Genomic DNA, 41,900 nt, shown 5'->3' with positions numbered 1-41,900 from the left:
TCAAACGCGACTGGGAGCCCTCCTCGCCGTGTTTGACGTGACTGCGGTGTTCCTGCTCAACCTGACCTTCGACGTGCCCGTCATGCGGCTCTCCTGGCTCATAGGCTTGGGAGGGGGCCAGCCTTGTCGACTTCAACCTGCCAAGGCTCTTCCGCTTCCTCGTGTGCAAGCAGTCTGGATCGACCAGGGCACGGCTGATATCGACGAACCGCATCTTCCCGGCGATCACGGGTCAGTGACCGTTGGTCTGCAATACGAAGACGGGAATCCGGCGAGGTTTAACTCACCGGATTCCCGTCTTCACGCAGCTCCGACCCCTGATCCGGAACGAAGGTCATTCTTCGACCGCGACTTCAGTTGGGAACCACGCGTGCCGATCGATCGGTGATGGGCACGCGCTACCCGCAGATCAACGTCCGAAGAGCTTCGAGAACAGCCCCTTCTTCTTTTTCGGCTCCTCAGCGTTGGTCTGCAGCTCGTCCGGCTGGCGATCGCTGTCCTGCGCCTTGTCCGCCGATGAGGAAGCCGCGGGCTGTGGTTCGGAGACCGGCGGCTGCTCGGACCCGGTCTCAGCTGTGGGATGAGAAGAATCGGAGTCGCGCTGGTCACCCGGACCCGCCTCGGCGGGGGATGGGGTCGGGGCGGTCTCGTGGGAGGCATCGGTGGCGGACTCCGCTGGCGGCGACGCAGGTGTCGAATCCATCGATGAGGACGCGGCCGCACCTGCGTCGGAGGCAGCGGTCTCAGGAACTGGGTTCGGCGCAGGGGTGGCCGGCTGTGCGGCGGCGGTCTCGGCGGCAGGAGTCGCAACGGATTCTTGGTCTGTCAAGGAAGCCCCGGTGGCCTGTGCATACTGCTGGGCAGCCTCGCCCACGAGCGGTGCACCCATCTCGCAGTTGGAGATCCGGCGTTCCTCGTCAAAGGACAGGTCGGCCGAGCCATCGGCGAAGAGCAGACGCAGGCCGCCCTCGGGTAGCTCCGCGGTGGGGATGCCCCGCTTGCTCACATACGCCACAACGGCTGCGCGATGGTCAGTCACCGTTGTCTGTGTCAGCCCCTGCATCAGGGCGCGCACTGTGGTTTTGACCTGCGGCTCGGGAAGGGCGAGCTCCGGAGCATCGACAAGGAGCCAGACAGTCGTACCGGCCCCTGCTCCGGCCGGGTAGTGCGCCCATTTTCCGGTGATCTCCTTCGCTGCCAGGGTCAAGCGCAGCGCCAGCTCCTCATCGAGGGGGAGTTCCTCCGTGATCAGCTCAGCGACATCCTCGGCGGCGCCGAACTTGCGCACGTCGTGGGCGAGACCGACGACGGGCTCGGGGAACTCATTGATGTTCTCCCATCCCCACAGCCACGTGCTCTGCCCGCTGGACTCTGAGCCGAGCAGATGCGGGCGACCACGTAGGACAGTCCCTTCTGAGGAGGTGAAGGTCAGATGTGGGTCGGAGGTGAAATCGACCTCCCATTCGGCATCGGCGATGAGTGCGCCGAAGTGCGTCTGCATCTCTGTGGAGAAGAAGACGGCGCGATTGACGAGGTCCTGCAAAGTTGTGCTCATGATTTCAAGACTAGAGGTGTGCGCCCGATTATCGAGGAGGCACGCGGAGCCACCGTCCAGGTCGGAGCTGGTTTCGCCGGGTCGTGTCAGTGGCGTGTGGTGAACTGTGACGAATTGAGAGTCGGGTTCGACCTATTGCCAGGGAGGAGAATGTATGTAAGATTGTCTGTTGCGCTTTTGAATTTCTCAACGCCTTTTCGCGAACTACTCACATCTCTGGATGTCCACCGTGGCCCTATTACGCCTGTCCCTGAAATACGCTCGATCCTATTGGCTCTACATCGTCTTCGTCGTCGTCCTTCAACTGGCCGCGACCATCGCGGCTCTATTCCTGCCGAGCCTGAATGCGCAGATCATCGACCAGGGAGTCGCCAAGGGCGATACCGACTTCATCTGGTCGACTGGAATGACGATGATCATCGTCTGCCTTGTCCAGGTCGTCACCGCCGTGACTGCCATCTTCTTCGGTGCCCGCACGGGCATGGGCGTCGGACGCGACCTGCGTCGGGCCATCTACAGCAAGGTCGACGAGCTCTCGACGCTGGAAGTCGGCAAGTTCGGCAGCGCCACACTCATCACCCGTAACACCAACGACGTCCAACAGGTCCAGATGCTGGTGCTCATGACCCTGAACTTCATGGTCTCCACGCCGATCATGTGCATCGGTGGAATCATCATGGCACTGCGCGAGGACGTGGGGCTGTCCTGGCTGGTATGGGTGTCCGTGCCAGCGCTGTTCATCGTCGTCGGCATCCTCGTCTACCTGCTCATGCCGCTGTTCCGACGGATGCAGGAACAGGTCGATGACATCAACGGAGTCCTCCGCGAACAGATCACCGGCATCAGGGTCGTGCGTGCGTTCGTGCGCGAACCCTTCGAGGCCGACCGCTATGCCGACGCCAACCGGGCACTGACAGAGACCTCGGTCAAGGTCGGCAACCTCTTCGTGCTCATGTTCCCGGCGATCATGATGATCCTCCACCTCGCCACCGCCGCCGTGCTGTGGTTCGGCGGCCACCGAGTAGACGCAGGCCAGATGGAAGTCGGTTCACTCACAGCCTTCCTGCAGTACCTCCTGCAGATCCTCGTGGCCGTCATGATGGGTGTGTTCATGATGATGATGATTCCCCGCGCCGTCGTCTGCGCTGAGCGCATCTCCGAAGTCCTCGATTCCACCTCGTCCATGATCATCCCGAAGGGCGTCGACGAACTCCCGCGCCGAGGTGAGCTTGAGTTCCGCAATGTCACCTTCGGCTATCCCGGGGCCGAGGTCCCCGTTCTTGAGAACCTCAGCTTCACCGCACAGCCGGGCACGACGACTGCGATCATCGGCGCCACAGGTGCCGGCAAGTCCACCATCGTCAACCTCATCCCCCGTCTGCTCGACCCACAGACAGGAGACGTGCTCATCGACGGTGTTCCCGTCAGCGCATTCAACCGGCACCAGCTGGCACAGCTGGTGGGTCTGGTGCCGCAGAAGCCGTATCTGTTCTCCGGCACTATCGCCTCCAACCTTCGGTTCGGTAACGAGTTCGCCGATGACTCCGAACTGTGGGAGGCGCTGACGACGGCCCAGGCAACGGACTTTGTGACCGATAAGACCGATCAGCTTGAGGCAGTCGTCGCCCAGGGCGGAACGAACTTCTCCGGCGGACAGCGGCAACGGCTCTGCATCGCGAGAGCTCTGGCTGCCAAGCCGAAGATCTTCGTCTTCGATGACTCGTTCTCAGCTCTGGACGTCGCCACCGACGGCCGGCTGCGCAGCGCCCTGGAGCAGACTACCGCCGATTCGACAGTCGTGGTCGTGGCTCAGCGAGTCTCCACGATTCGAGATGCCGACCAGATCATCGTCCTCGACGAGGGCAAGATCGTCGGCCGGGGAACTCACGACGAACTTGTGGATGCGAATGAGACCTACCAGGAGATCGTCGAATCCCAGCTGGCCACGGAAGGGGTGAACTGACATGACGCACCAGGAGACCAACGAGTCAACGACGTCACACGCATCGGCGGCAACGACGACTGCCGACCCCGACACAGCGCAGGTCGCCGACGAGGACTACTTGCCGCAGGGCGGCGACGGGGACATGTTCGGCGACACCCCGGCGAGGAAGGCGAAGCACTTCTGGCCCTCGGTCAAACGACTGTTCGGACTGATGGCAACGGAGAAGCTCGGACTCGTCAACGTCGTCCTGCTCGTCATCGGTTCGGTCGTCCTCACCGTCATCGCACCGAAGGTCCTGGGCAAGGCGATGGACATCGTCTATTCAGGTGTCATCGGATCACAGCTGCCGGCCGGAGCCGACATCGACGACATCATCGCCGGTGCCCGCGCGGAAGGCAGAGACGACTTCGCCAATATGCTGGCCACCGCAGAGGTCGTTCCCGGCCAGGGCATCGACTTCACCGCTCTCGGCCAGATCATCATCATCGTCCTCCTCATGTACCTCGTGGCCTCGATGCTCATGTGGGCGCAGGGCTACATCCTCAACGCCCTCGTCATGCGGGTCGTCTACCGGCTCCGCGAAGATATCGAACGCACCATCAACAAGCTCCCGCTGCGATACTTCGACACCAGGCAGCGCGGCGACGTGATGTCGCGGGTGACCAACGACGTCGACAACATCCAGCAGGCACTGCAGCAGGCCTTCTCTCAACTCGTCCAGTCCGCACTGACTATTGTGGGAATCGGCGTGATGATGTTCATCGTGTCCTGGCAGCTGGCGCTGCTGGCACTCATCGCGCTTCCGCTTTCCGCGGTGATCGCCGGAGTCATCGGCACCCGGTCGCAGAAGATGTTCAAGGCACAGTGGAAACACACCGGCGAGGTCAACGGACACGTCGAAGAATCGTTCTCCGGCCTCGATGTGGTCCGGGCCTTCGGCCGCGACGAGATCATGCTCGAAGAGTTCGACCGTCGCAACGAGTCCCTGTACAAAGCCTCGGCAGGTGCGCAGTTCGTGTCGGGCATGATCATGCCGGCTATGCAGTTCGTGTCCTACCTCAGCTACGTGCTCATCGCCGTCGCAGGCGGTCTGAAAGTGGCCTCGGGGCAGATGACGTTGGGTGACGCGACCGCATTCATCCAGTACTCCCGTGAGTTCTCCCAGCCGATCTCCGAGATGGCCGGAGTGGCGAACATGCTGCAGTCCGGTGTCGCCTCGGCTGAGAGGACATTCGAACTGCTGGATGCCGAGGAGGAAGAACCCGACGACGCGCAGGAGACGCTGCCGCAGCGCACCCCGGGCCGGGTCGAGTTCTCCGAGGTCAGCTTCCGCTACACCGAGGACACCCCGCTCATCGAGAAGGTCTCGTTCACGGCAGAACCCGGTCACACAGTGGCCATCGTCGGACCGACCGGGGCAGGCAAGACCACCTTGGTCAACCTGGTGATGCGCTTCTACGAAATCACCGGCGGACACATCTACCTCGACGGCACCGACACCCAGGACCTGACCCGAGCAGACCTGCGATCCCACGTGGGCATGGTGCTCCAGGACGCATGGCTGTTCGAAGGCACCATTCGAGAGAACATCCGGTACGGCAGACTCGACGCGACCGACGACGAGGTCATGGCTGCTGCGCAGGCAACCATGGTCGATCGCTTCGTGCGACAGCTTCCCGATGGATACGACACGGTCATCGACTCCGACGGTGGCAGCGTCTCTGCCGGTGAACGCCAGCTCATCACGATCGCGCGGGCGTTCCTCGCCGACCCGTCGCTGCTCATCCTCGATGAGGCGACATCGTCGGTCGACACCCGTACCGAAGTTCTCGTCCAACAAGCCATGGCTGCTCTGAGAACGGACAGAACATCGTTTGTCATCGCACATCGCCTGTCGACGATCCGTGATGCCCACACCATTCTGGTGATGGAGGACGGAGCCATCGTCGAACACGGAAACCACGAGGAGCTGCTGAACGCGGAAGGAGCGTACTACCGCCTCTACATGTCACAGTTCCGCGGGGAGGATGCGGAGGAGCAATTCACCGCCGAAGTGCTCGCTGAGTCAGAGACCGAGATCGGAATCGTCGTCGAAGATCGTACGGACATGGACGGCGCTGACGAAGCCGATGCCGCTGACGACGCCGAGTCTGCGCAAGGAGGTCACCACAGCGGGCCGGCTCCGAGGGGGCTGAAGGGCGACATGGCCACGGACACCTGAACCCATTGCGACTGTTGACATGGTCGCAACTGGCGAATCGGCCCCCGCAGCTTCGGCTGTGGGGGTCGAAATCAATTCACCTCGAAAGTAACGATTATCGGCCGCAGGCACCTGCCCCTGCGCAATCGTGACATGGGACTCGACTCTGCTCTCACGCTGTCCGTGGTGCTGTATTGGGAGAGAAAGCCGTGGTGGGTGGAGGAACCACCACCGAGATAGGCAGCACGGGCCATTCTCCGCGCCGGGACGATGTCTCAAACGGATAAACATTCTGGAGTTTCTCAATCACATTTCCGTCATGAACTAAAAGACCAAAAGTCGCTACCTGCTAACTACGGACGTATGGTCCATTTCATCACCGATCAGGGCAGCCACGCAGATCTCTGGAAGGATCATCATGAAACGGCTGGCACTTGCAGCAAGCATCGCACTGGCGATCTCCACGCTCGGAGTCGGTCCGGCGGTCGCGAGCACATTGACGACAACTGAAGCACTGGCTGCGCAAAAGGGCACGGCGTCTCCGAACGAAGACGCCGCCGATCCCGGTGAAGCAGCCGATCCCGGCGTTGACACAGCCGCCCCGGGCACAGACATGAATGAAGCAGAGGATGATGCCGCGTCCACCAAGCCGCCAGCGGATGAGACAGCCGATCCGGATGCAGCCGAAGACGGAGCGGACAAGGACGGAGCCGCCGATCGTGCAGTGGAAACCGAGGCGATCGATGCCAGCTTCTCCCTCGAGAAGACAGAGATGACAGCCGAAGAGATCGGTGACCCCAATCAGGGCATCCGGTACACCATCGATTCCCTCAAAGCTGGGGACGTCGTCACCGCTGAGCCCGGTGAAGGCACCTCGACGACGGTCGAGAACGATGGTGCATTCACCGGGACGATCCTCGGCAACACAGAGCTCAAGACCGGTGACACGCTCGATGTCACACTCACCGTCAAGCGTGAGGGAGCGGATTCGAAGACCTTCAGCGGCAGCGTCGAGGTCGTGGCTCCCGATGGTGAGCAGCAGGAGGCAGACCTGACAGTTTCGCCGGAGACTCAGGACTTGGACGACTTCATGAACGACGGCGTCCAGATCACCCTCGTCAACTGCGTGATGGACGAAGAGGTCAATCTCCGCATCGCTCGCAAGGGCGACCCAGACACCACCATCTGGGAGGACTCGCAGATGGCCGGTGAAGATGCTGCAGGATCCACCAGGTTCATCCCCGGCGCGGGCGGTGGCGGCTGGGTCGGTGACTTCGTGGTCACAGGATCGTGCGGCGACAAGAGCGCGGAGACGACCTTCACTGTGACCGATGGTGACGGCGACGATGTGAACTCGGATCTCACCGTGTCGCCCAAGACTCAGGACCTGGAGGAGTTCCTCAACGACGGAGTCCATATGACAGTCGTCAACTGCCACGTGGACGAAGAGGTGACGTTCACCGTGAGCACCAAGAACGACCCCGACACCATCATCTGGGAAGCGACGCAGCAGGCCGGTGAAGACGCAGCCGGGCACGCGAAGTTCATGCCCCACGGAGAAGGTGGCAAGGCGTGGGTCGACGAGTACCTCGTCCTGGCTTCGTGTGGGAATCAGAGCGCAGAGACGACCTTCACCGTGACCGACGACGACACCGGCTCCGAAGCGAAGCTCTCCATCAATCCGGAGAAGATCTCTGCAGTCGACTTCATCAACCGAGACAAGGGAGTGACGATCACTGTCACCGAATGTGAACCTGGCAGCGAGGTCAAATTCGAGGTCTGGGGATTCGAACCCAGTGGGAAGCTCTACGAACAGAGCGCCGAGGCGAATGAGAACGCAGCGGCCTCGGTCCAGATCTACGGACTCGGCGACGATCCCGCACCCTACGTCGGCACCTACAAGGTGTTTGCGATGTGCGCGGATCAAACGGAGATGGAAGGCGAATTCCTCGTCGCCGGCAACGGTGGCGGCACAGATGGCGGCAACGGCGGCGAGGCCGGCGATGTGGACCCAGCGGACGATCCCGGCAACGCCGGCTCGATGCCGCGTACCGGTGCAGAAATCACCGGCCTCGGCGCAGGAGCAGTGTTGATCGTGGGAGGTGCTGCGACAGTTCTCTTCGCCCGCCGCCGCTCACAGCCCGGGCAGTGATCGGTGACCCGACGGGCTGGTGAATACCCATCCCGGCCCGTCGGTGCGAATCGACTCTGGCAGAAGGGCGTTCGGCCCCGGTGCACGGTCTCATCAGATCTGCAGATGAGCCAGGGGGCCGGGGTCGACTGCGTGCCATGACCCAAGCGGCGAACCTGTGTTGGCACCAACTCGCGGGCATGGCCTCTGAGTACCGTTGGACCCTTGTCGCACAGGGGACTGCGGTCATAGATTGACGCTTGTGGCGGCAAGGATGCTTCCACAAATATCCACCGCCGGTGCTTCTCTCGATGAGGTCCACCGGCACCGACAGAGGAGGAGACATGTCGAACCCCGGTCAGCCGATCATCGAAAAGGGGTCACAAGGTGACGCCGTGAAGAGGGCACAGCGAGCACTGCGCAGGGTGCCGGATCATTCAGTGGCGGTCGACGGAATATTCGGAGCCGCCACGGAAGAAGCAGTGAAGAACTTCCAGCGAGAAGCCGGGCTGGACGATGACGGCATCGTCGGGGACACGACCTGGGCCGCCCTGCCGGACGGCGGGCCGATGCCTGTGCTCAAGGAAGGTTCGACCCATAAAGCCGTCGCTGACCTGCAGGAAGTGTTGAAAAACGGCTCGGTTGAGGGAGACTGGACCTCACCCGGGGAGCCCGACGGCAACTTCGGAGCCGAGACGAAGGCTGCTGTGGAGGGCTTCCAGAAATGGGGCGAGGCCGAGGTTGACGGCGTCGTCGGAGACGAGACGTGGTCGGTCGAGATGCATGCGGCATCCGCGACTCTCGAAACGGCCGTCGGCCTCAAATGGGTTGAGGACTGACTCAGGTTCAGTCGGGAGCTGCTCGGCGACCCGAGACAGCCCATAACGATCGGATCGCGCGCGGCACGCGCCGACACCGATGCGTGACACTGAAACTGAGCACCAGCTGGACACCAACCGTGCCCGGTTCAGGTCCGTCGCCGGGCAGAAGCAGAGTTCCACCTCGTACTCACGACCGCTGGAACGCACTGAACAGGAACGACGATGTGCTTCGGACGGCTGTGCGAGCCAGCTCAGCTTCAGCAGTCTCAGCATCGACTCAGCTCAACGAACGAGCAAGTTTCGTTGTCATCACGGAGTGACAGATCTGTCATGACAGGCCTGTCATGACCACAACGAACACAACTCCACAACCGTCATCCACCCTTCGTAGTGTGACTGGCATAACCGAATATGGCTGTTACGACCCTTTGCTGCGAAAGAAGGATGATCACAATGAAGAAGCTCGCACTGGCAGCTTCCATCGCTCTTGGCCTCTCCGCCTTCGGAGTGGTACCGGCGACGGCCTCAGGACTCGGCACGACGATTCCGGGCTCCGCTCCGTCGGGCGAAGATGGCTCGAATCAGGATTCGGTGATGAAGGAAGCGGACTTGGCGTTGAAATACCGGGAGATGACGGCCCTCGAGGTCACCCACGGCAAGGGCATCGAGTTCACGATCGACGGGCTCAAGAAGGGAGACGAAGTCACCACGAGCCTGGACAACGAGCTGCGGACAGCGGAGAAGGACGGACCGTACGACGGGGCGGTTGTCATGGATGAGAAGCCCGACGATACGAACGTGAAGTTCACAGTTACGGTCGAACGCGGTGATGAGCCGGACCGCGTGTTTGACGCGCGCGTCCACATCATCGAGGGAGATCGGGGTGACTACGATGACGGCACTCTTGTGATGAACCCGGAATCGACGACGCTCGACGAGTCGCTCTACCAAGAGGGACTCAACCTGACGATGGTCAACTGCTCGAGCAAGGACGAAGTCCTGTTCCAGGTGTTCAAGAAGGACGAGGAAGGCAGGTCAAAGGTCTGGGAGAAGAGCCAGCTCGCCGGTGAAGACGAGTCCGCATCCGTGAGATACATGCCAAGGGACGGCATGCCCGACACGGGCAGATACGAGGCCGTCGCCACGTGCGGTGATCTCGAGGACACGGCATCAGTGACGGTCAACCCGACCGAACCGCAGGAGTGAGGTCACTCCGGCCGGCAACGAGGCACGAACTGCTGAGGGTCCCGAGGCGCGGCGTCATGCCAGACCTCGGGACCCATTCGTACACCGGTCTGTGAGCTCAGCCCCTGACCAGAGTGCGTACGGCCGAAGAGAAGAACCCCTGACCGTCGATGCCGCCGCCGTCTTCGGGTCCGAAACCTGCCTCGACAGCGTGTTCGGGGTGAGGCATGAGCCCCACGACGTTTCCGGCTTCATTCGTGATGCCGGCGATGTCACGCAGAGAACCGTTGGGGTTGAACCCCTGATAGCGGAAGACCACGCGGCCGGAGCCCTCGAGTTCGTCGAGAACCTCGTCGGTGGCAACGAACCCGCCTTCACCGTTCTTCAGCGGAATGCGAATGGTCTGCCCCTGTGAGTAGTCACCGGTCCAGGCAGTATTCGTGTTCTCCACGACCAGTTCCTGGTCACGGCAGATGAAATGCTGGTGGTCATTGCGGATGAGGGCGCCAGGCAGCAGGTGCGATTCGCACAGGATCTGGAATCCGTTGCAGATGCCCAGGACCGGCATTCCGGCGTTGGCGGCGGAGACGACGGCCTCCATGATCGGAGCGAAGCCCGCGATCGCGCCGCAGCGCAGGTAGTCCCCATAGGAGAACCCACCGGGCAGAATGACACCGTCGACACCGGCAAGAGTGGAATCGGCATGCCACAGGTTGACCGGCTTCGCCCCCGCAAGACGAACCGCACGTGCGGCATCACGATCGTCGAGGGTGCCGGGGAACGTCACTACACCGATCGAGATTCCGGACTCAGCACCCGCCTCGGCGATGGTTGGGTCGGTGACGACTGCGGTCATCAGGCTTCCTCGACGGCGCGAACGGCCACGACGTTCTCGATGACCGGGTTGGACAGGAGCTTCTCCGCCGCCTCACGAGCCTGCGCGAGAACCTCCTCGGTGACCTCACCCGCGACCTCGAGTTCGAAGCGCTTCCCCTGCCGGACCTCACCGAAACCGGTGAAGCCGAGTCGGGACATTCCACCGGAGATCGCCTTACCCTGAGGGTCAAGAATCTCGGGTTTGGGCATCACCTCAACGACGACACGTGCCATGCGTGTTCTGCTCCTTCAAGAAAGTGTTCGGGAGTTCCTCCCGCGCTCGCTGAAAGTCTATCAAGCGCGGAAGGAACTCCCGCCTTCGGTCCGAGCTGCGGACGCCACCGGTTGCCCGGACGCCACCGGTTGCCCGGACGCCACCGGTTGCGTCAGGAGTCGAAGCCCATGCCCACAGCATCGAGAGCTTTGAGCAGCGGACCTCGTCGGCCTTCGTTGTTGTCGGCTTTGATCATCGCATTCGTCGTCATCTGGATGCCCAGCCAGGCCACCGGTTCGGGCGGGAAGGGCAGTGGCAGCTTGCGCACCATCTCCAGCTGGGTCAGCTCGGTGTCCTGCCCGGACAGCAGGTCGAGCATGACCGTACCGGCGAATCGTGACGCGCCCACGCCCAGTCCGGTGAAGCCGGCGGCCATCGCGACCTTCTTGCCGTAGGCCGTGGTGAAGAAGGAGAAGAAGCGCGAGCAGGTGTCGATCGGCCCACCCCATTTGTGGCTGAACGTCAGATCAGACAGCTGGGGGAAGGTCTCGTAGAAGTGCTCGGCCAGGGTCTCGAAGGTCTCGGGGCGCTGGTCGTACTTCCACGACACCTGCCTCCCGTAGTGGTAGACGGCGTCCCATCCGCCGAAGAGGATGCGATTGTCGGCCGAGAGCCGGTAGTAGTGGAACCGGTTCGCGCAGTCGCCGATGCCCTGCCGTCCGCTCCAGCCGATGGACTCCAGCTGCTCATCGCTGAGCGGTTCGGTCATCAGGGCATAGTCGTAGACGGGGACGGTATGGAGACTGGCTCGCTTGAGCAGCGACGGGAAGACGTTCGTGGCCAAGGCAACGCGATCGGCTGTGATGATGCTGCAGGCAGCGGCTCTGCAGTCCTCCGAACTCTGGGCAGTCACCAGAGTCGTGATCTGGATCGTCGACTTCCGGTCACTGACATCCGTGACCTTCGTACCTTCGAAGACCTCGACGCCGAGCTCCCTGATGACCCGCAGCAGCTCCCAGCACAGCTTGGCAGGGTTGACCATGGCGACCTCGCGCGAGTCCCAGAGGGCGCCCTTGTAGGTCGGGGACTTCACGATCTGAGCCAGCTCTTGCTGGTTGTAGAAGATGAAACCGGCCTCTGGGTCATGTGCTTCTCGCAGCTCCTGGACCTGGTAGTCCTCGGTCGCGACGTCGAGTTCACCGGTGCGTTCGAACTCGACGTCCATGCCGTATCTGGTCACGGCCGCGCCGATCGCATCGAGGTTCTCCCGCCCCAACTGTGCCAGGCGTTCGTTCTCATTCGGCAGATGGGACTCACCGTTGTCATAGCCGTGGGTCAGGCTGGCCGCGCAGAACCCGCCGTTGCGGCCAGAGGCGGCCCAACCGATCGAATTGGCCTCGACCAGGACGACATGGCGCTTCGGGTCACGCTCCTTTGCCTGCAGTGCCGTCCACAGCCCGGTGAAACCACCCCCGACGATGACGAGATCGGCCTCAACGTCGTGAGTCAGCGGCGGCAGGGGATCCGGGCGCTGCGCGGAATCGAGCCAGAACGGCACGGTGGAGGCGTCGGCCAGTGCGGCATTGACGTCCATGTCATCTCTCCTTCTGTCTGACCGCATTCGTCTGCGGCCCGACGGCATTCATCTGCCAACTGTCGGCATTCGTATTCTGCTTTGCGGCAATCATTGCAGTGGTGGCAGCCCTCGAGTCCCAGGAGCCACCTCGGCGAGGCCGCCCGCCTGCTTCGGTGAGGGGGTCATCCGGCCATCGTCTTGATGATCTCTGTCGGACTTCCACCCGCCTTGCGCAATACGAAGCCGACGAAGGCCAAGGCCAGGAGGGTGAGGAAGAACATCAGGGTTGAGATCGCCGCGACTTCTGGACGCAGCGCCACCCTGACGGCAGAGAAGATGTAGACCGGCCACGGGGTGTAGCCGGGCTGCTGGACGAAGCTCGAGAGGATCGTGTTGTCGAGGCTGACCGTGAACGACATCAGCGCACCGGCGAGGATGCCGGGAGCCGCGATCGGCAAGGTGATGTCCTTGAACCGGTTCCACGGCGTCGCCCCCAGGTCCGCGGCTGCATCTTCGAGCTGGGTGTCGATGCCGGCCAGTCGGGCGCGCACGATGAACGTCACGATCGCCATGGAGAACATCGCGTGGGAGATGATGAGCCTGACCAGGCCGTTGTTCAGCGGTGTGATGCCCCAGTCGACCCCGACGGTGACGAACCACGGGAGGAACGAGATGCCGTCGACGATCTCAGGGGTGACTAGGGTGAGGCCCAGAATCGCGGTCAGGCCCAGCGCCCACCAGGCGCCCTTCGGTGCCCTGGCCAAAGCCACACCGCCGAGAGTGCCGAAGATCGTTGAGACGAGTGCGGCACCCACAGCGGCTTGGAGGCTCGTGACGACCGAGGAGATGATGATGTCGTTGTTGATCCCGGAGACATAGGCGTCGAGACCGAAGCCGCGGAAGTTCGCGAGCACCTTGCCGGTGTTGAACGAGTACGCGATGATGACTGCGATCGGGATGAACAGGTAGGCGAAGACCAGGATCCCCCAGACGTGGAGTCCGATGTCTGTCGGGGTTCGGCGGGCGAACGTATTCTTCTTCGACATCTTCTCAGGCCCTCCCATCTTTCAGCGGCACACTGTTCAGTCTGGCCGCGATTGTCTGCCCCAGTTTGAGCAGGCCGAATCCGACCCCGACGACCGCCAGAGTCGCGAGGATCAAGATCACCGCCATGGCCGCGCCGACCGCCCAGTTCTGGGCCGTGTTGAATTGGTTGGCGATGAGCTGCCCGATCATCGAACCACTGGCCCCGCCGAGGACGGTCGCCGTGACGTAGTCACCGTTGAGTGGGATGAACACGAGCAGGCAGCCCGAGACGACTCCTGGCATCGCCATCGGCAGCGTCACCCGCAGGAACGTCGTGACCTTGCCAGCGCCGAGGTCGTAGCTGGCTTCGCGCAGCTTCTGTCCCGAGGCATCGATGGCGACGAAGAGCGGCAGGATCATCAGCGGCAGATAGTTGTAGACGACGCCGATCTGGACCGCCGATCGCGTGTAGAGGATGTCGAGCGGTCCGTCGAGCATTCCCAGGCCCTGCATCCACTTCGAGAGGAATCCATCGGGGGAGAGCATGATCTGCCACCCCAGGGTGCGGACGAGGAAGTTCGTCCAGAACGGAACCATGACCAGGGCCAGCGCCAAGGATCTGCGGGCCGGCGACACCTTGATGGCCAACCAGTAGGCGAAGGGCAGGGAGATGATCAGACACAGGATAGTGCCGACGATGGAGATCCGCAGGGTCGCGAAGAACGTCGACACGAAGCTGGCCGACATGGCCTCGGGATACCGGTCGAAGGAGAGACGATCGGTGGCCACAGCCGTGAACTCGTCGGGTTTGTAGCCGAAGCTGTAGAAGATGACCAGCGCCACGGGAATGATGAAGAAGAACAGCGCATACGCCCAGGTTGGGAACGACATGGCCGAGGCGCCGAAGAACCTCGCGGACATGCCTCCTGGCTTCTTCGCGGGCGTTGATTTGGCTGCGTGCGTGCTCATGCTCCGCTCCTTGCCTGCGCATCGGCGTAGATCTTCGTGCGGATCTGATCGGCCGGGGTCTGCTTGCTGGGTTCAAGACGGTCGAGGACCTTCTGAGCTGGGAAGATGAGGTCCTGCTCGTCGAGATCGGCCTTCTTCGCCTGTTCCGCCAGGCCCTTCGTACCGATCGGGTAGCCGATGTAGTCGAGCTGTTCGACCGCGGTCTCGGGAGAGATCATCTGATTGATGAAGGCATGGGCGGAGTCGGGATGCTGAGCGCCGGTGGCGATGGCCCAGCAGTCCATCCACAGATTCGCCGAGGGAGTCGGGAACACGAACTTCCAGTTCTCCGGATCGGCTGCCTCGGACAGTCCCTGTCGGGCATCGCCGTTGAAGGCCTGCAGCAAGGTGAAGCTGCCCTGGATCATGCCCGTGGCGACATTGCCGATATAGGCTTTCGTGTTCGGTGCGAGCTTGTCGAGGACGATGCTGCGTGCCTCCTCGAGTTCTTTCTCGTCCTGGGTGTTGAGGCTGTAGCCCAGAGCCGCCAGGGCGATGGCTGAGACTTCCCACGGGTCCTCGAGCAGCGAGGTGGTCCCGGCCGCCTCCTTCTGTGCGGTGTCGATGAAGTCCTGCCAACTCGTCATCTCGTGAGTGATCTTCTTCGTGTTGTAGACGAAGCCCGTGGTCCCCCATGCCTTGCAGATCGAATACGTGTTGTCGGGATCGAAGTACTGGTGTGTGAAGTTCGGGTCCATGTGTGTGAAGTTCGGGATGAGATCGAGGTCGAGCTCCTGGAGCAGATCATGTTTGAGCATCTGCGGAATGTTCGATCCCGTCGGCACCACCACGTCATAGCCCGAGGTTCCGCGCGAGGTGGAGAGCTTCGCGATGAGCTCCTCGTTCGACCCGTAGGAGTCGACTTGGACGAGCACGTCGTTCTTCGCTTTGAATGCTTCGATGAGTTCAGGGTTGTCGTAGTCGCCCCAGGAGTAGAGGTTGAGCTTCGACTCGAGCTCACCGTCCGTGGGAGGTGAAGCGGCCATCGTCGTGTTGCGGCCACAGGCGCTCAGAGCGCCCAGACCGACGACACCGAACCCGGCTAGGAGCGCTCGCCTGCTCAGCCTCGTCGAGGCGGCCCGGGGCGCCAGGAAATGCACATCGGGGATCCTGCCCGCCATCTCAGACACCGCTCTCATAGTCATAGACGGCCACGTCGTCGGCATTCCAACTCAGATCCACCTCGGCGTCGGCGGCAAGCACGTCGTTGCCGGCGGCCGGCACCCGAGCCAGGAGCTCATCGTTGTCCCCGGCCACAAGCATGTACTGGATGACGTCGCCGAGAAATGACACCGACAGGATCCGACCACGAGCGGAGTTCGCGGCCAAGCCATCGGTCCCGGCAGGGGCGACGCGCATGCGCTCGGGACGAATGGCAGCGCGCACCTTGTCTCCGACGCTCAGCGTCGAAGCCGTCCCTGACGCCGAGGCGGGTCGGATGTCGAGGGTGGGCGTCTCCATGACTGCGTTCGCCGTTCTCAGCGTCGCGGTGGAACCGTTGATGTCGGTCACCTCGGCGGGGACGAAGTTCTGTTTGCCGATGAAGCCGGCCACGAAGCCGTTGACTGGATTGGCGTAGATGTCTTCGCCGGAGCCGATCTGCTGGATCACGCCGTTGTACATGACGACGATCCGGTCGCTCATCGCCAGCGCCTCGTCCTGATCGTGGGTGACGAAGACGAAGGTCGTGTCCAGGCGGGTGTGGAGGCGTTTGAGCTCGAGCTGCATCTCCTCACGCAGCTTCCGGTCCAGAGCTGACATCGGTTCGTCGAGGAGAAGGACCTGCGGACGGTTGACCAGGGCGCGGGCCAGCGCGATGCGCTGCTGCTGACCGCCGGAGAGCTGTTCGGGTTTGCGCCCGGCGAAGTCCTCCATCTGGACCAGGGCGAGAACCTCACGGACCCTCTCCGCGATCTCCGACTTCGGAGTCTTGGACTGTTTGAGGCCGTAGGCGATGTTGTCGGCGATGTTCATATGCGGGAAGAGCAGATAGGACTGGAACACCGTATTGACCGGCCGGCGGTGCGGCGGGAGGCTGACGATGTCCTGGCCCGAGAGCAGGATCGCGCCGTCGGTGGGGGCTTCGAAACCGGCGATCATGCGCAGCAGGGTCGTCTTGCCGCAGCCGGAGGGCCCCAGCAGTGAGAGGAACTCGCCCTTGCGCACCGACAGATCGAGCCTTTCGATCGCGGTGTTGTTGCCGAAGACCTTCTTCACCCCTTGGACTTCCAAGTGCTGAAGCTGTGTGGGCGTCGGTGCATCGGGAGTGGCTGTCGTGGTCATGATTGCCTTTCAGCGGCGATGGCGTCGTGGACGATGCGGCCGCCTGCGATCGTCATTTCGTTGTGCACCCAGGCGAGCCTGCCGGGGTCGAGGGTGAAGGGGTCGACGCTGGCCAGCGCGAGGTTCGCGATCTGGCCGGTGCGGATCGATCCGTTGGCTTCCGAGCGCAGCAGATGCGCGGAACCCGACGTGTAGGCTCGCAGCGCCGTCGACAGGTCGATGGCCTGCTCGGGCAGCAGCGGAGCCGGGTCGCCGGCGTCGGGATGTGAGCGGTTGACTGCCACGTGGATGGCCTCCCACGGGTTCGGCGTCGAGACCGGCCAATCCGACCCCATCGCCAAGTGTGTGCCGGCATCGGCGAAGGACTTGAACGGATAGAGCCAGCGGGAGCGTTCGGTCCCGAGGTAGGGGAGGTTGAGGTCGAGCAGCTGCTGGTCGTGGCAGGCCCACAGCGCCTGCAGGTTCGCGGTGATTCCGAGTTGAGCGAATCGGCCGATGTCGACGGGATCGACGACCTGAACGTGGGCGATGTGGTGTCGGCGAACGCTGTTCCCGATGGCTTCGAAGGCGTCGAGGGCCGCCTTGTTCGCCGCATCACCGATCGCATGGCAGTGGATGTCGAAGCCTGCCGCGTCGAGGGCGGCGAAGGCCCGGTGCAGGTGCTCACGGGTGAAGTAGCTGGTGCCGAATCCGCCGCAGGCGCAGCTGTATTCGGCACTCATCGCGGCGGTCCGGGATTCGACGATGCCGTCGAGCATGAACTTCACCGAGGTGGTGCGGAAGGCCCCGTGAGTTCGCCGCTGTTCGAGCAGGGCTGCGACCTGGGCATCGATGTCGTCGACGTCACGGGGCCACCACAGGCTACCGACAACCTCGGCGGTCAGATCGCCCGTGTCCTCTGCTTCGATGTAGGCGTCGAAGGGGGAGCGGTGGCCGGAGTAGTCGCCGACGATGGCGTCCATCCAGGCGGTGACGCCGAACGCATGGAGGGAGGACTGTCCGGCGAGGAGTCCGGCGCGGATGTCGGCGTCGGTGGCGGCCGGGACATGGACGGAGACGAGATCCATGGCCGATTCGTGCAGGCACCCGGTCGGTGCCCCCGCTTCGTCCTTCTCGATGACGCCATCGGGCGGGGTGGGTGTGGAGGCATCGAGACCGGCGAGATCCATGGCCCGCGTGTTCACCCACGCCGAGTGATGGTCCGCGCTGAGCAGGATGACGGGCCGGTCCGGGCTCAGCTCGTCGAGGATCACAGCGGTCGGTGCACCCCCGGGGAAGTCGGCCATCGACCAGCCGCCGCCGGTGACCCAACTGTCGTCTGTCGCGGTCACATAGTCGCGAATCGCCTCAAGCGAGGCCTCGAGGCCCTGTGCTTCGCTGAGATCGCAGGCCAGGGACTCCTGTCCGCCGAAGGTGGTGTGCACATGGGCGTCGACGAATCCGGGTGTGATCAGCTTTCCCGTGGCCGTGATGGTGCGTTCGGAAGGGTCCGCGGCCGCTCCGGTGCCGATCTCGGTGATGATTCCCTCGCGGATGCTGATGCGGTTCGCAGGCAGGACCGAGTGTCCGTCGAAGATGCTGACGTCGAGAACGTCGAGGTTCATGTTCCTCCCGACTTCCTTGTCGAAGGTGAGGCCGAGCGCGCTGGACGCACTTGGCAGGATGTCATTGTATGTCCACCGGGGCATCGGGCCACAGGGTTCGGGCTCGCTGTTATCCGTTCGTGCCCGAGCCCGTGACCGGCAGCCCGCGGCAGAATGTCAGGACGTGAAGATGGTGTCCTGCCATTCGTGGTGCGGATCCTCGTGTTGGTCGATGAAGACGTGCTTGACCTGCGTGTACTCATCGAACGAGTACTGGCTCATGTCCTTTCCGAATCCGGAGGCCTTGTATCCGCCGTGAGGCATGTCGGAGACGATCGGGATGTGCTCGTTGATCCACACGCATCCGGCTTCGATGTCGGCCGCGGCACGCAGCGTCCGGTTCGTGGTCGTCGTCCAGGCGCTCGCCGCCAACCCGTAGGGGGTGTCGTTGGCCAGTTCGATGGCCTCGTCATCGGTGTCGAAGGCGATCGCGACGAGGACGGGGCCGAAGATCTCCTCCCGCCACACCTCGGCGTCGGTGTCGATTCCGCTGATGAGGGTGGGTGCGTAGTACGCCGTTGAGTCGGTGTCCCCGGGCAGAGACTCGCCGAGGTGGTTCGTCGTCGGAATCTCGCCGCCGCAGTGGATCGTGGCCCCGGCGGTGCGGGCGCGGTCGACCATGTCGGCGACACGTGAGCGGTGGGTCAGCGAGATGAGGGAGCCCATGTCCGTGGCAGGGTTCGACGGGTTGCCCACGCGGACGCCGTCCATGAGTTCGGTGACGCGGGTTGTGAAGGCTTCGAAGTGTTCGCGGGCGACGATGGCCCTGGTCGCCGCGGTGCAGTCCTGGCCGGAGTTGATGAGCGACCCGGCCACGGCACCGCGGGCGGCGGCTTCGATGTCGGCATCGTCGAAGACGACGAACGGGGCCTTGCCGCCGAGTTCGAGGTGGACGCGAGAGCCCTTCGCCGCGGCGAGTTCCATGATGCGTCGGCCCACCTTCGTCGATCCTGTGAACGAGGACATGACGACATCGGGGTGGGTGATGAGTGCTTCGCCGGCCTCGAGCCCATCACCGGCGATGACGTTGATGACACCGGGGGCGAAGCCGGCGGCGGTGGCAGCCTCGGCGAGGATGAGTGAGGTTCCGGGAGTCATCTCCGAGGTCTTGAGCACGATCGTGTTGCCGGCTGCGACGGCGGGGAAGATCTTCCATGCGGCCATCTGCAGCGGGTAGTTCCACGGGGCGATGGAGCCGACCACGCCGAGGGGTTCGCGCCTGGTCATCGACGTCGACTTCTCCCAATAGGTGCCGGCGGCCAAACCGGTGAGCTGCCGGGCGGCCCCGGCGAAGAACTTCGCGTTGTCGATTGAGCCGGGCACATCGAATTCCTTGGCCAGGCGGATGGACTTGCCTGTCTGCTGCGACTCGAGTTCGGCGAGTTCGTCGGCGCGAGCCTCGAGCTGGGTGGCGAGGCCGAGCATCAGCTCCGCGCGCTCGCCAGGGGTGAGTGCTTTGAAGGCGGGATAGGCGGCCTTCGCCGAGGCGACGGCTTCATTGACATCCTCGGCGTTGGCGAGCGCGTACTCACCGATCGTCTCACCGGTGGCGGGGTTGATGAGGCTGAAGCTGTCACCGCTGCCTTCGTGATAGGTGCCGTTCCAATAATGCATGTCGTCACTTCCAACCGAGTTGCACGTCTGTGTGTGAGCCTGCGCGGACCAGTGTGGGCCTGATCACACAGAGTATCGGAATCAGTGGGTTGAATCCACCGATTCCGTTGTGTGAGACGGATTCGAGCTGAAAACAATTACCACCCAGCATATTCCCCTGCTGAATCAGTGGTCGCGCCTGCGATTTTCGCGCTATGTCGTTGCTTGCAGCCGGGGTCAGCACGCGCCTCGAGGCAACGCCGCACCGCCGACACCACTGTTCATGCAGTGTTGTATCGGCGGTGCGGCGTTGTCTCGGTGCGGCGGTGTGTCGGTGTGAGAGGCGGCCCGGCTGTGACCAGCCTCAGCCGGGGAACTTCTGGCCGGTGAGCTTCTCGAAGGCCTCGATGTAGCGGGCGCGGGTCTTGTCGACCACCTCGGCGGGAAGGGGCGGTGGGGGAGTGTCCGAGGACTTGTCCCAGCCGGACTCACCAGTCAGCCAGTCGCGGACGAACTGCTTGTCGAAGCTCGCCTGCGGCTGACCCGATTCGTAGCTCGCCGCATCCCAGAAGCGCGAGGAATCCGGGGTCAGCACCTCGTCGCCGAGGACCATCGTCCCGTCAGGCAGTGTCCCGAACTCGAACTTCGTGTCGGCGAGGATGATGCCGCGTTCACGGGCGATCGCTTCGGCCCGCTGGTAGATCTCGATCGTCAGGTCGCGGACCTTCTCGGCTGCCTCGGTGCCGATGGTCTCTGTGATCTGGGCGAAGCTGACGTTCTCGTCGTGGTCTCCCAGATCAGCCTTGGTCGCGGGCGTGAAGATCGCAGGCTCCAAGCGGTCGGCTTCGATGAGGCCCGCCGGCAGCTGGATTCCGCACACGGAGCCCGTGGCCTTGTAGTCAGCCATCCCGGAGCCGGTGAGGTAGCCGCGGGCCACGCATTCGATGGGCAGCATCGACAGGTTCTTGACGATGAGGCCGCGACCGGCCACTGCCTCAGGAACATCGGAGCTGATGACATGGTTGCCGATGACCTCGGAGAGCTGGTCGAACCACCACAGGCTCAGCCCGGTCAGCACCTTCCCCTTGTCCGGGATCTCGGAGTCGAGAACCCAGTCATAGGCGGAGATGCGATCCGAGGCGACCATGAGCAGCTGCTTCGCCGAAGCCGCATCGGCGGCCGTGTCGGGAATGTAGAGGTCGCGGACCTTGCCCGAGTAGACATGCGTCCACCCCGGAAGTTCGGGCGCCGTGGAGTCGAGCCCCGCCGCGGCCGTTGCCTCTTCGGGTGCAGGGTAGATGTCGGCCACGGTGATCTGCCCGCGAGCGGCCACCTCGGCGATGTCGGTGCGGTGCTGCTCACCGTCCCACTTGACCTCGTCCACAGCCGCGTAGGCCTTGGCCCGGGCTTCATGGAGTCCTGTGCCCAGCGAGACGACGGAGAGCACGCGTCCGCCGGCGGTGACGATGTCTCCGGTCTCGGCGACGTCCTCGGAGATGACGGTGTCCTCGGGGGCGAATCCGGCGCCCGTGTCTGTGGCACGAGCGGTCCCGGCGTGGAGGATGTGGACGTCCTCGAGCCCATCGGCCGTGTTGAGGCCGCGGATGATGTCGCCGGTGCGCGGTGTGTTCGGGTAGTTCTCGGCGGCCATGACCACGGTCACCGAGGTGCGCGGATCCCAGTCGAGTTCACCGACCTCGTCGAGGCGTCCCTCGGCGGCGGCGAGCATGGTCTGGCCCAGCGGGCTGCGCAGACGTGAGAGCACGGACTGGGTCTCTGGATCGCCGAAGCGGACGTTGAACTCGACGACCCGCATGCCCTTCGAGGTCAGGGCGAGCCCGCAGTAGAGAAGTCCGACGAACGGGGTGCCGCGGCGGGTCATCTCATCGACGACCGGCTGGGCGACTGTGTTGACGATGTCGTCGACCGTGCCGGCCGGGAGCCACGGCAGCGGTGAGTAGGCGCCCATGCCACCGGTGTTCGGGCCGCTGTCACCATCGCCGATGCGCTTGAAATCCTGAGCGGGAGCCAGCGGCAGAGTGTGCTGGCCGTCGCAGAGGACGAAGAGGGAGACCTCGGGGCCGTCGAGATAATCCTCGATGACGACCCTGTCTGAGACCTCGAGGCAGGAGCTGGCGTGGGCCAGGGCCTCGGCGCGGTCGGAGGTCACGACGACGCCCTTGCCCGCGGCCAGGCCATCGGCCTTGACCACGTACGGAGCACCGAAGTCATCCAGAGCGGCGGCCGCCTCTTCGGAGGTATAGGCGACCACGGTGCGTGCGGTGGGCACATTCGCGGACTCCATGACCTCCTTGGCGAACGCCTTCGAGCCTTCGAGGACCGCGGCCTGGGAACTGGGCCCGAAGACCGGGAACGAGGACTCACGCAGGGCGTCGGCGACCCCGGCGACCAGTGGCGCTTCGGGGCCGATGACCACGAGGTCGACGTCGAGTTCCTCCGCCAGTGCCGTGACTGCGGTGGAGTCGTTCATATCGACGGCTTCGGTGTGCGCGATCGCTGCGATTCCCGGGTTGCCGGGTGCGGCGATGACGGCGTCGACCTGGGGGTCGCGACTGAGAGCAAGGACGAGGGCGTGTTCGCGGGAGCCCGAACCGATGACAAGAACCTTCACCCCACCAGCCTATAAGGTCGTAGGCTTGAGTGCGTGACTCGTTCCACTTTCGTTTCCGCCGACGCCGCCGAGTTGGCCGTCGTCGAGCGCAGCGGGTTCGTCGAATCCCGCCACATCGGTTCCGCCGTCGTCCTCGACCCGGATGGATCACCCCTGATCAGCCTGGGTGCGCCGGAGGCTCCGGTGTTCACCCGGTCGAGCCTCAAACCGCTGCAGGCCATTGCCGCGATGAGTCTCGGAGCGCAGGTGTCCGGCACCTGGGCGGCACTGGCGACCGCGTCCCACAAATGCGAGGCCGGCCACGCCGAGGCGGTTGCCGGGATGCTCGAATCCGCCGGCTTGAGTGTGGATGACCTGCAGTGCCCGTCCGCTCACCCCGCCGATGGTGCCTTCCGTCGGAGCCTCCAGGAGACCGCACGTCATCTCGGGCGACACGACGCTGATCCGGCATCGCCCCTGTACTTCAACTGCTCCGGTAAGCATGCGGCGTTCCTCATGGCCGCGACGGCCATCGGTGCGGAGTCCGCAAGTTACCTCGACCCGAACCATCCCGTGCAGAAGAGGGTCGCCGAGGTGGTCGAAGCCTTCGCCGGTGAGGCGCCGGCAGCCGTGGGCACGGACGGCTGCGGTGCCCCAGTCTTCGCACTCAGCCTCACCGGGCTGGCCCGAGCGATCGGTCGTGTGGTGCGACTGGGCAGTGCAGACGCTGCCACTGCAGACGAGGACCCGAGGACCACCTCGGCGAGGGAGCCGTATGCCTCCTACGCCAGCGAGGCCCGCACGCTCATGCACGCCGTCTTCGCTGAACCCTGGGCGATCGAAGGCCACGGCAAACCGAATACGACGGTCATCGAAAGCCTCGGCGTCTTCTCTAAGGGCGGGGCCGAAGGCGTCATCGCGATGTCGACGAAATCCGGGTACTCGGTCGCTCTGAAATGCCTCGACGGATCTTCGCGACCCACGACGTGGGTCGCGCTCAACCTGCTGGAGCTGGCCGGCGCGTTCGACGACAAGCACCGGGTCTCCGCGATGAGCGAATGCACACTCGAGGACTTGTACCCGCACATCGTCGACCCGATCACCGGCGGCACCGATTCCGAGGGACGGACGGGCATTGTGGGCAGGCTTGGGCTGGGCGAAGATGTAGCGAAGATCAGGTAAGAGGGAGAGTCACTGATGGCGATTCGCAGAAGGATTGACCCCGACGAGGGGCGCAACGCACTCGAGATGTGGGTGGCCCACTCCGAGGCCGACGCGGCACCGGCAGACCGGTCGACGCTGGCCACGGCTGTGCGGTTCACGTTAGAGGAGCTCGCGTCACGGGCGGAGGGCAACAGCGTCGAAGTCCGCGTCCCGCCCTTCGGTGTCACCCAGTGCATTCCCGGGCCCCGGCACACCCGCGGCACACCGCCCAACGTCGTCGAAACCTCGGCGCAGGTGTGGTTGGAGATCGTGACCGGCACGACCGAATTCTCCGCCGCGCTCGCCGAGGGTGCGGTTGATGCCTCGGGCACACGCGCCGACATCAGCGACTTCGTTCCCCTGTACACCTCAGCAGAATTGGAAGGTCGGCGATGAACGCCCAGATCACCCAGACCACCTCATTCATCGGCGGTCGCCATGTTCCCTCCCTGACCACCTACGCCAACGTCGACCCGGCCACTGGCGAACACCTCGGCGATGTCTCCCGCGGCGGAGCCGACGAGGTCGACCGTGCGGTCAAGGCAGCGGCCCGGGCGCAGAGGGAATGGAGGCGCTCGAGCACCGAGCAGCGGTCGAAGCTGCTCGTCACCACCGCCGAAGTGATCCGAGCCAACCGCGACGAGATGGCCGCACTGGAATCCGAGGACACCGGCAAACCGCTGACCCAGGCCTACGCCGATGTTGACGTCTGCGCCCGCTACTTCGAGTTCTACGGCCACACCATCGAGTCCTACTACGGGCACTCGATCCCCATGGCCGAGGACATGCACGTCTACACGCGCCGCGAACCCTACGGCGTGACAGGGCACATCGTTGCCTGGAACTACCCGCTCCAACTTATCGGACGCGCCGCCGCGACCTCGCTGGCCACCGGCAACTGCGCGGTGGCCAAACCCGCCGACGAGACGCCGCGCTCCACGGTCCGCCTGGCCGAACTCATCCATTCCGTTGGTTTTCCTGCCGGTGCGTTCAACGTGGTCACAGGCCTGGGCGCCGAGGCGGGGGCCGCGTTGGCAGCCCACCCGGGCATCGCTCACCTGGGATTCGTCGGCTCGACTCAGATCGGTTCGCAGATCGCCCATGCCGCCGCCGAACGGGTCATCCCGACGGTGCTCGAACTGGGCGGAAAGTCCGCGAACGTCGTCTTCTCCGATGCCGATGTCGACGCGGCGGTCCCGTCCCTGATGCGTTCGATCATCCAGAACGCCGGCCAGACCTGCTCGGCCGGGTCCCGACTCATCGTCGCCCAGGACATCCACGCCGAGGTGGTGGAGAAGATGGCAGCCGCGATGGAGAAAGTCACCATCGGCTACGGCATCGACGACCCGATGCTCGGACCCCTCATCTCGAAGAAGCAGCAGTCCCGCGTCGAAGGGTTCCTCTCCGACATCGGCAACGCCCAGATCATCACCGGAGGGACCAGGCCCGAAGGTCTCGCCGAGGACCTCACCGGCGGCGCCTTCATCACTCCGACGCTCGTGGACAATGTGTCCCCGGGGTCGAGGATCGCGCAGGAGGAGGTCTTCGGCCCCGTCGTCGTGGCCATGACCTTCGGCGACGAAGAGGAGGCGATCTCTTTGGCCAACGGCACCGACTATGGCTTGGTCTCGGCCCTGTGGACGCAGAACATCTCCCGGGCTCACCGAGTCGCCGCCGAGGTCGAAGCCGGGCAGGTCTTCATCAACACCTACGGTGCCGGCGGGGGCGTGGAGCTGCCCTTCGGCGGGTTCAAGAAGTCCGGCTACGGCCGTGAGAAGTCCATCGAAGCCTTCGATGAGTACACGCAGACGAAGACCGTTGTCGTGAAGCTGTGAGGTTCTGACGCTGTGATGCGGACTGGTCACGGTCGTCGATGACTCCTGCCGTCCTCGGGCTGGTGCTCTTCGCCTCACTCGCCCATGCCCTGTGGAACATCGCGGCGAAGTCGGTGTCCGGCAAGGGCTATGCCTTCGTGCTGGCCTATCACGGGCTGTCGGCGATCCTGCTGGCCCCCATCGCGATCTGGCTGCTCGTCTCCGGAACACATGAGTTCAGTCTGAGCCTGCTGGGCGCCGCCGCCCTCAGCGCGGTCTTCCACATCGCCTATTCTGTGTCCCTGCAGTCCGGCTATGACCATGCCCCTTTGGGCGTCGTCTATCCCACGGCTCGCGGGGTCGGGCCGATCATCACGATCATCGTCGCAGTGCTGTTCCTGGGTGAGCGGCCCACAGCACCGGAGACCATCGGCGCCTTCATCGTCCTCGCCGGCATCGCGGTCGTGACCGTGCACCCGAAGCGGGTGGGCGGAGGCCGGACGACGAACGGAGGTTACGGGACAAACAGCCACGGCGTGGGACGTGGTCTGGCCTGGGGCGGCCTGATCGGAACCTTCATCGCCTCGTACACCCTGTGGGACGACTTCTCCGTCAACCACATCACCGACTCACCGCTGCTCTACTTCGCCCTCTCCGAAATCTGCGTCGCGACCATCATGGCGTTGGGCATCGTGACGATCCCTGGAGGTGCAGGACGTCGCGCGGACTTCACAGCGATCCTGGTCGGACACAAACGGGCCCTGCTCACCGTCGCCATCCTCTCCCCGCTGGCGTACCTGCTCGTCCTGTATGCGATGCAGCAGGCGCCGGTGTCCCTTGTCGCTCCCGTGCGGGAGACCTCCATCATCGTCGGCACACTGCTGGCCTGGTGGATCTTCGGGGAGAAGAACATCGGCATGAAGCTGACCGGCGCGGTGGTCGTCGTCGCCGGCATCGGCCTCATCGCCCTCGGGTGAGATTCCCAGATTCCCACCCCAGGCCACCGCTGGGCAGAAGTGCTGAGGTTGAGCACTTGTGCCCTACGCCAGCACTTTCACCCAGCGGCAATGGAGTGGGAGTCACAGCGCGGTAGTGGCGGCGCAGCTTCAGCGCTTCTTCGCCGCCTTCCGGCGGAGCACGCGCACCACTCGGGTCGGGCACACAGCGTGTGAGAGGACGGCCTGGGAAGTCGACCCGAGGATCGTCGACACGAAACCGCCGCGGCCGCGGGAGCCGATGATCATGAGTTCGGCGGTGTAGGTGGCACTGATGAGCACCTCGGTGGCGGGGGCATCGAAGATCGACCAGCGAACGTCAACCTCGGGGAACTCCTCTTGGAGGGACTGCACGGCTTCTTCTCGAGAGGTCACGGCTTCGTCGTACATCTTCTCGAGATGCGTTTCGCTGGGCATCCATTCCGGCGAGAGCACGTGGGCCGCGGTGATGCCGACCAGGTGCAGCGGCTGGTCATAGATCCGAGCCTGCAGCGCGGCTTCACGCAGGACCGGCCCATCGGTCTCGAAAGGATCGATCGCGGCGACGATCTCACCGGTGAAGTCGGGGCGCCTGTCACCGGATTCGGCGGTGGCCGTCTGCACATCGGAGGAACGCACAGGCAGGTCGATCGGCAGGGGCCGCTCGGGCATCGGGCGTTGGGGCCAGGTGCTGGGGATGACCACAGTGGGGCAATGACCGTGCGCGGGCATCGCCAAGGCCACGGACCCCAGCAGGCGGCCGGCGAACCCGCCGCGACCACGAGCGCCGATGACCGCGAGATCGGCATTCTTCGAGTTGTCGACCAAAGCCCCAGAGGCATCTCCCGGGAAGACCACGGTCGACACCGGCACCGAGGCATCGGTGACGGTTCGTGCGTTGTCGTCGACGAGCTTCTGCACCGACCGCTTGACCTCCGTGTCGAAGTCGGCCGGGTAGACGATATCCGCTTGGGTCATATTGACGCCGGGCACGGTGTATGCCGCCACGAGGCGAATCTCGGAGGAGGTCAGCTGTGCGTGTTTGATCGCCCACTGCAGTGCGCATTGACTGTTGGCGGAGCCGTCGACTCCGACGATGATCGTATGAGACATGTCCACCCCTATGTGAGAAGCCTTACTGTGTCTGCTTCCACCTTATGGGATCGGCCGCATAACTGCCTGGGAGTCGGCGAAAGAGTTCTCGACTAGACTGTCCGCGACGTGAAATGCGGGCACCAACGGCCCGCCACCGACACTGCTGCCCAAGGAGATCATGAAGGACCAGATCGACGTCGCCGTTCGTCGCAGCCCCAAGTACTCGGTATTCATGGGACTGGGCGCGATCCTCGGCGTACTCGTCGCGGGTGTGCTCACCCTCTTCGTCGATCCCGAAGCGATGCCCACCGGCTACACAGTGGCCAAGGGAGCGGGGCTGCTGCTGCTCGTCCTCGCCGTGGGCGGACTGTTCCTCGGCGGTCTGCTGGCGGTGCTCCTCGATTGGATAGGTCGGAGGAAGTCCCGCAAGTACCGCGTCGACGCGGAGATCGACATGGTCGATGATCCGAAGGAGATCGCGCGTCGTCGCATCGCCGAAGCCAACGGCGAAGATCCCGATGCCGATGTCACCTCGGGCGACACCTCGGCAGGGGAAGCGGCCGGCGACAACCGCACCGACAGCGACAGTGCCGAGGACGAGCCCCGAAACGAAGCCCCGAGTTCCGGAGTCTGATCCACTTGTGAAGTAGGGCTCACCGATGTGAGACAATCTTTCACGTGGCAAGAGGAGACGGGCAACTAACGCACGAAATCGACCCCCTGGACCGCGGACCTCAGGATGCTTGTGGAGTATTCGGAGTCTGGGCGCCGGGCGAGGAGATAGCCAAACTCACCTACTTCGGGCTCTACGCTCTGCAGCACCGCGGACAGGAGTCCGCGGGCATCGCTGCCAGCAACGGCAAGCAGATCCTGATCTACCGCGATATGGGCCTGGTCTCGCAGGTCTTCCATGAGCGGGATCTCGAACTTCTGCAGGGACACATCGCGCTCGGGCATACGCGGTATTCGACGACGGGCTCGCCCTCGTTCGAGAACGCCCAGCCCACTTTGGGACCCACCCCGTTCGGGACAGTGGCACTGGCGCACAACGGCAATCTGACGAACTTCGATGAGCTCGAAGCTCTTGCCGACGGCCGTCGTGACGACGCCGACCAGGTCGTCAAGGACGCGACGAAGAAGGTCAGTCGGACTCGACCGTTCCGGGACTCGTCCAACGACACCTCCCTGGTCACCGAGCTCTTCGCCACCGAAGAGGGCGAGAACCTCACCGAGGCCGCGCTCAACCTCCTGCCCAAGGTCGACGGTGCATTCTCCCTGGCCTTCATGGACGAGAACACCCTCTACGCCGCACGTGATCGTCATGGTGTGCGGCCGCTGTCGCTGGGCCGGATGGAGAACGGCTGGGTCGTGGCATCCGAGACCTCTGCTCTCGACATCGTCGGTGCCTCCTTCGTGCGCGACGTCGAACCCGGCGAACTCATCGCCATCGACGAAGACGGTCTGCGCTCCTTCCGCTTCGCCGAACAGGACCAGGCTCGCTGCGTCTTCGAGTACGTGTATCTGGCCCGGCCAGACAGTGTGCTCAACGGCAAGACCGTGCATGCGGCCAGGACTCAGATGGGCCGCCAGCTGGCCGACGAGTTCCCCGTCGATGCCGATCTCGTCATCGCCACACCGGAATCGGGAACACCGGCCGCCGTCGGCTATGCCGAACAGTCAGGCATACCCTTCGGCCAGGGGCTGATGAAGAACGCCTATGTCGGGCGCACATTCATCCAGCCCTCGGACACCCTGCGACAGCGCGGCATCCGACTCAAACTCAATCCGCTGCGTGAGAACATCGAGGGCAAACGCCTCGTCGTCGTCGACGACTCGATCGTGCGCGGCAACACTCAGCGCGCGCTCGTGCGAATGCTCCGCGAAGCGGGGGCGAAAGAGATCCATGTGCGCATCTCCTCTCCACCGGTCAAATGGCCCTGCTTCTACGGCATCGACTTCGCGACCCGGGCCGAGCTCATCGCCAACGGCCTGAACATGGACGAAATCCGCGACAACCTCGGCGCCGATTCCCTGGGATACATCTCCCTCGACGGGATGGTCGAGGCCACCCAGCAGGAGCGCAGCCAGCTGTGCACCGCCTGCTTCTCAGGCGTTTACCCGATCCCAGTCAACAACACCCCCGCCGACAAAGGATGTTGAGTTGAGCACCGATCCATCTAAGTCCACCACCTATGCCGCTGCCGGCGTCGACGTCGAGGCCGGTGACCGCGCCGTCGAACTGATGAAGTCAGCGGTCGGCGCCACACACAACGCGAACGTCGTCGGCGAAGTGGGCGGTTTCGCCGGACTCTTCGACGTCTCAGTGCTCAAGGACTTCGAACGCCCGCTGCTGGCCTCATCGACCGACGGCGTCGGCACGAAGGTCGCGATCGCGCAGGCTCTCGACAAGCACGACACCATCGGATATGACCTGGTGGGCATGGTCGTCGATGACATCATCGTGTGCGGTGCCAAGCCCCTGTTCATGACCGACTACATCGCCTGCGGCAAGGTCGTGGCCGAGCGCATCGCGGACATCGTCCGGGGCATCGCCGAGGCGTGTGCCAGTGCCGACGTCGCCCTCGTCGGAGGCGAGACCGCCGAACACCCGGGCCTGCTCGGGGTCGATGACTACGATGTCGCCGGTGCCGCCACAGGTGTCGTCGAGGCCTCCAAACTGCTGGGACCTGAGAAGGTTGCCGCTGGTGACGTGCTCATCGGGTTGCCATCCTCTGGCATCCACTCGAACGGGTACTCCCTGGTCAGGCACATCATCGCCGAGGCGGGTTGGGGTCTGGATCGCAACGTGCCGGAATTCGGCCGCACCCTGGGTGAAGAGCTCCTCGTGCCCACCCATGTCTACACCGGCGAACTCAACGCCCTCTTCTCTGCTCTGCCCGATGCCGTGCATGCGGTCTCGCATGTCACCGGCGGGGGACTGTCTGCCAATGTGGCGCGCGTGCTGCCGAAGGGCCTCGTGGCGAAGATGTCCCGAGCTTCGTGGGAGATCCCTCCGGTCTTCTCCACCCTCGGCGATCTGGGCGGAGTCCCGCAGGAAGACCGTGAACGGACCTGGAACCTCGGCGTCGGCATGGTCCTCGTGGCCTCGGCTGAGTCCGTTGACAGTGTGCTCGCAGCCTCCCTAGGCGCATGGGTGCTCGGTGAAGTCAGGGTCGACGACGGTTCACTGGCCTCCGAACTCGACTACGTCCAGGGCGCCAAGGGCGTCGACGGCGGAGCCGCAATCCTCGCGTAAGGCTGTGTGGGCGCAAGGCCGAGGGTGCAGCGGGGCCAGCTGCCGTTGATGCAACGGCTAGGCGGCACTGAAACGTCCCGTCAGCTCTGAAGCGTCTCGTTGCTGAGGTTGTCAGTGCAGCTGCCGGGGTGTGGTGGTCGAGTACCTGTAGGAGTTGGCGCGCAAGGTGATGAGTTGCTGCTCGCGGTAGGGTGAACGAAGTCAGGCAGACATCTTTTGCAACGAGCAGTCCATGCAGCGAGCAGGCAAAGCAGAAGGCGGAGGCCGCAGCCTCCGCCTTCTTGCTTGAGCGAATCCGATGCTCGGCGTATCTGAGCGTCGATCACATCAGTGCTGATCGGTCAAGATTCGCGCTGTGTATAGTCGTCTTCTTCGTTGTCATCGTCGACGTTGTACTTGTCGGCGTAATCCGAATAGTCCGGCTCGTTGTCGTACGGATCTGACGAACCGGACGCTTGCGACTCGGAACCCAGTTCCTGCTGGAGTCTATTCAGGTCGGTGTCCGGGCTGTAGTATTTCAGCTTCCGGGCAACCTTGATCTGCTTTGCCTTTGCGCGGCCGCGACCCACTGGCGTGACCCCCTCCGTCGTCATGTGGGGCGAAGCGCCCCGGACTAGATCTCTGCTATGCGCTTAAATCCTACCTGTTCGTAGTGGGAAGTTCCATTTTGAGGCCCGACCTTGGATAGGGTGAACCCATGTCCTACAGTCGCGATTATGTTGTCTCTCTGCGGATCTTCGAACCCACCGTAGTCCATTCCGTATTGCAAGACGAGCAGGTGGAAGACAACCGTTCTGTTGTTGAGGAGCAGATCTCCGAAGACGCGGATCAGCGCTTGATCTCACTGCCGCCGAGCCCTGTGGCCGAGTCCTTTCGCAACACGCCGATCTTCCTCCCGGCGTCTCAGACTTCGGACGGCGTGGATCGGTACTGCCCCGCCCAGGAGGACATTCGCGGGTGGGAGGCACTCGAGGCACTGAGCGAGCACACCTCGAAGGCGACGCTGGACATCATCGCTCCGAAGTCGGCGCGCAGGCGTGCGGCCAGTCGTCGCGCGGAGTGGCTCCAGGACACCAAGGATACTCGCGTCTTCACCCGAGTCTCGGCGTGGGATGTGCCGCCGTCATGGTGGCTGTTCTTCTCGCTGAGCGAAGACCAGATCATCACAAATGAAACCGATGCCGGGCTGAGAGTGCTCATCCGTACGGACATCCTGGCAGCCTCGGCGAGGATGGAATGGGCAGCGGAGACCGTGGCCGATAAGTCCAAAGTCGTCGACATGGTCGAGCAGACATCGATTCTGGCCCAGTGGGTCGACGGCTTCGACATGAACTCCGTGCTCGAACTCGACTTGGGCGGGATGAGCGATGTGCTCTGGCCCAACGAGGCGCCGGAGCTCGTCGATTCGTGGGTGACCGCGCTGAGCAACGACGATCCTGAAACCGCGGTCGCATCCTTCCAGAAGTACGCGGCGATGTGGGAACAGCTCAATCTCTACGCGCGCAGCTCCTGAGCTGAGCCGTTGAGCTCCTGAGTCTCCAGTACGTGAGCGGCGGCTACGATAGTCTGCGTACCCGCGGCGTCGAGAGAATGAACCACACAGCGCATGGATGAGAAGAAGCGTCGACTTGTGACGAAGAGGAAACCGCCGTCGGTATCCGCTGAGGAGTCAACGACCGCCGACGAACCAACGACGGCAGCCGAGTCTGCGACTGGCACGGAACCGAAGCCGATGACGACGTGGTCGATCGTATGGCGTCTCGGAGCAACCGTCATGGCCCTCGTCATCCTCACCTGCGGACAGTTCCTCAACACCAACGACTTCTTCCCGCTCGGGTCACTCACTCAGTACGCGACCGCCAAGGACCTCAACGGCACGGTGAACGCGACGTGCATCGAGGCGCAGTTCCCCGGTGAGGACGAACCACGCCGACTCGGCTTCAACACGGACACCGTCGGGATCGAACGCGGCGACATCGAATCCCAGCTCGATCGGGTCATCGCCAACCCGGAACTTCTGCAGACCATGGCCGATTCCTTTGAGCGTCTCCATCCGGACGAGCCGAAGCCGGAGCAGATGATCCTCTGCCGCACCGTGACCCAGTTGGAGAACGGCCGCAGCGTCGGCGAACCCGAACACAAGATCCTGGCGACCTGGGAGGTGAAGTGAGTAGTTCCACCACCGCCGAGGCGGAGATCGGCAATCCGATCATCGCCTGGTTCACGCCCCAGATATCTCTGGCTCGCGTCGCAGTCTTCCGCGTCATCGTCTACATCTTCGTCATCATTGACGTGCTCACGATCTCCGCCGATGTCATCCCGCACGGCTGGACTCCCGACCTCTATCAACCGCTGTGGCTCGCCAGGTTCCTCCACATCCCACCGGTCAGCGTCCTCGGTGCGCAGGTCCTGCTCGCCGCGATCATCGTCTTCGCTCTCATGGCTGCCGCAGGCGTCCTCCAGCGAATCAGCGGCTGGATGGTCGCGATCACCTTCGGGCTGTGGATGTTCTATACCCAGGGCTATGGCTATGTCGCCCACGACCACATGGCGCTCGTCATTGCCGTCGTGGTGCTGCCGACGGTCGGAGTCGCACGGTTCAGGGATGTCGGCACCACCTCGGCGAAGGCAGGGTGGGCACTGCGCGTCGTGCAGATCTCCGTCGTCCTCACCTACTTCTATTCGGTGGTGATGAAGTGGATCGCCTCTGGCAACATCACTCACTGGGCCAACGGAGCCGTGATCATCTGGGCCCTGATGCGCCGCGGGGCCGAATGGTCGAAGCCGTTCCTTGAGATGCCGGGCCTGCTCATCGCCGGGCAGTGGGCGACTCTGGTGTTCGAGTTCCTCTCACCGATCGTGCTGTTCCTCAAGGGCAAGTGGCTCTATGGTGCCGTCATCTTCTTCATGCTCTTCCATCTCATGACCTACATCGCCCTGGGCATCCACTTCCTGCCGACGGTCATCTGCTGGGCGGCGTTCCTGCCCCTGGAGAAGCTGATCCCGAAGCGGTTCGCCGCGACTCGCTGACCTGTCTCGCAGCCACTGGCTCGGTGTCTTGTCGCAGCGCGTCCAGTACACGCTTGACGGCTGCGCGTTCGGCCGTATCGGGAGTCATGACCGCCACGACCCAACGTGTGGTTGCGACTCCTGTCAGCGGGAGGAGCGTGAGCCCGGCGTCTTTCGGGGTCGTGAATCGCGGCAGCAGGGCTACCTGGTCGCTCGAGGCCACGATCGCCTCGATGAGCCGGTTGTCCCGGATGCGCTGGGTGACCTCGAGCTCACGTCCTGTGACGTGTTCGATCGACGTCAGGATTGTGGTGAATGGGAATCCGTGGGGAACTCCGATCCACTGAGCGTCGACGAGGTCCTCAGGTCTCAGCTGCTCCCGGCGAGCCAGGGGATGGGCATTCGCGACCGCGACGTCGATGGGTTCTGTCGCCAGGCACTCGACGCTCACCCCTTCGGTCCCGGCCGGACGTTCGGAGACCAGGCTGTGGGCGATGACGATGTCGACGTCGGAGGTCAGGCCCGCGAACTCGTGCTCGGCCAGATCCACATCGACAGTGCGCAAGGTGATCCTCGGGCTCGTCTCCCGCAGGCGTCGCAGTGCAGAAGGCACAAGATAGGCCAGAGCGCTGGGCAGCCCGGCAACCCGAACCACACCGGAGGGATCGCCGAGGTAGTCCTCCCAGTCAGCCTGCACGCGGGCGATCGCTGAGGCCACGTCCTTGCCGCCTGCCGCCAGCAGTCTGCCCGCGCTGGTCAGCTTCAGCCCACGGCCCTCGGGTTCGACGAGGGTGTGTCCGAGTTCCCGTGTGGCCTGTTTGAGCTGCTGCGATATCGCCGAAGGCGTGCGATAGGTCGCCCTGGCCACAGCAGTCACGCTGCCGAGTTCGTCGAGCCGGCGCAGCAGCTCAGGGTGCCGGGGGTCCATGTGCAAATGGTACAAGATTGAAGCTCAGCTACAAGGTATGTGTAGAACATTTCGATTGTGTTAACTGTCTGGCGACTCGAGACTGAAGTCATGTCATTGAAACATTGTTTGCTCGCCGCCTCGGTGGCCGTGATGTGGGGACTGAACTTCCTGGCGATCGATTTCTCGCTCGAACAGTTCCCGCCCTTCTTCCTCGTCGTCCTGCGCTTCGCTGTGCTGGCCATTCCGGCGCTGCTGTTCGTGCCGAAGCCAGACGTGAAGCTCCGCTGGATCGTGGGCTACGGGATGGGGTTCGGGCTCCTGCAGTTCCTGTTCCTCTACTGGGCGATGGCGGCGGGGATGCCTGCGGGTCTGGCCTCACTCGTGCTCCAGGCTTCGGGGCCGTTCACGGTGCTGCTGGGGATGACGGTCCTGCGAGAGCGGGTCCGCGGATCACAGATGGCGTTCCTCATCGTGGCCATGGCCGGACTCGGTGTCGTGGGCTGGCAGAGACTGGACTCGAGCGCGAGCTTCCTGCCGTTCCTGCTGACTCTGGCCGGCGGGCTGGGGTGGGCGATCGGCAACATCTGCAACCGTCAGGCGCACTCGGTCGAGCCGGTGAAGTTCACGATGTGGATGTCGGTGGTGCCGCCGGTGCCGATGCTTTTTCTTGCGCTGGTTGTCGAAGGGCCAGACACTATCGGTCAGTCGCTGACGACGCTCATGACTCCCACCGGATGGCTGGGCCTCGCGGGACTCGCCTACACCGTCGTCATCGCCACCATCCTCGGTTCTGGCATCTGGTCGTGGCTGATGTCGCGCAACCCTGCTGGAGTCGTCGCACCGTTCTCGATGCTCGTCCCCATCGTCGGTATGAGTGCCGCGTGGTTCGTTCTCGGCGAGACGGTGTCACTGGGGGAGATGTGCGGAGCCGTGCTGGTCATCGTGGGCGTCCTCGGGGCAGGCATGCGTGCGGCGAAAGGACCGAAAGTCCTCGCCGAGGTGGTGCCCACAGACGTCGAAGACGTGGCCGAGGTCCCCGCGGGGACGCGATGGTGACCAGAGACCGCCAATCGGACACCGCTCATGGCACGAATGATTCGACGCTACGATCACTTCACCACCAGCGGTGAGTCGCGGAAACAAGGCAGGACGATCGCGCTCGCAAATATTCCTCAAAGGAGAAACAGTGTCATCGAAGTTCGCCGATCGCATCGCACGCGTTCAGCCGTCTGCCATCCGCGAGCTGCTCAGATACGGTGACGATCCTTCCATCACCTCCTTCGGCGGCGGGTACCCGGATGCCGCACTCTTTCCCGCGGCCGAACTCCAGCAGATCTACACCGAGATCCTGAGCAAGGAGAGTGCGACCGCACTGCAGTACACGGCCTCGGCGGGACTGCCCGGATTGCGGGGCCAGATCGCCGAACGCATGTCGAGCGCGGGTTCGGCGACGGATGCTGACGATGTTCTCATCCTCCAGGGCGCCCAGCAGGGTCTGGACCTGGTGGCGAAGCTGCTCATCAACCCGGGCGACGTCATCGTCACGGAGAACCCGACGTTCCTCGGTGCCCTCATCGCCTTCAACCCCTGCCAGCCCGAGTACGCCGCCGTTGACATGGACTCCGAGGGCATGGACGTCGACGCGCTTGAGGCGACCCTGGCCACGACCGAGAACATCAAGTTCATCTACGTCATCCCCGACTTCCAGAACCCGACCGGCGTCAGCCTCAGCCTGGAACGCCGGAAGCGCGTCATCGAACTGGCCAACGAATACGACGTTCTCGTGCTTGAGGATTCGCCCTACCGTGAACTCCGGTTCGAAGGTCAGCAGCTGCCGACCCTGACCTCACTCGACACCGAGCACCGGGTCATCCACCTCGGCAGCTTCTCGAAGATCCTCGCCCCCGGATTGCGGCTGGGCTGGGTGAGCGCGGCACCGGAGATCCTCGACAAGCTCGGTCTGCTCAAGCTCGCCGCCGACACCCAGTCGTCCACGCTGAACATGACAGCGGTGACGCGCTTCCTCGCCACTTACGATATTGATGCCCACGTCTCGGCGATGCGTGGGGTCTACCGCGCCAAGCGCGACCTCATGGTCTCGACGATGATCGAACATTTCCCCGCCGAGGTGACCGTGACCAGGCCCGAAGGTGGACTCTTCACCTGGGTGACCTTCCCCGAAGGCTTCGACGCGACCGCATTCATGGCCGAACATGCCCTGCCCGAGGCACGGGTCGCCTACGTGCCCGGCGGATCGTTCTTCCCAACCGAACAACGCAGCAATTATGCCCGGTTCAGCTACTCGGGTCAGTCCGATGATGAGATGGTCGATGCCCTGACCCGGCTGGGCGCGATCCTCAACGAACACATCTGAGCGAGAACCACGAGGTGATGGCGGACGCTGCTGTGGGCAGTGGCATCGTGTCACGCGCGTTCGATCGGCAGCCAGAGCTCGGTGGTGGCCGTGCTGAAGTCCGCTGCCCGGTCGATGATCGCAACGATCGAGGGCCCGGGCCGCAGCTGCCACGGATTCGACGGAAACCACTCACTCGCCGTCGCCGCCCAGGTCGTCTGCAGTGCTTCGGGAAAGCGGCCGGCAGTGGTGAAGACCGCCCAAGTTCCCGCCTCGACGTCGATGGCGTCGAGGTCCTCAGGGATCGAAGCGGGTGTCCCGACCGCGACGCCGTGCAGGTAGGTGAGCTCGGTGCCTTCCCGGTAGTCCGGGTCGACATCGGCTGTGACCTGAAGCATTCCGGTGGGCTCTGCGTCGCTGAGGGATTTGAGACGAGTGTGCTCATCCGCAGGCAGAGATTCGATGTGCTCGCGGATGTGCGGGTTCTCTCCCTCGTGGATGAGGGGCACGCGCTTGGCGTGGCCGATGAGTGAGAACGCCGGTTTGTCGGTGATTCGAGTGTCCATGGAAGAACTCCCTTCGATCGTCAGGCGGAACCTGATGGTTGATTGACTGCGAAGGGGGCCGCCGTCGCGCCGAACCGTAGACGGGCTCACGCCGTGGACGGAGTGGAACGCTCGCCCGAAGGCCTCAGCCGATCCGTAACCGAAGCGGACCGCGATGCCCAACAGGCCCCGACCGGCCGCGACATCGGCGGCAGCCACGGTCATCCGGCGACGTCGAACGTATTCCGACAGCGACATCCCCGACAGGGACGAGAACATGCGCCGTAGATGGTATTCGCTCAGGCCGAGTGTCCGTGCCAACGATTCGACATCGAGATGCGAAACCCCTTCGCCTCCGACAGTGCTGCCGGTTTCGGCGAGGTCCGACTCGATGAGGTCGATGAGCGTATTGAGTTCAGCGATCACGGTGTCTCCCTTCACTCATCAATGGTTCCGCGAAGGCGGTGCACACCGCCCGACAATCTCTGCCCGATTCAATCATGTGCGCGTGCGTGAGTCAGCACAGCGATGCATCCCCCACTGCCGAACTGGTCACTTCACCCCACGAGCGGTGCCAAATCGCCTCCGTGGGCATAGTGTCGTCTCATGGCCGTCATACCCAGGGCCGCTCCAACGCCGGAGCCGCCGACCGCGCTCGCCGTCTCGGCGGTGCTCGCGGGTGCTCTGTGCCTGTCGATCTCGGCGATCCTGGTCAAGCTCGCGGGCGTGGATGCGGCGACGACGGCCGTACTGCGATGCGCGATCGCCGTCATCGCCCTCGTGCCCCTGGCTCTGTTTGAGCGTCGACGCCACGGTGGGCTCTCTCGAGCAGGGATCCTCTGGGCGATCGCGGCCGGCATCGCGCTGGGCATCGACTACATTGCGTGGACGGCGTCGATCTACCTCGTGGGCGCGGGCGTCTCGACCGTGCTCGTCAATGTCCAGGTCATCGTCCTGCCAGTGCTCGCGTCGCTCGTCGACCGTGAGCGTGTGAGCGCACGTTTCCTCATCGCACTTCCGCTGATGCTCATCGGGGTCGGCCTGGTGGGAGGCATCGTCACGCTGACCGAGGTGGGGGACAGTGCCGTCCTCGGCACCGTTCTCGGTCTGATCGCGGGAATCGGCTACGGGGTGTACATGTTCCTCACTCGCCGTGGGACCAGGCGCAAGGCTGAGGGGACACTTCAGCCGTTGGCCTGGGCGACCGCCTCGGCGGCGGTGACTTCGGCGATCATCGCGCAGTTCACCGGCGGTCTCCACCTCACCGGGATCGGCCCGAAGTCGTGGATATATCTCATTGCCTTGGCCCTGCTCGGGCAGGTGGTCGCGTGGCTGCTCATCAACAGGGGCAGCGTCCGACTGGTGCCGACGATGACGGCAAGCCTGCTGCTCATCCAGCCCGTGCTCGCCCTCGTGCTCGCGGCGCTCATCCTCGGTGAAATGCTCACCCCGGGGCAGGCGATCGGTGCAGGCCTCGTTGTGCTCGCGGTGGCTGTCGCCAACGGGGTGTGGCGGCTGCGGACGAGACCCCGCCCGGCTCGGAGTCCAGGGGACGAGCTCAGGGCGCCAGGCTCGGCGCCTCTGTGATTGAGAACCGAGTCTTCAGCGCTCGCTGGGCGGCGAACCAGCCGTTCATTCCGTGCACGCCGGGTGCTGGTGGGGTCGCTGCCGAACACAGGTAGGCGCCGGGGACGCCGAGGCTGTAGTTGTCCCAACTCGTGCGCGGACGGGCCATCATTCGGTAGAAGGAGACGAGCCCGGTGGCGATGTCGCCTCCGATGTAGTTCTGGTTGTGGCTTGCCATCTCCGATGCGGGGATCGAATTGTAGGTGACGATGGTGTCGCGGAAGCCGGGGGCGAAACGTTCTATCTGCCTGATGATGTACTCGGCCGGATCGATCGGGCAGTCGAAGGGTACGTGGCAGTACGTCCACAGCGGGCGCAGACCATTCACCTCACGTGATGGGTCGAACACGGTCGGGTCGGAGACCAGACAGACAGGGTCGGCCGGCATGCGTCCGGCAATGACCTCGGCCTCGGCGGCAGCCATCTGCGCGCGAGTTCCTCCGACGTGGATGGTGCCCGCACAGTTGATGTTCTGATCGGCCCAGGGCACGGGCCCGTTGAGGACGAAGTCGACCTTGGCCGCGGCATTGCCCTGTTTGAAGCTGCGCAGCGACTTGTCGACCTTGGCCGGGATGAGGCCGGAGAAGATCTGAGCCGCATTCAGCGCCGAGGTGTCGAGGAGATAGGCCCGAGCAGGCGGCATATTGGAGACATGCTCGATGCGCGCATTCGTCGTCACCGTGCCGCCATGGGCCTCAAGATCGGCGACCAAGGCGTCGATGATCGCCTGCGAACCACCCACAGGCGATGGCCAGCCACCGGCGTGGGCAATGGTGGAGAGCATGGTGGCCGTGGCGGCAGTGCCCATGGCCGGCAGCCCGCCGATCGCGTGTGCGGCAACACCGGTGAACAGCGACTGAGACGTCTCATGCGAGAGCGGAATGTTCCAGGCCGGGCTCGCCTGGGACAGCAGCCGCAGTCCGAATTTCACCACATTCGCGATCCCGGGAACATCACGCAGGGTCTGAGGAACTGAGCGCTTGTCACCGAGGGAGAGCCAGATCGCGTCATCGACACGTTCGAGGAGCGGGGCGAAGAACCGTCGCCATTCGGGTCCGGCCGCGCCGAGGTGGTCGACCGTAGTTTCGAGATCGTGGAAGGCCAGCGCAGCGGGCTGATCGTCCAACGGTTGGGCGTAGGAGACCTCGGGAGTGGTGAACTCGAGCCCCCGAGCACGCAGGTCGAAGTCGACGAAGAAGGGACTCGAGATCGCCAAGGGATGAACGGCAGAGCAGATGTCGTGGGTGATGCCTGGAGCCAGGCCCAGGTCAAGGGTGCGAGCACCACCGCCGACGGTCGACTGGGCCTCGTACACCTGCACGGACAGACCGGCTCGAGCCATGGTCACGGCGGCGGCCATGCCGTTGGGGCCGGATCCGACGACGACGGCATCAACCTCAGAGTTGCTCATGGCTTCAGTCTAGGGGAGAGAGGGAGACGACCCCGGTGAGAGGATGCCTCTGATCGCGGGATGAGTCAGATCTTCGTTGTCGAGGACCCACGTGGCGTGGTCCCAGGGCGAGCATTGCGCGAAATAGAGTCGTTGTCCGCCGACATAACGATGGTTCGACTGCGCCTCGGGATCAGAATCGGACTGCCCGGCGAAGCGTTCGTTCCCACGGGGGACAGAGACCGCAAAGGGAACCTGCACCCACACACTTGCATCCCACAGCTCCCGAAGTTCGGGTCGGTGGAGAAAAATCCCATCCACGAGGAGGACGCAGTCCTCTGGCAGGCAGACGTGTGGTGGTAGGACGGCTAGGTCAGCATCGACATCCCAGACCGCTGGCGTGATCGACAGACCATGTCTGAACGGAGTCACGACGGATCGAATGAAGGCATCGTAGTCATAGGAATTCCGATAGAAGGAATCGGGGCCCGGGCCGTTCGCGTACCGAATCGAGCGGGGATGATGGAATCCGTCGATACTCAGTGACGAAATGGGGCGCAACCCGTCCTGGTCGGCCACCTCGACGAGTTCTTCGGCCACGACTGTTTTGCCCGCACCGTCGACCCCATCAATGGCAACAAGAACTCGCTTGCCGATGTTGACCTCGCGCAGCAGTGAGAGCAGTTGGTGGAGAACTACGCGACGGTCAGGCATCACGTGTGGGAGACAGAGATGGCGGCAACCTCAGCGGCGATGTACTCGGCGATCCGGTCCGCGGCAGCAGTGCGTCCGGCCGTGCGCTCGCCATCTTCGACGCTGGGGTTGTAGTTCGTGTTGGTGTTGATGTCGTAGACGACCTGGCGGCCATCGGCAGTCTCGATGAACTCAATTCCAGCGATGTCGATGTGCAGCTCGGTCAGGAGCGTCTCCAGCCTGCCGATGAGGGGCGTGTGCGCGGTGATGTCCTCACGCACGGAGAACGGGTCGAGTGGTGCCGCAGATGCGGAGGGGATCTCGCATGCCTCGGCGGGGCACAATTCGAAGGACCCATCGGAGAC

37 protein-coding genes and 1 pseudogene (1 of these 38 running past the window's edge) are annotated in these 41,900 nt (G+C 63.8%); 19 read left to right on the top strand and 19 right to left on the bottom strand.

The features are described 5' to 3' along the window. Nucleotides 1–388: pseudogene (locus JTF07_RS15645) on the top strand (hypothetical protein); the annotation flags it as partial. Nucleotides 389–409: 21 nt separating this feature from the next. Here JTF07_RS15645 and JTF07_RS15640 read toward each other — a convergent pair. After that, nucleotides 410–1,555 carry a DUF6882 domain-containing protein gene (locus JTF07_RS15640; RefSeq protein WP_252199845.1) on the bottom strand — a complete coding sequence of 382 codons (1,146 nt, stop codon included), beginning with the start codon at nucleotides 1,553–1,555 and terminating at the stop codon, nucleotides 410–412. 229 nt (nucleotides 1,556–1,784) lie between these two features. Here JTF07_RS15640 and JTF07_RS15635 point away from each other — a divergent pair, with 229 nt between their 5' ends. From JTF07_RS15635 to JTF07_RS15615, 5 genes are all read left to right on the top strand, one after another. Further along, nucleotides 1,785–3,518, top strand: coding sequence for an ABC transporter ATP-binding protein (locus tag JTF07_RS15635; RefSeq protein ID WP_204235162.1), 1,734 nt, complete (start codon nucleotides 1,785–1,787; stop codon nucleotides 3,516–3,518). A gap of 1 nt (nucleotide 3,519) precedes the next feature. After that, nucleotides 3,520–5,721, top strand: a complete 2,202-nt coding sequence (locus tag JTF07_RS15630) for an ABC transporter ATP-binding protein (protein WP_502710967.1) — start codon at nucleotides 3,520–3,522, stop codon at nucleotides 5,719–5,721. A gap of 397 nt (nucleotides 5,722–6,118) precedes the next feature. Then, complete coding sequence (locus JTF07_RS15625; RefSeq protein WP_204235115.1) at nucleotides 6,119–7,852, top strand: hypothetical protein; 1,734 nt, start codon at nucleotides 6,119–6,121, stop codon at nucleotides 7,850–7,852. A gap of 323 nt (nucleotides 7,853–8,175) precedes the next feature. Next, nucleotides 8,176–8,670: a peptidoglycan-binding domain-containing protein gene (locus JTF07_RS15620; RefSeq protein ID WP_204235114.1), complete on the top strand. Its 495-nt coding sequence runs from the start codon at nucleotides 8,176–8,178 to the stop codon at nucleotides 8,668–8,670. A 435-nt stretch (nucleotides 8,671–9,105) separates the two neighbouring features. Continuing rightward, the gene (locus JTF07_RS15615) at nucleotides 9,106–9,858 is read left to right on the top strand and encodes a hypothetical protein (RefSeq protein WP_204235113.1); all 753 of its coding nucleotides are present in this window, start codon (nucleotides 9,106–9,108) and stop codon (nucleotides 9,856–9,858) included. A gap of 97 nt (nucleotides 9,859–9,955) precedes the next feature. Here JTF07_RS15615 and purQ read toward each other — a convergent pair whose 3' ends face one another. The 10 genes from purQ to purD all read right to left on the bottom strand — a co-directional run bounded on the left by purQ (nucleotide 9,956) and on the right by purD (nucleotide 22,688). Then, nucleotides 9,956–10,693, bottom strand: coding sequence for a phosphoribosylformylglycinamidine synthase subunit PurQ (gene purQ, locus JTF07_RS15610; RefSeq protein ID WP_204235112.1), 738 nt, complete (start codon nucleotides 10,691–10,693; stop codon nucleotides 9,956–9,958). Then, nucleotides 10,693–10,947 carry a phosphoribosylformylglycinamidine synthase subunit PurS gene (gene purS, locus JTF07_RS15605; protein ID WP_143922322.1) on the bottom strand — a complete coding sequence of 85 codons (255 nt, stop codon included), beginning with the start codon at nucleotides 10,945–10,947 and terminating at the stop codon, nucleotides 10,693–10,695. Before purS ends, purQ begins: the two co-directional genes overlap by 1 nt. 152 nt (nucleotides 10,948–11,099) lie before the next feature. Further along, a complete protein-coding gene (locus JTF07_RS15600; protein WP_204235111.1) occupies nucleotides 11,100–12,521 on the bottom strand; it encodes an NAD(P)/FAD-dependent oxidoreductase in 1,422 nt (473 codons plus the stop codon). 164 nt (nucleotides 12,522–12,685) lie between these two features. Next, the gene (locus JTF07_RS15595; protein ID WP_204235110.1) at nucleotides 12,686–13,549 is read right to left on the bottom strand and encodes an ABC transporter permease; all 864 of its coding nucleotides are present in this window, start codon (nucleotides 13,547–13,549) and stop codon (nucleotides 12,686–12,688) included. Nucleotides 13,550–13,553: 4 nt separating this feature from the next. Further along, the gene (locus JTF07_RS15590; RefSeq protein ID WP_252199844.1) at nucleotides 13,554–14,498 is read right to left on the bottom strand and encodes an ABC transporter permease; all 945 of its coding nucleotides are present in this window, start codon (nucleotides 14,496–14,498) and stop codon (nucleotides 13,554–13,556) included. Then, nucleotides 14,495–15,658: a polyamine ABC transporter substrate-binding protein gene (locus tag JTF07_RS15585; protein WP_252199864.1), complete on the bottom strand. Its 1,164-nt coding sequence runs from the start codon at nucleotides 15,656–15,658 to the stop codon at nucleotides 14,495–14,497. The genes JTF07_RS15590 and JTF07_RS15585 overlap by 4 nt, the downstream gene beginning before the upstream one ends. Nucleotide 15,659: 1 nt before the next feature. Next, nucleotides 15,660–16,820: an ABC transporter ATP-binding protein gene (locus tag JTF07_RS15580; protein WP_204235108.1), complete on the bottom strand. Its 1,161-nt coding sequence runs from the start codon at nucleotides 16,818–16,820 to the stop codon at nucleotides 15,660–15,662. Next, nucleotides 16,817–18,508, bottom strand: coding sequence for an amidohydrolase (locus JTF07_RS15575; RefSeq protein WP_252199843.1), 1,692 nt, complete (start codon nucleotides 18,506–18,508; stop codon nucleotides 16,817–16,819). The genes JTF07_RS15580 and JTF07_RS15575 overlap by 4 nt, the downstream gene beginning before the upstream one ends. A gap of 72 nt (nucleotides 18,509–18,580) precedes the next feature. Further along, a complete protein-coding gene (locus JTF07_RS15570; protein WP_204235107.1) occupies nucleotides 18,581–20,077 on the bottom strand; it encodes an aminobutyraldehyde dehydrogenase in 1,497 nt (498 codons plus the stop codon). 343 nt (nucleotides 20,078–20,420) lie between these two features. Next, nucleotides 20,421–22,688 (bottom strand): phosphoribosylamine--glycine ligase, encoded by a 2,268-nt coding sequence (gene purD, locus JTF07_RS15565; protein ID WP_204235106.1) that lies wholly within the window; start codon nucleotides 22,686–22,688, stop codon nucleotides 20,421–20,423. Nucleotides 22,689–22,721: 33 nt separating this feature from the next. Here purD and JTF07_RS15560 point away from each other — a divergent pair, with 33 nt between their 5' ends. From JTF07_RS15560 to JTF07_RS15545, 4 genes are read left to right on the top strand one after another with little or no spacing between them, the layout of a single operon-like run. Next, nucleotides 22,722–23,849: an asparaginase gene (locus JTF07_RS15560; RefSeq protein WP_204235105.1), complete on the top strand. Its 1,128-nt coding sequence runs from the start codon at nucleotides 22,722–22,724 to the stop codon at nucleotides 23,847–23,849. Between the two features lie 15 nt (nucleotides 23,850–23,864). After that, on the top strand, nucleotides 23,865–24,266 hold the full coding sequence (locus tag JTF07_RS15555; protein ID WP_204235104.1) for a sterol carrier family protein: 402 nt from the start codon (nucleotides 23,865–23,867) through the stop codon (nucleotides 24,264–24,266). Next, entirely contained in the window at nucleotides 24,263–25,705 is a 1,443-nt protein-coding gene (locus JTF07_RS15550; protein ID WP_204235103.1) for an aldehyde dehydrogenase family protein, read from the top strand. Before JTF07_RS15555 ends, JTF07_RS15550 begins: the two co-directional genes overlap by 4 nt. A 38-nt stretch (nucleotides 25,706–25,743) precedes the next feature. Then, nucleotides 25,744–26,661 carry an EamA family transporter gene (locus tag JTF07_RS15545; RefSeq protein WP_204235102.1) on the top strand — a complete coding sequence of 306 codons (918 nt, stop codon included), beginning with the start codon at nucleotides 25,744–25,746 and terminating at the stop codon, nucleotides 26,659–26,661. Between the two features lie 129 nt (nucleotides 26,662–26,790). Here JTF07_RS15545 and JTF07_RS15540 read toward each other — a convergent pair whose 3' ends face one another. Next, entirely contained in the window at nucleotides 26,791–27,771 is a 981-nt protein-coding gene (locus JTF07_RS15540; protein WP_204235101.1) for a universal stress protein, read from the bottom strand. Nucleotides 27,772–27,931: 160 nt separating this feature from the next. Here JTF07_RS15540 and JTF07_RS15535 point away from each other — a divergent pair, with 160 nt between their 5' ends. Genes JTF07_RS15535 through purM form a run of 3 tightly spaced genes read left to right on the top strand, consistent with a single transcriptional unit; the run spans nucleotide 27,932 to nucleotide 31,009 of the window. Next, nucleotides 27,932–28,387: a hypothetical protein gene (locus JTF07_RS15535; protein ID WP_204235100.1), complete on the top strand. Its 456-nt coding sequence runs from the start codon at nucleotides 27,932–27,934 to the stop codon at nucleotides 28,385–28,387. A 44-nt stretch (nucleotides 28,388–28,431) separates the two neighbouring features. Next, a complete protein-coding gene (gene purF / locus JTF07_RS15530) occupies nucleotides 28,432–29,913 on the top strand; it encodes an amidophosphoribosyltransferase (RefSeq protein WP_204235099.1) in 1,482 nt (493 codons plus the stop codon). 1 nt (nucleotide 29,914) lies between these two features. Beyond that, on the top strand, nucleotides 29,915–31,009 hold the full coding sequence (gene purM / locus JTF07_RS15525; RefSeq protein WP_204235098.1) for a phosphoribosylformylglycinamidine cyclo-ligase: 1,095 nt from the start codon (nucleotides 29,915–29,917) through the stop codon (nucleotides 31,007–31,009). 341 nt (nucleotides 31,010–31,350) lie between these two features. Here purM and JTF07_RS15520 read toward each other — a convergent pair whose 3' ends face one another. Then, a complete protein-coding gene (locus JTF07_RS15520) occupies nucleotides 31,351–31,578 on the bottom strand; it encodes a DUF3073 domain-containing protein (protein ID WP_204235159.1) in 228 nt (75 codons plus the stop codon). Nucleotides 31,579–31,706: 128 nt separating this feature from the next. On the opposite strand from JTF07_RS15520, the gene JTF07_RS15515 reads away from it, so the two are divergent. After that, nucleotides 31,707–32,522: a DUF8083 family protein gene (locus tag JTF07_RS15515; protein ID WP_204235097.1), complete on the top strand. Its 816-nt coding sequence runs from the start codon at nucleotides 31,707–31,709 to the stop codon at nucleotides 32,520–32,522. Here JTF07_RS15515 and JTF07_RS20435 read toward each other — a convergent pair. Further along, nucleotides 32,504–32,785, bottom strand: coding sequence for a hypothetical protein (locus tag JTF07_RS20435; RefSeq protein ID WP_252199842.1), 282 nt, complete (start codon nucleotides 32,783–32,785; stop codon nucleotides 32,504–32,506). The two genes, JTF07_RS15515 and JTF07_RS20435, sit on opposite strands and share 19 nt — an antisense overlap. Between JTF07_RS20435 and JTF07_RS15510 the strand changes: the two genes are divergently transcribed. Together JTF07_RS15510 and JTF07_RS15505 are read left to right on the top strand one after the other, a co-directional pair. Beyond that, entirely contained in the window at nucleotides 32,784–33,179 is a 396-nt protein-coding gene (locus tag JTF07_RS15510; protein WP_252199841.1) for a hypothetical protein, read from the top strand. The genes JTF07_RS20435 and JTF07_RS15510 overlap by 2 nt on opposite strands. Then, a complete protein-coding gene (locus tag JTF07_RS15505) occupies nucleotides 33,176–34,039 on the top strand; it encodes an HTTM domain-containing protein (RefSeq protein WP_204235095.1) in 864 nt (287 codons plus the stop codon). The genes JTF07_RS15510 and JTF07_RS15505 overlap by 4 nt, the downstream gene beginning before the upstream one ends. Here JTF07_RS15505 and JTF07_RS15500 read toward each other — a convergent pair. Then, nucleotides 33,972–34,946: a LysR family transcriptional regulator gene (locus tag JTF07_RS15500; RefSeq protein ID WP_204235094.1), complete on the bottom strand. Its 975-nt coding sequence runs from the start codon at nucleotides 34,944–34,946 to the stop codon at nucleotides 33,972–33,974. The genes JTF07_RS15505 and JTF07_RS15500 overlap by 68 nt on opposite strands. Before the next feature lie 90 nt (nucleotides 34,947–35,036). Between JTF07_RS15500 and JTF07_RS15495 the strand changes: the two genes are divergently transcribed. Both JTF07_RS15495 and JTF07_RS15490 read left to right on the top strand, forming a co-directional pair. Beyond that, nucleotides 35,037–35,984 (top strand): EamA family transporter, encoded by a 948-nt coding sequence (locus JTF07_RS15495; RefSeq protein WP_204235093.1) that lies wholly within the window; start codon nucleotides 35,037–35,039, stop codon nucleotides 35,982–35,984. Between the two features lie 130 nt (nucleotides 35,985–36,114). Beyond that, nucleotides 36,115–37,302: an aminotransferase-like domain-containing protein gene (locus tag JTF07_RS15490; RefSeq protein ID WP_204235092.1), complete on the top strand. Its 1,188-nt coding sequence runs from the start codon at nucleotides 36,115–36,117 to the stop codon at nucleotides 37,300–37,302. A 50-nt stretch (nucleotides 37,303–37,352) separates the two neighbouring features. Here the strand turns inward: JTF07_RS15490 and JTF07_RS15485 are convergent, their stop codons facing one another. Next, nucleotides 37,353–38,252 carry an AraC family transcriptional regulator gene (locus JTF07_RS15485; RefSeq protein ID WP_204235158.1) on the bottom strand — a complete coding sequence of 300 codons (900 nt, stop codon included), beginning with the start codon at nucleotides 38,250–38,252 and terminating at the stop codon, nucleotides 37,353–37,355. 180 nt (nucleotides 38,253–38,432) lie between these two features. Between JTF07_RS15485 and JTF07_RS15480 the strand changes: the two genes are divergently transcribed. Next, entirely contained in the window at nucleotides 38,433–39,413 is a 981-nt protein-coding gene (locus tag JTF07_RS15480) for a DMT family transporter (RefSeq protein ID WP_252199840.1), read from the top strand. Here the strand turns inward: JTF07_RS15480 and JTF07_RS15475 are convergent. The 3 genes in view from JTF07_RS15475 to JTF07_RS15465 are tightly spaced (at most 9 nt apart) and all read right to left on the bottom strand, a layout consistent with a single transcriptional unit that may run on beyond the window. Continuing rightward, entirely contained in the window at nucleotides 39,385–40,863 is a 1,479-nt protein-coding gene (locus tag JTF07_RS15475) for a phytoene desaturase family protein (RefSeq protein ID WP_204235091.1), read from the bottom strand. The two genes, JTF07_RS15480 and JTF07_RS15475, sit on opposite strands and share 29 nt — an antisense overlap. A gap of 9 nt (nucleotides 40,864–40,872) precedes the next feature. After that, nucleotides 40,873–41,556 (bottom strand): nucleoside/nucleotide kinase family protein, encoded by a 684-nt coding sequence (locus tag JTF07_RS15470; protein WP_204235157.1) that lies wholly within the window; start codon nucleotides 41,554–41,556, stop codon nucleotides 40,873–40,875. Then, on the bottom strand, nucleotides 41,556–41,900 hold the 3' end of the coding sequence (locus JTF07_RS15465; RefSeq protein ID WP_204235090.1) for an ATP-grasp domain-containing protein. Its footprint extends 645 nt past the window's final position; the window shows 345 of its 990 coding nt (coding positions 646–990); the start codon falls outside the window, past its right edge; its stop codon occupies nucleotides 41,556–41,558. Before JTF07_RS15465 ends, JTF07_RS15470 begins: the two co-directional genes overlap by 1 nt.

Source organism: Brevibacterium sp. RIT 803, from assembly GCF_016892625.1.
In the GTDB taxonomy this organism is placed as follows: domain Bacteria; phylum Actinomycetota; class Actinomycetes; order Actinomycetales; family Brevibacteriaceae; genus Brevibacterium.
This window is presented reverse-complemented; position numbering and strand designations above follow the sequence as displayed.

Excerpts from the sequence above, each read along its gene's own strand:
- JTF07_RS15600 (WP_204235111.1), bottom strand. The coding sequence starts at position 12,521 with ATGGACGTCAATGCCGCACTGGCCGACGCCTCCACCGTGCCGTTCTGG.
- purS (WP_143922322.1), bottom strand. The coding sequence starts at position 10,947 with ATGGCACGTGTCGTCGTTGAGGTGATGCCCAAACCCGAGATTCTTGAC.
- JTF07_RS15590 (WP_252199844.1), bottom strand. The coding sequence starts at position 14,498 with ATGAGCACGCACGCAGCCAAATCAACGCCCGCGAAGAAGCCAGGAGGC.
- JTF07_RS15550 (WP_204235103.1), top strand. The coding sequence starts at position 24,263 with ATGAACGCCCAGATCACCCAGACCACCTCATTCATCGGCGGTCGCCAT.
- JTF07_RS15585 (WP_252199864.1), bottom strand. The coding sequence starts at position 15,658 with ATGGCGGGCAGGATCCCCGATGTGCATTTCCTGGCGCCCCGGGCCGCC.
- JTF07_RS15475 (WP_204235091.1), bottom strand. The coding sequence starts at position 40,863 with ATGAGCAACTCTGAGGTTGATGCCGTCGTCGTCGGATCCGGCCCCAAC.
- JTF07_RS15545 (WP_204235102.1), top strand. The coding sequence starts at position 25,744 with ATGACTCCTGCCGTCCTCGGGCTGGTGCTCTTCGCCTCACTCGCCCAT.
- JTF07_RS15480 (WP_252199840.1), top strand. The coding sequence starts at position 38,433 with ATGGCCGTCATACCCAGGGCCGCTCCAACGCCGGAGCCGCCGACCGCG.
- JTF07_RS15570 (WP_204235107.1), bottom strand. The coding sequence starts at position 20,077 with ATGCATTATTGGAACGGCACCTATCACGAAGGCAGCGGTGACAGCTTC.
- JTF07_RS15470 (WP_204235157.1), bottom strand. The coding sequence starts at position 41,556 with ATGCCTGACCGTCGCGTAGTTCTCCACCAACTGCTCTCACTGCTGCGC.
- JTF07_RS20435 (WP_252199842.1), bottom strand. The coding sequence starts at position 32,785 with ATGACGGTTGCTCCGAGACGCCATACGATCGACCACGTCGTCATCGGC.
- JTF07_RS15595 (WP_204235110.1), bottom strand. The coding sequence starts at position 13,549 with ATGTCGAAGAAGAATACGTTCGCCCGCCGAACCCCGACAGACATCGGA.
- JTF07_RS15575 (WP_252199843.1), bottom strand. The coding sequence starts at position 18,508 with ATGCCCCGGTGGACATACAATGACATCCTGCCAAGTGCGTCCAGCGCG.
- JTF07_RS15555 (WP_204235104.1), top strand. The coding sequence starts at position 23,865 with ATGGCGATTCGCAGAAGGATTGACCCCGACGAGGGGCGCAACGCACTC.
- JTF07_RS15620 (WP_204235114.1), top strand. The coding sequence starts at position 8,176 with ATGTCGAACCCCGGTCAGCCGATCATCGAAAAGGGGTCACAAGGTGAC.
- JTF07_RS15510 (WP_252199841.1), top strand. The coding sequence starts at position 32,784 with ATGGCCCTCGTCATCCTCACCTGCGGACAGTTCCTCAACACCAACGAC.
- purQ (WP_204235112.1), bottom strand. The coding sequence starts at position 10,693 with ATGACCGCAGTCGTCACCGACCCAACCATCGCCGAGGCGGGTGCTGAG.
- JTF07_RS15640 (WP_252199845.1), bottom strand. The coding sequence starts at position 1,555 with ATGAGCACAACTTTGCAGGACCTCGTCAATCGCGCCGTCTTCTTCTCC.
- JTF07_RS15615 (WP_204235113.1), top strand. The coding sequence starts at position 9,106 with ATGAAGAAGCTCGCACTGGCAGCTTCCATCGCTCTTGGCCTCTCCGCC.
- JTF07_RS15500 (WP_204235094.1), bottom strand. The coding sequence starts at position 34,946 with ATGGACCCCCGGCACCCTGAGCTGCTGCGCCGGCTCGACGAACTCGGC.
- JTF07_RS15515 (WP_204235097.1), top strand. The coding sequence starts at position 31,707 with ATGTCCTACAGTCGCGATTATGTTGTCTCTCTGCGGATCTTCGAACCC.
- JTF07_RS15540 (WP_204235101.1), bottom strand. The coding sequence starts at position 27,771 with ATGTCTCATACGATCATCGTCGGAGTCGACGGCTCCGCCAACAGTCAA.
- JTF07_RS15625 (WP_204235115.1), top strand. The coding sequence starts at position 6,119 with ATGAAACGGCTGGCACTTGCAGCAAGCATCGCACTGGCGATCTCCACG.
- JTF07_RS15535 (WP_204235100.1), top strand. The coding sequence starts at position 27,932 with ATGAAGGACCAGATCGACGTCGCCGTTCGTCGCAGCCCCAAGTACTCG.
- JTF07_RS15580 (WP_204235108.1), bottom strand. The coding sequence starts at position 16,820 with ATGACCACGACAGCCACTCCCGATGCACCGACGCCCACACAGCTTCAG.
- JTF07_RS15495 (WP_204235093.1), top strand. The coding sequence starts at position 35,037 with ATGTCATTGAAACATTGTTTGCTCGCCGCCTCGGTGGCCGTGATGTGG.
- JTF07_RS15630 (WP_502710967.1), top strand. The coding sequence starts at position 3,520 with ATGACGCACCAGGAGACCAACGAGTCAACGACGTCACACGCATCGGCG.